Origin of the sequence: Streptomyces eurythermus, from assembly GCF_014649115.1 — a bacterium.
Lineage (GTDB): Bacteria > Actinomycetota > Actinomycetes > Streptomycetales > Streptomycetaceae > Streptomyces > Streptomyces eurythermus.
The window spans coordinates 392100-449770 of record NZ_BMSK01000003.1 but is presented as its reverse complement, the minus strand read 5'-3'; the positions used below and the strand labels follow the sequence as shown (position 1 = coordinate 449770).

Annotated in this window: 46 protein-coding genes and 1 riboswitch (2 of these 47 cut by a window edge); of the genes, 17 read left to right on the top strand and 29 right to left on the bottom strand. The window is 72.2% G+C overall.

Features of this window, described 5'->3' with window-relative positions; all coding sequences use genetic code 11:
• Nucleotides 1-1692, top strand: the 3' portion of a protein-coding gene (locus IE251_RS07500; protein WP_189752091.1) for an ABC transporter permease. The gene continues 837 nt to the left of window position 1, outside the view; only the last 1692 of its 2529 coding nucleotides appear in the window; its start codon lies off the left edge, out of view; its stop codon occupies nt 1690-1692.
• Nucleotides 1693-1771: 79 nt separating this feature from the next.
• Here the strand turns inward: IE251_RS07500 and IE251_RS07495 are convergent, their stop codons facing one another.
• The 15 genes from IE251_RS07495 to IE251_RS07425 form a co-directional block, all read right to left on the bottom strand.
• Nucleotides 1772-3064 carry an SAM-dependent methyltransferase gene (locus tag IE251_RS07495; RefSeq protein ID WP_189752090.1) on the bottom strand — a complete coding sequence of 431 codons (1293 nt, stop codon included), beginning with the start codon at nt 3062-3064 and terminating at the stop codon, nt 1772-1774.
• Between the two features lie 221 nt (nt 3065-3285).
• A complete protein-coding gene (locus tag IE251_RS07490; protein ID WP_078637680.1) occupies nt 3286-4665 on the bottom strand; it encodes an NAD(P)/FAD-dependent oxidoreductase in 1380 nt (459 codons plus the stop codon).
• Between the two features lie 444 nt (nt 4666-5109).
• Nucleotides 5110-6051 carry a Ppx/GppA phosphatase family protein gene (locus tag IE251_RS07485; RefSeq protein WP_189752089.1) on the bottom strand — a complete coding sequence of 314 codons (942 nt, stop codon included), beginning with the start codon at nt 6049-6051 and terminating at the stop codon, nt 5110-5112.
• Nucleotides 6048-6584: a DUF501 domain-containing protein gene (locus IE251_RS07480; RefSeq protein ID WP_030788169.1), complete on the bottom strand. Its 537-nt coding sequence runs from the start codon at nt 6582-6584 to the stop codon at nt 6048-6050. Before IE251_RS07480 ends, IE251_RS07485 begins: the two co-directional genes overlap by 4 nt.
• A 28-nt stretch (nt 6585-6612) precedes the next feature.
• On the bottom strand, nt 6613-7089 hold the full coding sequence (locus IE251_RS07475; protein ID WP_189752088.1) for an FtsB family cell division protein: 477 nt from the start codon (nt 7087-7089) through the stop codon (nt 6613-6615).
• A gap of 100 nt (nt 7090-7189) precedes the next feature.
• Entirely contained in the window at nt 7190-8470 is a 1281-nt protein-coding gene (eno, locus tag IE251_RS07470; RefSeq protein ID WP_030788173.1) for a phosphopyruvate hydratase, read from the bottom strand.
• A 379-nt stretch (nt 8471-8849) separates the two neighbouring features.
• The gene (locus tag IE251_RS07465) at nt 8850-9599 is read right to left on the bottom strand and encodes a transglycosylase family protein (protein WP_189752087.1); all 750 of its coding nucleotides are present in this window, start codon (nt 9597-9599) and stop codon (nt 8850-8852) included.
• A gap of 5 nt (nt 9600-9604) precedes the next feature.
• Nucleotides 9605-9780: riboswitch (cyclic di-AMP (ydaO/yuaA leader) on the bottom strand.
• A gap of 183 nt (nt 9781-9963) precedes the next feature.
• Nucleotides 9964-11097 (bottom strand): LysM peptidoglycan-binding domain-containing protein, encoded by a 1134-nt coding sequence (locus IE251_RS07460; RefSeq protein WP_189752086.1) that lies wholly within the window; start codon nt 11095-11097, stop codon nt 9964-9966.
• 168 nt (nt 11098-11265) lie between these two features.
• A complete protein-coding gene (locus tag IE251_RS07455; RefSeq protein ID WP_229896646.1) occupies nt 11266-12879 on the bottom strand; it encodes a cytochrome P450 family protein in 1614 nt (537 codons plus the stop codon).
• Nucleotides 12880-13172: 293 nt separating this feature from the next.
• Entirely contained in the window at nt 13173-14213 is a 1041-nt protein-coding gene (locus IE251_RS07450) for a nucleoside triphosphate pyrophosphohydrolase (protein ID WP_189752085.1), read from the bottom strand.
• A gap of 176 nt (nt 14214-14389) precedes the next feature.
• On the bottom strand, nt 14390-15043 hold the full coding sequence (locus IE251_RS07445; protein WP_189752084.1) for a SurA N-terminal domain-containing protein: 654 nt from the start codon (nt 15041-15043) through the stop codon (nt 14390-14392).
• Nucleotides 15044-15194: 151 nt separating this feature from the next.
• Complete coding sequence (locus IE251_RS07440) at nt 15195-16022, bottom strand: glycoside hydrolase domain-containing protein (protein WP_189752083.1); 828 nt, start codon at nt 16020-16022, stop codon at nt 15195-15197.
• Between the two features lie 74 nt (nt 16023-16096).
• Entirely contained in the window at nt 16097-17590 is a 1494-nt protein-coding gene (locus IE251_RS07435) for a serine/threonine-protein kinase (protein ID WP_267925896.1), read from the bottom strand.
• 38 nt (nt 17591-17628) lie between these two features.
• Entirely contained in the window at nt 17629-18357 is a 729-nt protein-coding gene (locus IE251_RS07430; RefSeq protein WP_189752081.1) for a hypothetical protein, read from the bottom strand.
• Nucleotides 18358-18515: 158 nt separating this feature from the next.
• Entirely contained in the window at nt 18516-21119 is a 2604-nt protein-coding gene (locus IE251_RS07425) for an N-6 DNA methylase (RefSeq protein WP_189752080.1), read from the bottom strand.
• A 190-nt stretch (nt 21120-21309) separates the two neighbouring features.
• On the opposite strand from IE251_RS07425, the gene IE251_RS07420 reads away from it, so the two are divergent.
• Together IE251_RS07420 and IE251_RS07415 are read left to right on the top strand one after the other, a co-directional pair.
• Nucleotides 21310-22029 carry an Rv1352/Rv1906c domain-containing protein gene (locus IE251_RS07420; protein WP_189752079.1) on the top strand — a complete coding sequence of 240 codons (720 nt, stop codon included), beginning with the start codon at nt 21310-21312 and terminating at the stop codon, nt 22027-22029.
• Between the two features lie 171 nt (nt 22030-22200).
• Nucleotides 22201-22950 carry a hypothetical protein gene (locus IE251_RS07415; protein WP_189752078.1) on the top strand — a complete coding sequence of 250 codons (750 nt, stop codon included), beginning with the start codon at nt 22201-22203 and terminating at the stop codon, nt 22948-22950.
• Nucleotides 22951-22981: 31 nt separating this feature from the next.
• Here the strand turns inward: IE251_RS07415 and IE251_RS07410 are convergent, their stop codons facing one another.
• Nucleotides 22982-23725: a GNAT family N-acetyltransferase gene (locus IE251_RS07410; protein WP_189752077.1), complete on the bottom strand. Its 744-nt coding sequence runs from the start codon at nt 23723-23725 to the stop codon at nt 22982-22984.
• A 49-nt stretch (nt 23726-23774) separates the two neighbouring features.
• On the bottom strand, nt 23775-24491 hold the full coding sequence (locus tag IE251_RS07405) for an HNH endonuclease family protein (protein ID WP_189752076.1): 717 nt from the start codon (nt 24489-24491) through the stop codon (nt 23775-23777).
• Between the two features lie 189 nt (nt 24492-24680).
• Here IE251_RS07405 and IE251_RS07400 point away from each other — a divergent pair, with 189 nt between their 5' ends.
• Nucleotides 24681-25457 carry an SDR family NAD(P)-dependent oxidoreductase gene (locus tag IE251_RS07400; protein ID WP_189752075.1) on the top strand — a complete coding sequence of 259 codons (777 nt, stop codon included), beginning with the start codon at nt 24681-24683 and terminating at the stop codon, nt 25455-25457.
• Between the two features lie 30 nt (nt 25458-25487).
• On the opposite strand, the gene IE251_RS07395 is transcribed toward IE251_RS07400, so the two are convergent.
• The 4 genes from IE251_RS07395 to IE251_RS07380 all read right to left on the bottom strand — a co-directional run bounded on the left by IE251_RS07395 (nt 25488) and on the right by IE251_RS07380 (nt 33128).
• On the bottom strand, nt 25488-25847 hold the full coding sequence (locus IE251_RS07395; protein WP_189752074.1) for a MerR family transcriptional regulator: 360 nt from the start codon (nt 25845-25847) through the stop codon (nt 25488-25490).
• 105 nt (nt 25848-25952) lie between these two features.
• Nucleotides 25953-29489, bottom strand: coding sequence for a transcription-repair coupling factor (gene mfd / locus IE251_RS07390; protein WP_189752073.1), 3537 nt, complete (start codon nt 29487-29489; stop codon nt 25953-25955).
• Nucleotides 29490-29778: 289 nt separating this feature from the next.
• Nucleotides 29779-32358, bottom strand: coding sequence for an ABC transporter permease (locus tag IE251_RS07385; RefSeq protein ID WP_189752072.1), 2580 nt, complete (start codon nt 32356-32358; stop codon nt 29779-29781).
• Nucleotides 32355-33128, bottom strand: a complete 774-nt coding sequence (locus IE251_RS07380) for an ABC transporter ATP-binding protein (RefSeq protein ID WP_234471124.1) — start codon at nt 33126-33128, stop codon at nt 32355-32357. The genes IE251_RS07385 and IE251_RS07380 overlap by 4 nt, the downstream gene beginning before the upstream one ends.
• A gap of 459 nt (nt 33129-33587) precedes the next feature.
• Here IE251_RS07380 and IE251_RS07375 point away from each other — a divergent pair, with 459 nt between their 5' ends.
• A complete protein-coding gene (locus IE251_RS07375; protein ID WP_189752070.1) occupies nt 33588-35084 on the top strand; it encodes an MFS transporter in 1497 nt (498 codons plus the stop codon).
• Between the two features lie 115 nt (nt 35085-35199).
• On the opposite strand, the gene IE251_RS07370 is transcribed toward IE251_RS07375, so the two are convergent.
• The 3 genes from IE251_RS07370 to IE251_RS07360 form a co-directional block, all read right to left on the bottom strand.
• Nucleotides 35200-36087, bottom strand: a complete 888-nt coding sequence (locus IE251_RS07370; protein WP_229896645.1) for a coiled-coil domain-containing protein — start codon at nt 36085-36087, stop codon at nt 35200-35202.
• A gap of 222 nt (nt 36088-36309) precedes the next feature.
• A complete protein-coding gene (locus IE251_RS07365; protein WP_189752069.1) occupies nt 36310-39291 on the bottom strand; it encodes an SUKH-4 family immunity protein in 2982 nt (993 codons plus the stop codon).
• Nucleotides 39292-39301: 10 nt separating this feature from the next.
• On the bottom strand, nt 39302-40297 hold the full coding sequence (locus tag IE251_RS07360; protein ID WP_189752068.1) for an SMI1/KNR4 family protein: 996 nt from the start codon (nt 40295-40297) through the stop codon (nt 39302-39304).
• Between the two features lie 289 nt (nt 40298-40586).
• On the opposite strand from IE251_RS07360, the gene IE251_RS07355 reads away from it, so the two are divergent.
• Entirely contained in the window at nt 40587-41102 is a 516-nt protein-coding gene (locus tag IE251_RS07355) for a YwqJ-related putative deaminase (protein WP_189752067.1), read from the top strand.
• A 46-nt stretch (nt 41103-41148) separates the two neighbouring features.
• Nucleotides 41149-41640 (top strand): SUKH-3 domain-containing protein, encoded by a 492-nt coding sequence (locus IE251_RS07350; protein ID WP_189752066.1) that lies wholly within the window; start codon nt 41149-41151, stop codon nt 41638-41640.
• Between the two features lie 24 nt (nt 41641-41664).
• Here IE251_RS07350 and IE251_RS07345 read toward each other — a convergent pair whose 3' ends face one another.
• A complete protein-coding gene (locus IE251_RS07345; RefSeq protein ID WP_189752065.1) occupies nt 41665-42993 on the bottom strand; it encodes a sensor histidine kinase in 1329 nt (442 codons plus the stop codon).
• A 166-nt stretch (nt 42994-43159) separates the two neighbouring features.
• Between IE251_RS07345 and IE251_RS07340 the strand changes: the two genes are divergently transcribed.
• The 6 genes from IE251_RS07340 (at nt 43160) to IE251_RS07315 (ending at nt 48890) form a co-directional block, all read left to right on the top strand.
• Nucleotides 43160-44017: a hypothetical protein gene (locus IE251_RS07340; RefSeq protein ID WP_189752064.1), complete on the top strand. Its 858-nt coding sequence runs from the start codon at nt 43160-43162 to the stop codon at nt 44015-44017.
• Between the two features lie 217 nt (nt 44018-44234).
• A complete protein-coding gene (gene glmU / locus IE251_RS07335) occupies nt 44235-45683 on the top strand; it encodes a bifunctional UDP-N-acetylglucosamine diphosphorylase/glucosamine-1-phosphate N-acetyltransferase GlmU (protein ID WP_189752063.1) in 1449 nt (482 codons plus the stop codon).
• Nucleotides 45684-45837: 154 nt separating this feature from the next.
• Nucleotides 45838-46818 (top strand): ribose-phosphate diphosphokinase, encoded by a 981-nt coding sequence (locus tag IE251_RS07330; protein WP_030616084.1) that lies wholly within the window; start codon nt 45838-45840, stop codon nt 46816-46818.
• 206 nt (nt 46819-47024) lie between these two features.
• Nucleotides 47025-47618, top strand: a complete 594-nt coding sequence (locus IE251_RS07325; protein ID WP_189752062.1) for a 50S ribosomal protein L25/general stress protein Ctc — start codon at nt 47025-47027, stop codon at nt 47616-47618.
• A 70-nt stretch (nt 47619-47688) separates the two neighbouring features.
• The gene (pth, locus tag IE251_RS07320; protein ID WP_189752061.1) at nt 47689-48291 is read left to right on the top strand and encodes an aminoacyl-tRNA hydrolase; all 603 of its coding nucleotides are present in this window, start codon (nt 47689-47691) and stop codon (nt 48289-48291) included.
• Between the two features lie 92 nt (nt 48292-48383).
• Complete coding sequence (locus IE251_RS07315; RefSeq protein ID WP_189752060.1) at nt 48384-48890, top strand: hypothetical protein; 507 nt, start codon at nt 48384-48386, stop codon at nt 48888-48890.
• 103 nt (nt 48891-48993) lie between these two features.
• On the opposite strand, the gene ppc is transcribed toward IE251_RS07315, so the two are convergent.
• Nucleotides 48994-51726 (bottom strand): phosphoenolpyruvate carboxylase, encoded by a 2733-nt coding sequence (gene ppc / locus IE251_RS07310; RefSeq protein WP_189752059.1) that lies wholly within the window; start codon nt 51724-51726, stop codon nt 48994-48996.
• A 308-nt stretch (nt 51727-52034) separates the two neighbouring features.
• Here ppc and IE251_RS07305 point away from each other — a divergent pair, with 308 nt between their 5' ends.
• Complete coding sequence (locus tag IE251_RS07305; protein ID WP_189752058.1) at nt 52035-53042, top strand: acyl-CoA desaturase; 1008 nt, start codon at nt 52035-52037, stop codon at nt 53040-53042.
• Nucleotides 53039-53716 carry a TetR/AcrR family transcriptional regulator gene (locus IE251_RS07300; protein WP_030778996.1) on the top strand — a complete coding sequence of 226 codons (678 nt, stop codon included), beginning with the start codon at nt 53039-53041 and terminating at the stop codon, nt 53714-53716. Before IE251_RS07305 ends, IE251_RS07300 begins: the two co-directional genes overlap by 4 nt.
• 67 nt (nt 53717-53783) lie before the next feature.
• Here IE251_RS07300 and IE251_RS07295 read toward each other — a convergent pair whose 3' ends face one another.
• Entirely contained in the window at nt 53784-54599 is an 816-nt protein-coding gene (locus IE251_RS07295) for a trans-aconitate 2-methyltransferase (protein ID WP_189752057.1), read from the bottom strand.
• Nucleotides 54600-54686: 87 nt separating this feature from the next.
• Between IE251_RS07295 and tamR the strand changes: the two genes are divergently transcribed.
• Nucleotides 54687-55184, top strand: a complete 498-nt coding sequence (tamR, locus tag IE251_RS07290; RefSeq protein ID WP_030616064.1) for a MarR family transcriptional regulator TamR — start codon at nt 54687-54689, stop codon at nt 55182-55184.
• Here tamR and IE251_RS07285 read toward each other — a convergent pair.
• A complete protein-coding gene (locus IE251_RS07285) occupies nt 55143-55910 on the bottom strand; it encodes a LuxR C-terminal-related transcriptional regulator (RefSeq protein ID WP_030779001.1) in 768 nt (255 codons plus the stop codon). The genes tamR and IE251_RS07285 overlap by 42 nt on opposite strands.
• Before the next feature lie 327 nt (nt 55911-56237).
• On the opposite strand from IE251_RS07285, the gene IE251_RS07280 reads away from it, so the two are divergent.
• Complete coding sequence (locus IE251_RS07280; protein ID WP_229896644.1) at nt 56238-56678, top strand: GNAT family N-acetyltransferase; 441 nt, start codon at nt 56238-56240, stop codon at nt 56676-56678.
• Between the two features lie 7 nt (nt 56679-56685).
• Here IE251_RS07280 and galK read toward each other — a convergent pair whose 3' ends face one another.
• Nucleotides 56686-57671, bottom strand: partial view of a galactokinase gene (galK, locus tag IE251_RS07275; protein ID WP_189752055.1) — the 3' portion only. It continues 169 nt past the right edge of the window; the window shows 986 of its 1155 coding nt (coding positions 170-1155); the start codon falls outside the window, past its right edge; the stop codon is at nt 56686-56688.

Sequence of the window (57671 nt, the reverse complement as noted above, 5' to 3'; positions counted from 1 at the left end):
TTCATCATCGCCAACACCTTCACCATGCTGGTCGCCCAGCGCACCCGTGAACTCGCCCTGCTGCGGGCGGTCGGCGCCTCCCGCCGCCAGGTCACCCGCTCGGTGCTCGTGGAGGCGTTCGCCGTCGGCACGGTCGCCGGCGTGGCCGGTCTGGTGGCCGGTATCGGCATCGGCGCGGGCCTGCGCTCCCTGCTGGGCTCCCTGGGCGAGTCCGTGCCCGACGGACCGCTGGTGATCGGCTCCGGTACGGTGGTCGCCGCCCTCGCCGTCGGCATCCTCGTCACCGTGCTCGCCGCCTGGCTGCCCGCCCGGCGCGCCGCGAAGATCCCGCCGGTGGCGGCGATGAGCAGCCTGCACGCCAAGGCCACCACCAAGTCCCTGGTCCTGCGCAACACGCTCGGCTCGCTGTTCGCGGCCGCCGGCATCGCGGTGGTTCTCATGGCCACGAACATGGACTCCGACTCCGCCCAGGGCCCGATGGGCATCGGCGCGGTCCTGCTGATCATCGGCGTGTTCGTGCTGACCCCGCTGCTGTCCCGCCCGCTGATCGCCCTCGCCTCGCCGGTGCTGCGCGCCTTCGGGGTGTCGGGCAAGCTGGCCCGCCAGAACTCGGTGCGCAACCCGCGCCGTACCGCGGCCACCGCCTCCGCGCTGATGATCGGCCTGACCCTGATCACCGGCATGACGGTGATGGCGGGCAGCCTGCAGTCCTCCATCGACCGGATGGCCAGCTCCGCGATCCGCGCCGACTACGTCGTCTCGATGGCCAACCAGGGCCCGCTCTCCCCCGACGTGGCGAAGAAGCTCGCCACCGCCGACGGCGTCACCGCCAGCAGCCCGCTGCGCAACGGCGAGTCCCGCGTCGACGGCGGCACCCAGTGGCTGACCGGCGTCGACGGCGCGGCCATCGGCAAGCTGACCGACCTGAAGATGACCGACGGCTCCTTCTCGGTGGGCGGCACGCGCATCGTCGTGGACGAGGACCGGGCCGAGAAGCACGGCTGGAAGCCCGGTTCGCAGCTCACCGCGCACTTCGAGGACGGCGCGACCCGCCGGCTGACCGTCGCCGGGGTCTACGAGGGCAACGACATGTTCAACGGGATCATCCTCGACAACAAGGTCCTCACCCCGCACCTGACCGACCCGGCCGACATGCGGGTCATGGTCAAGATGGCGGACGGCGCGTCCGACGCGGCCAAGAAGGGGCTGGTGAAGACCCTCGACACCAACCCGGCGGTCAAGATCCAGGACAAGCAGGACATCTCCCATGAGATCGGGAACGTGTTCACGCAGGTGCTGAACATGGTCTACGGCCTGCTCGGCATGGCGGTGATCGTCGCGGTGCTCGGCGTCGTCAACACGCTGGCCATGTCAGTCTTCGAGCGCGCGCAGGAGATCGGCATGCTCCGCGCGATCGGTCTGGACCGCGGGGCGGTCAAGCGGATGGTCCGCCTGGAGTCCCTGGTGATCTCCCTGTTCGGCGGGGTGCTGGGCCTCGGCCTGGGCGTGTTCTTCGGCTGGGCGGCCGGCGAGCTGCTGGCCACGGAGATACCGACGTACGAACTGCAGCTGCCGTGGGGCCGGATGGCGGTCTTCCTGCTGCTGGCGGGCGTGATCGGCGTCCTGGCCGCCCTGTGGCCGGCCCGCCGCGCGGCCCGGCTGAACATGCTCACGGCGATCAAGGCCGAGTAGCCGGCCGTACGACGGTGAAGGGGGCCCCTCGGGAAGGGGCCCCCTTTTGCCGTGCGTACCGGCTGTCCGGCGCGGGCGGTCAGCCGTGCCAGGTGCGGGGCCGCAGCGGGAGCCCGGAGGCACCGGAGACGGGGGTGCGGACCGCGAGGACCTGGTTGACACCGATCCGGTTGCGTTCGAAGGCGAGCGCGGAGGCGGCCATGTACAGCCGCCACACCCGGGCCCGGCCCGGGCTGGTGAGCCGGACCGCGCGGTCCCAGTCGTCCTCCAGGTTGGCCACCCAGCGGCGCAGGGTGCGGGCGTAGTGCTCGCGGATGGACTCCACGTCCCGCACCTCGAACCCGGCCCGCTCCAGCTGGGTGACGGTGGTGCCGACGGGGGCGAGTTCGCCGTCGGGGAAGACGTAGGAGTCGATGAACTCGTCCACCTCGTACGCCGACTCGTCCCGCTGCGGGCGGCGGGCGATCTGGTGGTTGAGCAGCCGGCCGCCGGGCGCGAGCAGGGCGTACAGCTGGCGGGCGTACTCCAGGTAGCGTTCGGCGCCGACGTGTTCGGCCATGCCGATGGAGGAGATCGCGTCGTAGGGGCCGTCCACGACGTCCCGGTAGTCCTGGACCCTGATCTCCACCCGGTCGGTCAGCCCCGCGTCGGCGACGCGCTTGCGGGCGTAGGCGGCCTGCTCCTGCGACAGGGTGACCCCGACGACGCTCACCCCGTGCTCGCGGGCCGCGTGGATGGCCATGGAGCCCCAGCCGCAGCCGACGTCGAGCAGCCGCTGACCCTCCTTCAGGCCCAGCTTGGCGCAGATCAGTTCGAGCTTGTCGCGCTGGGCGGTCTCCAGGGTGCCGTCCTCCTCCCAGTAGGCGCAGGAGTAGACCATGGAGGGGCCGAGGACGATCTCGTAGAAGTCGTTGCCGACGTCGTAGTGGTGGCTGATGGCCCGCTTGTCGGTGCGGCGGGTGTGCAGGTGCCGGCGGGGTCTGCGCATCTCCTCGCGCGGCGGGGTGGGCGGGATCGGCGGTCCGGCCAGTTTCAGCAGGTCGCGGACGGCGGCCCGGACAGCCGGGTCGCGCACGGCCTGGCGCAGGGTGCGGGCGTCCTCGCCGCGCTCCCAGATCAGGCCGGCCATCGCGTCCAGCACGGTGTACAGGTCGCCCTCGACGTCCAGGTCGCCGGAGACCCAGGCGCGGGCGAGGCCCAGTTCACCGGGTTTGAAGAGCATCCGGCGCAGGGCGCGGCGGTTGCGCACCACGAGTGCCGGCGCGTCCGGCGGGCCGCCCTGCGATCCGTCCCAGGCCCTCAGCCGCACCGGGAGCGGGGCTCCCAGCACCTGTTCGGCAAGACTCCTCAGCCGCTGCGCGGCGTCGGCCATGACGCACACCTCCGTGACGGACGATCCCGGAATGCCAACACCACGTAAACACACGCGGGGCCCGGCCGTAGTCCCCACGCCGTGTTGTGACTGGGTAAAAAGCGAGTGCGCGTCAGAAGCCCCCCGCCCGGCGGCACTTGGGTGCCGGACAGCCCGAAGGGGCCGCCCGCACCACGGATGGCAGGCGGCCCCTTCGGGCTCGGAAACGGGTGACCGGGAGGTCAGGAGGCCTTGGCCTTCTCCTCCGGCTTGGCGGCGGCGACCGGCGCCGGCTTGGCGGCCTCGTAGAACTCCTCGCGCGGGTTCTCCATGGCGCCGAGGGAGACGACCTCGCGCTTGAGGAACATGCCGAGGGTCCAGTCGGCGAAGATGCGGATCTTGCGGTTCCAGGTCGGCATCGCCAGACCGTGGTAGCCACGGTGCATGTACCAGGCGAGACGGCCCTTGAGCTTGATCTTCATCTTGCCCATGACGATCATCGCCACGCCCTTGTGCAGGCCGAGGCCGGCGACGGCACCCTTGTTGGCGTGCTCGTACTCCTTCTGCGGGAAGCCCCGCATACCGGAGACCACGTTGTCGCCGAGGACCTTGGCCTGGCGCAGCGCGTGCTGGGCGTTCGGCGGGCACCAGGCGTTCTCGTTGCCCGCCTTGCGGCCGACGAGGTCCGGGACCTGTGCGTTGTCACCGGCGGCCCAGATGTAGTCCGTGCCCTTGACCTGGAGCGTGGGCTCGCAGTCGACGTGGCCGCGCGGGCCGAGGGGCAGGCCGAAGCGGGCGAGGGCCGGGTTCGGCTTGACGCCGGCCGTCCACACGATGGTGTTGGCGTCGACCTCGAGGCCGTTCTTCAGCACCACGTGGCCGTCGACACAGGAGTCCATGGAGGTGGAGAGGTAGATCTCCACGCCCCGGCTCTCCAGGTGCTCCTTGCCGTACTGGCCGAGCTTGGGGCCGACCTCGGGGAGGATCTTGTCGGCGGCGTCGACGAGGATGAAACGCATGTCCTCGCGGGACACGTTCTTGTAGTACTTGGCCGCGTCCCGGGCCATGTCCTCGACCTCGCCGATGGTCTCCGCGCCCGCGAAGCCGCCGCCGATGAAGACGAAGGTGAGCGCCTTGCGGCGGATCTCCTCGTCGGTCGTGGAGTCGGCCTTGTCCAGCTGCTCCAGAACGTGGTTGCGCAGGCCGATGGACTCCTCGATGCCCTTCATGCCGATGCCCTGTTCGGCGAGGCCGGGGATCGGGAAGGTGCGGGAGACCGCGCCCATGGCGATGACCAGGTAGTCGAAGGGCAGCTCGTACGCCTCGCCCACCAGCGGGGCGATCGTGGCGACCTTGCGGTCCTGGTCGATGGTGGTGACCCGACCGGTGAGGACCTCCGCCTTCGGCAGCACGCGTCGCAGCGGGACGACGACGTGGCGAGGGGAGATGCTGCCGGCGGCGGCTTCGGGGAGGAAGGGCTGGTAGGTCATGTACGACCGGGGGTCGACGACCGTGACGGTCGCCTCGCCGTAGCGCATCTTCTTGAGGATGCGCCGAGCTGCGTACAGGCCTACGTACCCACCGCCTACTACGAGGATCCTGGGACGCTCCGTGGTGCTCATGCCATCGAGTATCCACCCGCCCCAGGGGGGTCGCTCGTGCGCCCCTTCACAAGAACCGACAGGCCCTGTGTTAAACTCCGCGACCCGCGTGACCGAGGTCATGCGGTTCGGCGGGAACCGCGCGGCGGTTCGCCCCGTTGTCAAGGCCGCGTGAGCAGCCTCTCCGGAGTCGCGGGGTGGTCGTGAGAGTGTCGTGACACCTCCGGAACAGCCTCCTCCAGGGCCCGTTCGCGCCCTTCATCTGAACATGTTCAAACGGTCGTTAACGCCCCGGAAGGGCCAACCGGCCCCGTCCGGGGGACCCCCGGGCCCCAATTCCTTGTGAAGAACTTCACGAACTTTTCCGCGCGCATACGACGGAGGGCCCCCGAGGGGGCCCTCCGGGCCGCTCAAACGTTATCCAACCTGCTCAGCGGTCGGCTACCGGCGAGTAACAAAAGGGACCTACGCCACCGACCACGCGATGCCGTCCAGGATGTCGTGCTCGCTCACCACGACCTCCTCGGCGCCCGTGCGTTCCATGATCGCGAGCAGGACGAGGGCGCCCGCGCCGATGACGTCGACCCGGCCCGGGTGCATGGACGGGACGGCGGCGCGCTCGGCGTGCGTGGAGCGCAGCAGCCACTCGGTGATCTCCCGGACGCGCTCTTGGGAGATCCGGGAGTGGTGGATGCGCGCCGAGTCGTACTCGGGCAGCTCCTGGGCGATCGCGGACACCGTGGTGACCGAGCCGGCCAGACCCACCAGGGTGCGCGCCTCGCGCAGCGGGACCGTCCGCTCGGCCAGGTCCAGGGCGGCCTCCACATCGGCCCTTATGGCCGCGATCTGCTCCCCGGTGGGCGGGTCGGAGACCTCGCCGCCGCGCACCAGGTGCCGCTCGGTCATCCGCACGCAGCCGATGTCCACCGACCGCGCGGCGCGCACATGATCGTCGCCGACGACGAACTCGGTGGAGCCGCCGCCGATGTCCACCACCAGGTAGGGCCGGGCGAGGTCGGTACGGCCGGTGAGTTCCCTCGTGGCGCCGGTGAAGGAGAACTCGGCCTCCTGGTCGCCGGTGATGACCTCCGGCTCCACCCCGAGGATGTCCAGCACGCCGCGCACGAAGTCCTCGCGGTTCTCGGCGTCCCGGGAGGCGGAGGTGGCGACGAAGCGGACCCGCTGGGCGCCGTGCTCCTTGATGATCCCGGCGTACTCGCGGCAGGCGGCGAAGGTGCGCTCCAGCGCCTCCGGGGCGAGCCGGCCGGTGCGGTCGACGTCCTGGCCGAGCCGCACGATCGTCATCCGGCGGTCCAGCTCGGTCAGTTCCCCGGTCGCCGGGTCGGCGTCGGCGACCAGCAGCCGGATGGAGTTCGTACCGCAGTCGACGGCGGCCACACGGGTCACTTCGCGTCCTCCTCGGGGGTGTCGGCGGTCACGCACGCGCCCTTGCGCCACCACTCCGGCAGCATCGCCAGGGCCTCGTCGCCGAGCGGGTTCACGCCCGGGCCGGCGGCCAGCGAGTGGGCGACGAGGACGTGCAGGCACTTCACCCGGTCGGGCATGCCGCCCGCGCTCGGGAAGCCCTGGAGGACCTCGATCTCGTCCCGGCGCCGGATGTAGTCCTCGTGCGCGGCCCGGTAGGCGGCGGCCAGCTCGGGGTCGCTCTGGAGCCGCTCGGTCATCTCCTTCATCACGCCGTTCGCCTCCAGCGTGCCGATGGCGGAGGACGCCTTCGGGCACGTCAGGTAGTACAGCGTCGGGAAGGGCGTGCCGTCGGGCAGGCGCGGCGCCGTCTCCACGACGTCCGGCTGACCGCACGGGCAACGGTGCGCGATGGCCCGAAGGCCCCGCGGCGGGCGGCCCAGCTGCTGCTTGAAGGCCTCTACGTCCGCGTCGGTGGGCTCGGTGCGCGGAGTGGGCGGCGGAGGGGTTTCCATGACTGGCTGTCGGAGACTTTCTGTCGGTTCACTGGTCGGAGGCGTCGGACTTGTCGACGCCGTCCCAGACGTTCGCGTACCAGGGCCGGCCGGCGGCCCCGAGGTCGGCGCGGGACTGCTTGGCGGCGCCGGGGTCGACGACCACGTACCCGGTCTCGCCGGGCCGTACGTAGTGCAGCCGGCGGCGGATCTGCTGCTCGGCGTAGGCGTCGTCCTGCCAGCGCGCCTTGAGGTCCCGCAGCTGCTCCACCCGTTCGCGGGCCTGCCGCTGCTCGCGCTGGAGGTCGGCGATCTCCGCCCGCTGGGAGACGTACTGCCGCATCGGGTAGGCGAGGGCGACGACCATCGTGCACAGCACCAGCGCGAGCAGCGCCGCCCGGCCGGTGAGCCGGGAGCGGCGGGCCTGCCGTTTGGTCTGCGAGCGGTAGACGCGGGCCGCGGTCTGCTCGCCGAGCAGCCTGATCCTGGTCGCGGTGGAGAACCGGTCACGGCCCTTCACGCCCATCTTCCCCGCCTCCCGTCACACGCGCGTACGTCCCCGGACACGGTACGGGACCGGGTACGGGGACGTACGTACGACTGGCTAGGACTTAGCCCAGGTTGGGTCAGCCCTTGAAGCGCGGGAACGCGCTGCGGCCGGCGTACACCGCGGCGTCGTCGAGGATCTCCTCGATGCGCAGCAGCTGGTTGTACTTGGCGACGCGCTCGGAGCGGGCCGGGGCGCCGGTCTTGATCTGGCCGCAGTTGGTGGCGACGGCCAGGTCGGCGATGGTGACGTCCTCGGTCTCGCCGGAGCGGTGGGACATCATGCACTTGAAGCCGTTGCGCTGGGCCAGCTCGACGGCGTCCAGGGTCTCGGTCAGCGAGCCGATCTGGTTGACCTTGACCAGCAGGGCGTTGGCGGCGCCCTCCTCGATGCCCCGGGCCAGGCGCTCCGGGTTGGTGACGAACAGGTCGTCGCCGACGAGCTGGACCTTGTCACCGAGCTTGTCGGTGATGGTCTTCCAGCCCTCCCAGTCGTCCTCGAACAGCGGGTCCTCGATGGAGACCAGCGGGTACGCCTCGACCAGCTCGGCGTAGTACTCGGTCATCTCGGCGGCGGTGCGGTTCTTGCCCTCGAAGACGTACGAGCCGTCCTTGTAGAACTCGGACGCGGCGACGTCGAGCGCCAGGGCGATCTGCTCGCCGGGGGTGTAGCCGGCCTCCTTGATCGCCTCCAGGATGAGGTCGAGGGCCTCACGGTTGGAGCCGAGGTTCGGGGCGAAGCCGCCCTCGTCGCCGAGGCCGGTGGACAGGCCCTTGTTCTTCAGGACCTTCTTCAGGGTGTGGTAGACCTCGGTACCCCAGCGCAGGGCCTCGGAGAAGGACTCCGCGCCGATCGGGGCGATCATGAACTCCTGGATGTCCACGTTGGAGTCGGCGTGCGAGCCGCCGTTCAGGATGTTCATCATCGGCACCGGCAGCAGGTGCGCGTTCGGGCCGCCCAGGTAGCGGAAGAGCGGCAGGTCGCTGGCCTCGGAGGCGGCGTGGGCGACGGCGAGCGAGACGCCGAGGATGGCGTTGGCGCCGAGGGAGCCCTTGTTGTCGGTGGCGTCCAGGTCGAACATGGCCTGGTCGATCAGGCGCTGCTCGGTGGCGTCGTAGCCGACCAGCTCGGGGCCGATCTGCTCGATGACGGCGAGGACGGCCTTCTCGACGCCCTTGCCCTGGTAGCGGTTCGGGTCACCGTCGCGCAGCTCGATGGCCTCGAAGGCGCCGGTCGAGGCGCCGGACGGCACGGCGGCACGACCCGTGCTGCCGTCGTCGAGGCCGACCTCGACCTCGACCGTGGGGTTGCCTCGGGAGTCCAGGATTTCCCGGGCTACGACGACGTCGATGGACGGCACGAGCATCTCCTTCTTGGATGTGACGCTGGAAGTGCGGGGCTGGTGTGCCTTGCGACTAGAGCCTAACCGTCCCGGGCCGCTCGGCCGTCGACCGACCGCCCCGTGGACAGAGCGACGGTACCTTTTGTTTCTACTCGAAACAAAGGGGGTCGGGGCATTTCCGGGCCGGGAACACCGGGCCGGACGCGGAAAACCCCGCCCCGGCGCGTACGGGGGAACACGCGCCGGGGCGGGGAGCCCTTGGGGACGGGGGTGGCCCGCACGGGGCCTTGGGGGACCGCCCGGAGGTGCGGGGCCCGGGGGCCTCGGGGGACCGTCCGGAGGTGCGGCCCTGGGGCCCGGGGCCCGCCGGGATGTGCGGGCCGTGGACCCCTGAGGGCTACTTCAGGTGGAGCTGCTGGCCCGGGTAGATGAGGTCGGCGTCCTGGACGATGTCCTTGTTCAGCTCGAACAGCTTCTGCCAGCCGCCCGCGACCTTGTGCTCCGCGGCGATGGTGCTGAGCGTGTCGCCCTCGACGACCTTGTACTCGCCGTCGCCCTTCTTGACCTTCTTGCCGGTCGGGGTGGTGACGGTCTTGCTCGCGCCGCCGGTGCTCTTGCCCGAGCTCGTGCCGTTGCTCGTGCTCTTGCTCGTGCCCGTGGAGGCGGCCGGGCGCTCGGCGGAGCGGGAGGCGGCCTGCTGGTCGGCGGAGCGGGTGGTGGTGCCCGAGTCCTGGGTGGACGGGGCGGACGGCGCCGGGGCGGAGCCGTTGTAGGGGCTGCTCGACAGGCCCGTGCCGCAGACCGGCCAGGCGCCCTTGCCCTGCGCGGCGAGGACCTTCTCGGCGACGGCGATCTGCTGCGACTTGCTCGCCTTGTCGGCGGTGGAGGCGTACTGCGTGCCGCCGTACGCGGCCCAGGTGGAGGCGGAGAACTGCAGCCCGCCGTAGTAGCCGTTGCCGGTATTGATGGACCAGTTGCCGCCGGACTCGCACTGGGCGACCGCGTCCCACTGGGAGGCGGTGGCGGCGGAGGCGTTGCCGGCCGCCATCAGCGGGGCGGCGACGGCGGCGCCGGTGACACCGGCGAGCGTGATGGCGCGGACGGCCTTGGACGGACGACGGTGCTTGCCCTTGCCGGTAAACAGCATGGATCCATTCCCCTCACCGACGCCTACGAGGTGAGCTGTCGGGTTCGGGCCGGTTGAGTTGCCCGGCCGCGTCCGACGCTTTCGCGTGAACGCGGCTTCACCCCCAGCCGGTCCCAGCCTCAACTGCTGGGCCCGGCACTTACCTTGGGTCCCCCGCTCCTGCCTACGGCGCTTGACGCGACGACTGTTCCCGGGCGACCGCCGGCAGGATTCGGCGTGGCGGAGGCCGGGGCTCGTGGTGACGAGCGGCCTCGACCGTAGACAGGTGATCGCCGAGATTTCAAAGACGATCAGGGCTTCTGAGACTCATCCCACACTTTCGCCAAACCGGACATTAGGGCGTTAAGCGGGACGTCAATTCCCGCTACTTCGCGCCCGTTTCGCCCTGGACATCCAGGGTCTGACCGGCGGTGATGTGGTTCGGGTCGGTGCCGATGGCCTTCTTGTTGCCGTCGTACAGCGCGCGCCATCCGCCGTCGACGTCAAGGGAGTCGGCGATGGAGGACAGCGAGTCACCCTGGCGGACGGTGTAGGTGTCCGGTTCACGGGTGGCGTGACGGCCGGAGGATGTACCGCTCTGACCGTTTGTCAGGCTTTCATCCGCGCTCGGGCCCCGGTGGCGCCCGCCGGTGGCGACGGCCCCGGTGTCGACCAGGCTCCAGGACCCCGCCGCCTGCTGCGGGTTGCTCACGGTCCCGGCGTCCGGGGTGGCCGTCGGGGATCCGCCGGGGTACTGGGTGTTTCCGGTGCCGGGCGTGGGGGACTTGTCGGACTCGGCGGTGTCGGTGCCGGTGGAGCCGGGGGTCTCTCCCGCGCCCTTGTCCGCCGCCTTGCCCGCGTCTTCGCCGGTCTCCCTGCCCGTGCCCTTGTCACCCTTGTCGGCCTTGTCGCCCTTGTCCTGCTTGGTGGACGGCGTGCCGGCCGGGTCCGAGGAGGGGCCGGACTCCGGGTCGGCGGTGGAGCCGGCGGATCCGGTGGAGGGCGACGCGTCCGGTGTACCGGACGGGTCGGACGTTCCGGGAGTTCCGGACTTACCGGAGCCGCCGGCCGATCCGGACGCATCCGTCGTACCGCCGGAGCCGCCGGAGCCGCCGACGCCCGTGTCGACGTCCATGGACCCCGAGTCCCGCGTCAGGCCGGACAGCAGGGCGCAGGTGGCCCAGGGGGCGGTGCCCCGGGCGGCCAGGATCTTCTCGGCGACGGCGATCTGCTGCTGGCGGCTGGCCTGGTCGGGGCTGGCCGCGTACTGGCCGCCGCCGTACTTGTCCCAGTCGTCCTGCGAGATCTGCAGGCCGCCGTAGTACCCGGTGCCGTTGTCCGCGCTCCAGGAGCCGCCGCTCTCGCACTCGGCCACCTTGTCCCACGTGGTGCCGTCGGCCGCGTTGGCGCTCGCCGCGCCGAGGAGCGGGATGGCGATGGCGGAGCCGGTCACTCCGGCCGCGACGAGGAGGGCCGGAGCCTGGCGGGGGCGACGGTGTCGGCCGTTCCCGGAGAGCATGCAGAAGCCTTTCGAGCGACAGCAGGGCCGGCGCGGCGGTTGGAGCCGCTCGCCGCGCTGATGGGTGAACGTATCGGCAGACGATCACTTGTCACAAGTTCATGCCGCACAGATCACGCGAAGATCACAGAGTTGAGAAAGTGTCACCTTCCTCTGGAGGGCCTGTGTTCAGGCGGTCGGCGTGAACTCCACCGGCAGGGTGCGCAGGCCGCGCATGATGAGCCCGCCGCGCCAGCGCAGATCGGCCGGATCGGCGGCGAGCCGCAGGTCGGGCAGGCGGGTGAACAGGGTGGCCAGCGCGGTCTGGCCCTCCAGCCGGGCGAGCGGGGCGCCCAGGCAGTAGTGGATGCCGTGGCCGTACCCGAGGTGCTGGTTGTCGCGGCGCCCGAGGTCCAGTACGTCCGGGTCGGCGAACCGTTCCGGGTCCCGGTCGGCGGCGGCGAGGACGACGAGCACCGGGTCGCCCTGCGCTATGTCCTGCCCGCCGATGGTCAGCGGTTCGGTGGCGAACCGCCAGGTGGCCAGCTCCACCGGGCCGTCGTAGCGCAGGAGTTCCTCGACGCCCGTCTCCAGCAGGTCCCGTTCGCCGCGGGCCAGGGAGTCCTGGAGCCGGGCGCGCTGGCCGGGGTGGGTGAGCAGGGCGTAGGTGCCGTTGCCGATGAGGTTGACGGTCGTCTCGAAGCCGGCGAACAGCAGGATGAAGGCCATGGCGGCGGCCTCGTTCTCCGTGAGGTGCTCGCCGTGGTCGGAGGCGCGGATGAGGCCGGAGATGAGGTCCTCGCCGGGCGCGGGCGTGGCGGACAGCGCCTCGCGCTTCTTGTGGATCAGCTCGGCGAGATAGCCGCGCATCTTCTTCACGGACCGCGCGACCCCTCCCCTCGGCCCTCCCCCGTGCCGGATCATCATGCCCGCCCAGTCCCGGAAGTCGTCCTGGTCCTCGCGCGGGACTCCGAGCAGGTCGCAGATGGCGTAGATGGGCAGCGGGAAGGCGAACTCGTGGATGAGGTCGGCGGAGCCGGTCTTCTCGAACCGGTCGATGAGCTGGTCGGTCAGCTCCTGCACCCGGGGGGCGAACTCGGCGACCCGGCGCGGTGTGAACGCCTTGCTGACCAGTCTGCGCAGCCGGGTGTGGTCCGGCGGGTCGATGTTCAGCAGGTGCGTCATCAGCTCGGCCTTGCGCTCGCCGGGGATGCCGGTCTTGCCCTTGGCGTGCGCGGGCTCGTCGTGGTGGGCCGGGTTCTTGCTCAGCCGCTGGTCGGCCAGGGCCTGCCGGGCGTCGGCGTACCGGGTGACCAGCCATGCCTCCACCCCGCTCGGCAGCCGGGTGCGGTGCACGGGGGCGTGCTCGCGCAGCCAGGCGTAGGCCGGGTAGGGGTCGGCGGCGAACTCCCACGTGAAGAGAGCGGGGGCCGGCTGGTGGACAGGGGCCGGCTGCTCGGCGGAGGTCCCCTGCTCTGCGGAGGCCGGCTGCCCGGCAGAGGCCGGCTGGTCGGCGGAGGCCGGCTGGTCGGCGGAGGCCGGCTGGTCGGCGGAGGCCGGCTGGTCGGCGGAGGCCGGCTGGTCGGCAGAGGTCCCCTGCTCTGCGGAGGCCGGCTGGTCGGCAGAGGTCCTCTGCCCGGCGGAGGCCAGCTGCTCGGCGGAGGCCAGCTGGTCGGCGGAGGCCGGCTGCCCGGCAGAGGTCTCCTGCCCAGCGGAGGCCGGCTGCCCGGCAGAGGTCTCCTGCCCGGCGGAGGCCAGCTGCTCGGCGGGGGCCGGCTGGTCGGGGTGGTGCTGATCGGTCACTCCTCGACCGTATCCGGCGTGGCGGGTGTCCCGCCGAGCGCCTTCCGGGCGGCGGGGCGGCCCCGGCCGACGGCCTCGCGGTAGCGGGCAGGGCCTCCCAGCCGACGACCTCGCGGAACCGGGCGGGACCTCCCAGCCGACGACCTCGCGGAACCGGGCAGGGCCTCCCAGCCGACGACCTCGCGGAACCGGGCAGGGCCTCCCAGCCGACGACCTCGCGGAACCGGGCAGGGCCTCCCAGCCGACGGCCTCGCGGAACCGGGCGGGAGCCCGGGTGCCGGAGGGTGTTCCGCCTACGCCTCGTCCTTATTTCCGCCGTCCGTCGCGTGTGCCGCCTCGGTGTCCTTGATCGCGTCCCGGTACGCCCGGGCCGCCGCCCGCAGCGCCGCCTCCGGGTCGACGCCGTCCGCCTCGGCGGCGACTGCCAGCGCCAGCAGCTCGTACCCGATGCCCTCGCCGCGGGGCAGGGGCACCTCCAGGCCCGCCGTACGCACGCGGGAGGCGAGCTTGGCGGCCAGAGCCAGGCCGGGCTGGCCGAGCGGGACGCCCTCCGTTATGGACGTGCGCCGCTTCTCCTCGGCCTTGGTGCGCAGCCAGTGCTCCTTGACGTCCTCCGGGGTCTCCGCCCGCTCGTCGCCGAAGACGTGCGGGTGGCGGTGGATGAGCTTGGCGACGATGCCGCCGGCCACGTCGTCGACGGAGAACGGCGCGTCCGGGTCCTCCTCGGCTATCCGGGAGTGGAAGACGACCTGGAGGAGGACGTCGCCCAGTTCCTCGCGCAGCTCCTCGCGGTCGCCGGCCTCGATCGCCTCGACCAGTTCGTAGGCCTCCTCGATGCCGTACTTGGCCAGGCCCTCGTGAGTCTGCCGGGAGGACCAGGGGCACTCGGCCCGGATGCGGTCCATGACCTGCACCAGGTCCAGCAGACGGGCGCCGGGCAGGTCGTAGGAGGCGGGGAGCAGCTCCAGCTCCGGCATGGCGACCCGGCCGGAGCCGGCCAGCCGGGCGAGGCCGTCGGTGAGCGCCGGTTCGCCCTCGCCGGTGGCCACGACCACCACCGTCCGTCCGCCGGCACAGGCGTCGACCAGTTCCCGCGCGGTGGGGGACGCCTCCGTGACCGCTATCCCGGCCTCACGCAGATACGGCAGCTGCGGGTGCGCGCCGTCCGCGCACAGCACGGTGTCGGCGGTGCGCAGGGCCTGCCAGGCGGGCCAGGACAGCAGGCCGGGGGCGACGCGGTGGCTGGTGGTCAGCAGGACGACGCGGCCAGGGGCGGATTCCCGGCCGGGGGCGGGGCTGGGCTCGGGGCGGGCTTCGGCGCTGGATTCGTTCACGATCCGAACGTAACCCACGCCGCGCAAGGGCGGACGGAGTTATCCACAGGGCCCAGGTGCTCGTGTGATCGTACGACCGGAGATTCCGCTTCCGGTTCCGCTTCCGCCCCGTCTCCGGCTCTGGCTCCGCACCGGCTCCGGCTCCGCACCGGGCCACCGCCCCGCCCGCTCCCCGCCTACGTCGTCACCGGCTGTCCGCCCGCCGCCGCCGTGACCTCCCGTACCCATGGCGTCTTGGCGTCCACCCGGCTGCTCTTCTGCACGTCCCAGGAGCCGTAGCGCGGGTTGAGGTCCACGTGGAGTTCCGTGGACGCCTTGGACAGGGCCTGCCAGAACGCGGGCTGGCTGGTGTCGGTGCCGAGCTCGGCGGCGAGCTTCTGCGCCTCCAGTTGCAGACGCAGATTGTCGTCGAGGCGGGCCGGTGCGATGCCGTACTTCTGCAGCCAGGCCGTCTCCAGGCCCCTGCCGCCGCCGGCCTGCTGCTCCAGGCCCGCGCGCATCCGCTGGATCTCCGCGCGGGTGACCGTGACGCCCTTGTCCCGGGCGGCGCGGTGCAGCACCCGGTCGAGCACCATGTTGTGCAGGGTGTCCCGGGTGAGACTGCTGGTGGAGGAGACGACCTGCTGGTACTGCGTCTCGTCCGGTACCGCGGCCCGCTGGGCCCGGCGGACCTCCTCGACCCGGTTCTCCAGCTGGGCCACGGTGATCCGCTGCCCGCCGACGACGGCCGCGGCGCCCGGGTGCGCCTCGCTTCCGCAGGCGGTCAGCAGGGGGGCCGCGGCGACGATCGCGGCGGTGAGGACGAGCGCGGTGCGACGGCGGCGGTGCAAGGTGAACCTCCTGGGGGGAGATTGTGCGACGGTGCACAAGGTCTTGCGGTGATCGATGGTAGGCAGTGGGCTGGCCGCGGCCAACCCATTCGACCAACGATTCGCACCCGCTTCGGGCACCGCCGCGCCGCTCGGGGAACGGACCGCCGGGTCAGCCGATGATGGCCACCGGCGCGTCCCAGGAGTCCCGGTCGACGGTCAGCGTGACACCGCCGCGGGTCTCCTTGCTGTTGACCAGGTACTGGTGGCCGCGGCTGTGCGGGGTGAACTGACCGGCGCCCCACGGCCAGTCCGCCGTCGTCGTGTCCTTCTTGTCGTACAGCGCGTACCAGAGGTTGCCCGGCAGGTCGTTCTTGTCCGCGGCGGTGGCGACGGCCTTGGCGCTGGAGCTGGTGAAGCCGTAGTAGCCGCCGCGGTAGGTCTTGGCGCGCAGCGTCTTCGTGAAGGAGCGCACGTACGTCAGGACGGCGTCGTTGCACGCCTTGTTCCCGATGTCGTACGCCTCCATGTCGAGGTAGATGGGGCTGCCGGCCTTCATGCCGAGCGCGGACGCCTTCGCCACGGCGTCGTTGGCGTCCTTCGTGCCCAGCGAGGCGGCCGTCGCGGCGGTCAGCTTCTCGGGGCTGGAGCCGGTCTGGCAGGGCGGCTGCGCGCCGACGTAGATCGGGATGAGCTTCCAGCCGAGAGAGTTCACCGACTTCACCCACGAGGCGGTGAGGTTGGGCTGGGCGCAGCCGCGGTTCTTGCCGCCCACGTAGACGGCGGCGGCGCCGTAGTAACCGGTGTGCCATGCCTTCATCGCGGACAGAGAGGGCGCGGTGCAGGTGTCGAAGGCGCGGCCGGTGAACGTCTTCTGCGCGGGCCAGCTGGTAGCGGCCATGGAGGTCTGGGCGGCGATGCCGGCCCCGGCGGCCACCACCACGCCGACCGCTCCCCACGCGATGTATCTGCGCTTCTTGGACTGCCGGTGTCCGGCCATGATTCCCACCCCTGTTCTTGTACGGCGGCTCGCGCGCGTGCGTGCGTGCGTGCCTGACGAAGCCGACGGACAATCTATCCGCGCACCTGTCCGAGCCACTGGAGGGTCCGCCGCACCTCCACGGCCAGTGGATGACCGGGTCCGTGCAGCCGCTCGACGTCCATCACCAGCCGCGCGAGCGTGTCGTGGGCGGCCGGCCGGTCGCCGAGCGCGAGCAGCAGATGACCGACGCGCCGGCGCACCTCGTGGGCGAGCCCTGGATCCCCGGAGACGTACTGGTTCTCGTAGTACGGCAGCAGCGCTCGGTACTCGGCGAGCGCCGCCGCCGGTTCGCCCAGCTGCTCCAGGCACTGCGCGGCCTCGTAGCGGTAGCGCAGTGCCTGCGCGTCCGCCTGGCCCGCCTCGGCGGCGCGCTCGTCGGCGAGCCGGCGCAGTTCGGGCAGCGCGCGCCGGTACTGGCCGTCGTCCAGCAGCGTGGCCGCGTACTGCTTGCGCAGGGTACGTACCACCGGCGAACGCTCGCCGTGCTGTTCGGCGGCGGCCGGCAGGATCGCGCCCAGGATGTCCACGGCCTGCGTGATACGGCCCTCGCCCAGCAGCCGCTTCACCTCGTCCACGGCGGCGGCGACATCGGGCTTCTCGACCGCCTGCGGCGCGGGCGCGACCGGGGCGGGCTGGTGCGCGGGGATCCGCGCGCGGTCCGGCCAGGGGGCGTGCGGACGCAGGAAGGGGCGCGTGGGATCCAAGGGCGCCCCGGTGGGTGTGCCGCGCTCCGGCAGCAGCAGCGCCAGGTCCTCGTAGACCTCCTGCGCGGACGCCGGCCGGTGCTGCGGGTCCTTGGCCAGCAGGCGCAGCACCAGGGTCTCCAGCGCCTCGGGGACCTCGGGGCGGATCCGGCGCACGGGCAGCGGCGGCTCGTACAGATGCCGGTGCAGCACACCGAGCGCCGTGGACCCGGCGAACGGCACCTCCCCGCTGAGCAGTTCGTGCATCAGCACACCGAGCGCGTACAGGTCGGTGTACGGGCCGACCGCTCCGCCCATCGCCTGCTCGGGCGCCATATAGGCGGGCGAGCCGATCGGGGAGCCGGTGTGCGTCAGCCGGGTGGTGTCGGTGTCCATCACCGAGGCCACGCCCAGGTCGAGGACGGTGACCGTGCCGTCCTGCTTCACCATCACGTTGCGCGGCTTGAGGTCACGGTGCACGATCGGCACGGCGTGCACGGCGCTCAGCACGGCGCACAGTTGCGCGGCCACCGCGACCGCCCACGGCCACGGGTACGGGTCGTGCTCGGCGAGGTGGTCGGACAGGTCGGCGCCGTCCACGTACTGCATGACCAGGAACAGCTCGTCACCCTCGCTGCCCGCGTCGTGCACCGTCACCAGGCCGGGGTGGTCCACCTGCGCGGTGATCCGGCACTCGCGCAGGAACCGGCGGCGCAGCTCGTCCGTCTCCTGGCCCGCCACCTTGTCCGGACGCAGCAGCTTCACCGCCACGCGCCGGTCCAGCCGCTGGTCGTACGCCGTCCAGACCTGGCCCATGCCGCCCTGCCCGATGAGCGTGGACAGTTCGTAACGGCCGGCGACGACTCGTCCCGTCGCCACGCTCACCGACCGCCCTCGTGGCCGTCCTGCCGGCGCAGGTAGTCGCTCAGCTCGTCCAGCTCCGCGCGCACCTGCTCGATCCGCGCGGGCGCCTGGGGCCGCGGCAGCGGGGCGGCCGGCGGGGGCGCGGGCACGGGTGCGTACGGCGCCGGGGGCGGGGTGTGCGACACCGGGGGCGGGGTGTACGGCGCGCCGGACGCCCGGGGCGGGGCCGGGGCGGCGGGTACGGCCGGGGTGGACGCGGTCGGCGCGGTGCCCGGGGTGGGTACGGCCGGTGTGGACGCCGTCGGTGCCGGCGGCGCGGTCGGTACGGTCGTCGCGCCGTAGGCCGCCGCGGCGGGCGGGTAGCCGTACGCCGGCGCCCCGGGCACCCCCGCGTACACCTGTCGGCGCGGCGCGAAGTGCTGGATGTCGGCGGCCAAGTAGTACGCGATCGAACCCACGAGGGTGCCCAGCACCAGTATCAGGCCCACATAACCGCCCGTGGTGTGGACCTCGTCGCCCGGCTCCAGCCCCAGCAGGACGACGGCCAGGAGGTCGGCGACCAGCACCGCCACGAACAGCCCCCAGTCCAGCGACCGGCGCGTGACGATCGCCAGCCGCAGCAGCATCGCCCAGGACAGGAAGCCGAGGGTGAGGATCCCGACCGCCACGAACAGCACACGCAGGCAGACCAGCCACGCGGTGTGCGGCGGCTGCGTCACCGGCTGTCCGTAGCCGTGGCCTTGCATGGCTGCTCCCGGTCCTGGAAGGGGGCGTACCGCCGGCCCGGCGGGTCGGCGGGCGCGCGGACCACGCCCCTCGTGCGATGGTCGCTTCGAGCATATGGCCCGGCACGGACAAATGATCGAGGCTGTACCGAACCGTTGTCCGGCCGCCGGCGCCGGGATCAGTCCGGTGCCACCGTGCCGTCGGTGAGCCCGTCGTACATCCCGCGCACCAGCTGCTCCCCGAGCCGGCTCGCGTGCCTGAGCGCCCGCTCGAACTCGTCCAGGGCCCGGAAGCGCGCGCCGTAGCGGCGCTGTTCCTCCAGCGGGAGCCGGGGCAGGTGCAGCCGGCGCACGTCCAGCCGGGTCGCCGTGGAGGCGTAGCTGCTGGCCTGCCGGTTGTTGGCGGTACCGCGCAGGAACCCGGCCAGGAACCACGGATCGAGCGCCGTGCGATCGGGGCGCAGCAGCACCAGGTTGCGCCCCAGGGCGGCGCCCCCCGTCGCCCCGTCGATCACGCGCGCCACCGCGCCCCCGCCGAGCACGGGTACGACGACGTCGCCCGGCTCGGTCAGCACGGCCTCCTCCTCGCTCTCGGGCAGCGTGCCGGAGGGCGCCGTCCCGGCGAGGACGTCGTGGTCGGTGAGCACCGGCACGCGCGCGTGGCCGCCGTTTCCGCCGGTACGCATCACCAGCGCGCCCCCGCGCGCGAGTTCGCCCACCGTGGTCAGCGTCCAGCGCGCGGCCGGTGCCGGGTCGGCGGGCGGCGGGGTGAGGTCCGCGGTCAGGCGCAGGGTCTCCCCCAGGCGCTCGCGCACCCGCGTGAGCTGCTCCGCGCCGTCGGCCACCGCGGCCGGCGGCAGATGGCGGGCGGGCGCGAGGTCCACGTCGTCGTCGAGGAGTTCGATCACCGGCACGGAACGGGCGAGGCCGGGCCGCTCCGCGAGCCGCCCCTCACGCGCGAAGGCACGCCAGGCGTCCAGTACGGCCTCCCGTACCGCCTCCCAGTCCGGGCCGCCCCGCGTCTCCCCGGCGAACCTCCCGGTGTCCACGAGCAGCACCTCGGGCGCCGCCGGCGTCCGGTCGGGCCGGCGCAGCACCCACAGGTGCAGCGGGATGTTGTACGGCGGTGCCGCGCCGACCGGCAGCGCGACCACGGCACTGAGCGCGCCCCGGCGCAGCAGATCGGCGCGGATCCGGCGCCCGGAACGGCGGGAGGCGGCGGCCGGCGGCATCAGCAGGACGGCGGTACCGCCGTCGGTCAGCCGCGCCAGCGCGTGCTGCACCCACGCCAGCTCCGACTCCGTGCGCGCCGGGAAGCCGTACTCCCAGCGCGGGTCGTAGGCGAGCTCGTCATGGCCCCAGTTGCGCTCGTTGAACGGCGGATGGCACAGCACCGCGTCCGCCTGCAGCCCGGGGTGGGCGTCGGCGCGCAGGGTGTCGCCGACGGCGGCGCGCACGGTGGCCCGGCTGTGCAGCGCCAGCCGCAGCGCGCTGAGCGCGGCGAGTTCGGGCGCGCTGTCCTGGGCGTACAGCTCCTGGCCGGGGCGGGGGTCCACGGCGCGCAGCAGGGCGCCGGTGCCGCAGGCCGGATCCAGGACGGTGCGGGCCGGGCCAACCAGGTCGGCCATGAGACCCGCCAACTCGGCCGGGGTGAGCGTGTACTGGCGGGGGTTCGCGTCCAGGTGCCGGCCCAGCAGGAACTCGAACGTCTGCCGGGCGCCGATCTCGGCGGCGAGTTCGGCGGCGCCGCGGAGGAGGGGGACGGAGGGGAGGAGTTGGGGGCCGGTGGGGGTGGTGAGGGCTGGGGTGGAGAGTGTGGTCGGAGTGGTGGGTGTGATCGGCGCGGCGGGTGCGGTTTGGGGTGGGGTGGGGGCGCTGGGGGTGGGCGGGGCGCTGGGGTTGTCGGCGATGCCTGCCGGAGTGTCGGGGACGGCGCTGTGAACGGTGGGACGGTTGTGAACGGCTGAGGCGTTGTGAACCGCTGATTTACCGTGAAGGGGCGGGTTGTTGTGAACGGGTGGGGCGGTGTGAACGGTCGGCGGGGTGTTCACAATCGGCGCCGTCGGCGAGGAGTTCACAGCGGGCGCGGTGGGGGCGGAGTTCACACCGGGCGCAGTGGATTCGGGATTCACACCGGGGACGGCCGGATCCGAGTTCACACCGGCCGCCGACAAACCTGAGTTCACACCGGAAGCCGACGACCCCGAGTTCACACCGGTCGACGCGGAACCGGCGTTCACAGCGGGCGGGTTGCTCGGCCCGTTCACACCAGCCCGCCCGAACGCCGCGTTCACACCCCCACCGGCACCCGCGACCACCCCCGCGCCCGCTCTCCCACTCGCACTCGCGCTCGCACCCCCAACACCCCTGCGCCCGCGCCCCCGTACGCCCCCCACCCGCGGCGTCAGCACCTTCTCCAGCGCGCCCGGCAGCATCGCGGCCAGCCTCGCGTCGGAGCCGGCGCTCGCGTCGAGCCAGACCGTGGGGCGCTCATGGATCAGCAGCAGCGCGCAGCCGGTGTGCACCAGGGCCGTCAGCGGGCCCTCCGGGTGGCCGGCGAGTTGCTGCCAGACGCGTTCACGCAGCGGTACTTCCGCGAGTTTTCCCTGCTTGCGCAGCCAGGCCTCGACCTCGGCGAGGGCGAAGGACGGGCTGGTCTCGGTGCCGCCGACCGGCTTCGGGAAATCGGCGTGCCGGCGGCGCCAGTTGCTGACGGCGGCCCGGCCCACTCCCGCGAGGCGGGCGATCCCCGCTGCGGTCACCTCTGTCGCGTTGTCCTGCACCGGCTTCGCTCCCCTCGTCCCGTGTGTGCGCCGAGCATACCGGCGTACACAAAGATCCAGGGGTTCACGACCGTGTACACACCCTCAAGTGTGAACCGTGTTGACTCGGTTCACACGCTCTGCTGTTATTGACCCAGCGAACGAGCGGTCGCCGGAGGGGGATGCCGCCGTATTCGGGGAGGGATTCACCATGGGCATGAAGGCCAGGCTCGCGTTCGGTGCGGTGGTGGGGCTCGCCGTCATCGGGGCCGTGTCCGCCACCGCCGGCAGCCATTCCAAGGGCGGCGGTTCGGGCGACGGCGCCCGGGCCGGCTCCTCGCCCTCGGCCCCACACAAGCCCGGCGGTGCCAGCGAGAATTCGGTCGGCTCCGCTGACTCAAGGGGAGCCCAGGCGGCCGAGAAGAAGACCGCCTTCGGGGACAACGGCGACTACCGGGTGGGCACCGACATCGAGCCGGGGACATACCGCACGACCGGCAACCCCGATGACACGTGCTACTGGGAGCGCGCCAGGGACGCCTCCGGCCAACCGGACGCCACACTCGCCGGCGACCGTGTCAACGGCACGGGTTACGTGACCGTCATGCCCACCGACAAGGTGTTCCGGATCTACGGCTGCGCCGACTGGGAGCTCGTGGACCCGACCGCCCCCACGGCAAAGGGCACTCCCGCCACCTCCATGGACGGCGACGCGGGCATGTTCAAGGTGGGGACGGACATCGCGCCGGGCACCTACAAGTCGACCGGGAACACCGGCGGCTCCTGCTACTGGGAGCGCACCAAGGACGCCGAGCACGGCCCGGACTCGTTCCTCGCCGGTGACCATGTGACCGGTACGGCCGTCGTCACCATCAGCGCGTCGGACCGCTACTTCAAGACCGACGACTGCGGCGACTGGAAGAAGGCCTGACCCGTTTGCCCACCCCGGCGCGGGGACACCCACACCCCCACACCCCGCGCCGCCACGGCACCACCCCGCACAACCCGTAGAACCCCCGTACCGCTCACCCCGTACCACTCATCCCCACGGAGCCGTCCGGCTCCCCGCTCACCAGAACACCTCTCTCAGCAAGGAACCCCCATGCGTCGTACCGCATTTGCCGCTCTCTGTCTCGCCGCCGCGGCCACCGCCGGCCTCACCACCGGCTGCCAGTCCGGGGACGACTCGGCCGGCAGCAAGCCGAAGGGCCCGTTCGCCGGGCTGAGCGGCGGTCAGATCGTCGAGCGGTCGATGAAGACCACCACCGGTTCCTCGTCGCTGCGGATGAAGGGCCGGGTCCCCGACGACGAGAGCAAGGGCTTCATCGACATCGACATGGCGCTCGACAAGCAGGGCCGGTGCGCCGGCTCGCTGAGCATGAACGGCCAGGGCAAGGCCGATCTGATCAGGTCCGGCGGCACGGTCTACATGAAGTACGACGAGAAGTTCCTGCGCGCCCAGAGCGAGGGCGAGTCCAAGGAGGACACCGACGCGGCGGTCGACATGCTCGCCGGTAAGTGGACCAAGATGGCCGCCAAGGGCCAGGACGCCAAGGACATCGCGAGCTTCTGCGACCTGGACACGATCCTCGGTGACATGAAGGACGGCGACACGGAGGCCACCCGCGGCAAGACCACGACGGTCGACGGCAAGCCCGCGATCGTCCTGCACGAGAAGGACGGCGAGGACGACTACACGGCGCACGTGGCGACCGAGGGCAAGCCGTACCTGCTGCGGATCGACAGCGGCGCCAAGGCCAAGGAGCAGATCCACCTGGCCTTCAGCGACTTCGACCGGCCGGTCCCCGCGGACAAGCCCACCGGGGAGATCGTCGACCTGGACGCGCTGTAAGGGCCGGTACGGGGCCGGGCCCGGCGCGGGGTCACAGCGGGTGCCGCATCCAGACGTTGGGTTCGACGTAGACGGCGTACCCGCGCTCCGGTTCGCAGCGGACCGGGACCAGCGCGCCGGGCACCTCGATGTCGCCGGGCCGGTCGAAGGGCAGCCCGGTCCAGCGGCGCCACTCCTCCAGCGAGGCGCCGACGGTCATGGAGGCCGGGGCGATGGAGTCGACGGTGGCGCCGGCCCGGGCGTGGACGCGCAGCCACGGATCCTCGGGCAGCCCGTCGGGGCGGACCCGGTGGGCGTACTCGGCGATCGGGGTGTGCGGTTCGCGGTGCTTGGCGCTCGGCCGGACGGGGGCGACGACCTCGCGGAAGCCGCGCTCGCGGGCGTTGTCCCGCATCGCGGAGAGCAGCACGGCGGACAGGCCGAGGCCCTGGGCGTGCGGGGCGATGGTGACCGAGATGGCGCTCACCGTGTCCGGGCGGGTGCCGTGGCGCAGGTCGGCGAAGGCCCACGCCAGGACCTGGTCCCAGCCCCGGGCGGGCAGGGTGCCCCGGCCCGGCGCGTTCAGGGCGAAGGGCACGCTGTAGGCGTGGGCGACGACCCGGCCGTCCTCGTCCTCGGCGAACAGCGCGTATTCCGGCAGTTCGGTGGGGATACGCCCGTAATGGGTGGCGCCTACGGGGTCGTTGGTGACGAACTCGGGCCAGGTGTCGGGCATGTCGAACACCGCCGGCAGCCGGTCGGGCCGCTCGGCGAGGTTGCTCACCTTGATGTGCATGCCGGTCACGGTAGGCGGGCGGGCCCGCCCAGGACAGTGATTTACCCGGTCACCGGGCCCGGAAGCGTTCGGGGGCCCGGGTCGGGTTGCCGCCGGTGGGCAGTTTCTGGTCCGGGCAGCCGGCGAGGACCTTCTTCATGGCCGACTGTTCGGCGGCGGTGACCCACAGGCCGTACTTCTTCTTGACCGCCACCTGGGCGGCGACGTACTCGCACCGGTAGGCCTTGTTGGGCGGGAGCCAGGTGGCCGCGTCGCCGTCGCCCTTGCCGCGGTTGGTGGGCGCGTCGACGGCGAGGAGGTTGAGCGGGTCGTTGGCGAGGGCGATGCGCTTGCTCGGGTCCCAGTACTTGGCGCCCTTCTGCCAGGCGTCGGAGAGGGCCACGACGTGGTCGATGTCGACCTGGCTGCGGCCGCGCCGGTAGGTGATCTCCTTGCCGGAGTAGGGGTCGGGGTCCAGCAGTCCGTAGGTGACCTTGCAGGTGCCGCCGGTGAACTTCACGTCCTTCAGGTCGCGTTTGAGGATGTCGTCGCGGGTGTCGCAGGAGTTGGAGTCGGTGTCCGCCCAGGCGGTGCCGAACCGGTCGCGGGAGTAACCGGTCTTCGGCGCGCGCCCCTTGACGGTCAGTGAGCCGACGGCGGCCAGGGCCGCGCCGCCGCCCTTGGCCTCCCCGGGCCCGGCGGCCCCCTTGTCCTGCTCGGCCGTGCAGCCGGTCACGGCGACCAGCGTGGCCACGGCGGTGACCACCCCGCTCCTCAGACGCGTCACGGTGCGCCCCCCTTGCTCGTGCTGGTCCGCCCTTCAAGCGGGGCGGGTCGTTCCGCTCTCCACGGTAACTTCCCGTCGCCGCCCAGCAGATGGGGCGTTGTCCACCGATGCCATGACAAGTGCTGTTTCATCCCGGTGAACAGACGCCGTTTGACCTTGTCATTGGCGTCAGGGTCCGACGATCCCGGCATGAGCGAGAACAGCACCTCCCGCACCAGCCCCGCCGATCACCCGCGTACCGTCCTCGTGACCGGTGCCGGCACCGGCATCGGCCGGGCGACGGCGCGCGCGTTCGCCGCCGAGGGCGCCCGGGTCGTCGCCGTCGGCCGCCGCCGCGCGCCGCTGGCCGAGACCGCCGAGGGGCACCCCGGGATCACGCCCCTGTCCGCCGACCTGACCGCCGAGGACGGGCCCGCCGCCGTCGTCCGGGCCGTGCTGGAGCGCTACGGCCGGATCGACGTGCTGGTCAACAACGCGGCCGTCGTCACCACCGACTCGCTGCGCAGCTACACCCGCGCGTCGGTACGGCCGCTGCTGGAGACCAACCTCCTCGCGCCCGTGCTGCTCACCCAGGCCGCGCTGCCCGCGCTGGAGGAGAGCCGGGGGGTCGTGGTGAACGTGACGACGGCGGTGGGCCAGCGCGGCTGGCCCGGCAACTCGCTGTACGCGGCGGGCAAGACGGCGCTGGAGGTGCTGACCCGCAGCTGGGCGGTGGAGCTGGCGCCGCACGGCATCCGGGTGGTCGCGGTGGCGCCGGGCGCGATCGACACGCCGATCGCCGACCACTCCGGTCACACCCCCGAGCAGCGGGACGCCATCCGGCAGTGGCAGCTCGCCCACACCCCGCTCGGCCGGATCGGCCGCCCCGAGGAGGTCGCCTGGGCCGTCACCCGCCTGGCCTCCCCGCGGGCGTCGTTCGTGACCGGGGTCGTGCTGCCCGTGGACGGCGGCGCGGTCGTCTCCTGACCGAACCCTCATCAGCGGACCCTGGGCACGTCAGGGAACCTCGGCGCCCGCCTCCCGCAGGGCCGTCGCCAGCCGGTCCCGCAACTCAGTCTGGGCCGCGATGCGGGCGTCCAGGACGGCCAGCCGGTCCCGGGCGACCTCCAGCGCCCGGGCGGAGGCGGGGCCGGCGGTGACGTCACCGTCGAGGCAGGGCAGGAACACCAGGACGTCGTCCAGGGTGAGGCCCGCCGCGAGCAGCCGGCGGATGTTGCGCACCCGTACGACCGCACCGGCGTCGTACTCGCGGTAGCCGTTGGCCGCGCGGGCGGAGGTGATCAGGCCCTGCTGTTCGTAGTGGCGCAGGGCGCGCGGTGTCGCTCCGGTCGCCTCGGCCAGCTCACCGATCCGCACGCGCGCCCCCGTTCCCGTCCACCCGTCCCGCTCCCGGTCCTCATCCCGTCCACGCGTCCCGCTCCCGGGCCCGGCTGTCGTCCACCGTCCCCGCCCCGGCGGCCGTCAGCCCAGGACCGAGGTGAGGAACTCGCCGACCCAGGCCAGCAGTTCCCGGCCGACCAGCGGCTTGCCGCCGACCTTGGCGGTCTTCGGGCGCGGGACCAGCACCTGGTGGGCGGCCGGCTTGATGACCGTGCCCGGGTAGAGCCGCTTGAGCCGCAGTTCCTGCGACTCGCGCAGCTCCACCGGCGCGAAGCGGATGTTGGTGCCCTGGAGCACGACCTCGCCGACGCCGCAGGCGCGCGCGAGCATCCTCAGGCCGGCCACCAGCAGCAGGTTCTCCACCGGTTCGGGCAGCTTGCCGTAGCGGTCGGTGAGTTCCTCGCGGACGGCCTTGATGTCCTCCTCGCTGTTGGCGGAGGCGATCGAGCGGTACGCCTGGAGGCGCAGGCGCTCGCCGGGCGCGTAGTCGTGCGGGACGTGCGCGTCCACGGGCAGCTCGATCTTTACCTCGAGCGGCGCCTCCTCCTCGATCTCGCCGGTCTCCAGCTGGCGGCGGTAGTCGGCGACGGCCTCGCCGACCATGCGGACGTACAGGTCGAAGCCGACGCCCGCGATGTGCCCGGACTGCTCGCCGCCGAGCAGGTTTCCGGCGCCGCGGATCTCCAGGTCCTTCATCGCCACGTACATGCCCGCGCCCATCTCGGTGTGCTGGGCGATGGTCGCCAGGCGCTCGTGCGCGGTCTCGGTGAGCGGCTTCTCCGGCGGGTACAGGAAGTAGGCGTACCCGCGCTCGCGGCCACGGCCGACCCGGCCGCGCAGCTGGTGCAGCTGGGACAGGCCGAAGGTGTCGCCGCGCTCCACGATCAGGGTGTTGGCGTTGGAGATGTCGATGCCGGACTCCACGATCGTGGTCGACACCAGCACGTCGAACTTCTTCTCCCAGAAGTCGACCACGACCTGCTCCAGCGCGGACTCCGACATCTGGCCGTGGGCGGTGGCGATGCGCGCCTCGGGGACGATGTCGCGGAGTCTGGCCGCCGCGCGGTCGATGGACTCGACGCGGTTGTGGATGTAGAAGACCTGGCCCTCGCGCAGCAGTTCGCGGCGGATGGCGGCGCCGATCTGCTTCTCCTCGTACGGCCCGACGAAGGTGAGCACCGGGTGGCGCTCCTCGGGGGGTGTGGTGATCGTGGACATCTCGCGGATGCCGGTGACCGCCATCTCCAGGGTGCGCGGGATCGGGGTCGCGGACATCGTCAGCACGTCGACGTTGGCGCGGAGCTTCTTCAGCTGCTCCTTGTGCTCGACGCCGAAGCGCTGCTCCTCGTCGACGATGACCAGGCCGAGGTCCTTGAACGTGGTCTCGGAGGAGAACAGGCGGTGGGTGCCGATGACGACGTCCACCGAGCCGTCCTTCAGGCCCTCCAGGACGGCCTTGGCCTCGGTGTCGGTCTGGAAGCGGGACAGGGCGCGCACGTTGACGGGGAACTGCGCGTACCGCTCGGAGAACGTGCCGTAGTGCTGCTGGACCAGCAGGGTGGTGGGCACCAGGACGGCGACCTGCTTGCCGTCCTGTACGGCCTTGAAGGCGGCCCGCACCGCGATCTCGGTCTTGCCGTAGCCGACGTCGCCGCAGATCAGCCGGTCCATGGGGACCGACTTCTCCATGTCCTCCTTGACCTCGGCGATGGTGGTGAGCTGGTCCGGGGTCTCGGCGTAGGGGAAGGCGTCCTCCAGCTCGCGCTGCCAGGGGGTGTCGGCGCCGAAGGCGTGGCCGGGGGCGGCCATGCGCGCGCTGTACAGCTTGATCAGGTCGGCGGCGATCTCCTTGACGGCCTTCTTGGCGCGGGCCTTGGTCTTGGTCCAGTCGGCGCCGCCGAGGCGGTGCAGGGTGGGGGCCTCGCCGCCGACGTACTTGGTGATCTGTTCCAGCTGGTCGGTCGGGATGTACAGCCGGTCGCCGGGCTGGCCGCGCTTGGCGGGCGCGTACTCCACGACCAGGTACTCGCGGGTGGCGCCCTGCACGGTGCGCTGCACCATCTCGATGTAGCGGCCGACGCCGTGCTGTTCGTGGACGATGTAGTCGCCCGGCTCCAGGGTGAGCGGGTCGATGGTCTTGCGGCGGCGGGCCGGCATGCGGGCGCCGTCGCGGCCGGCGGTGCGCTGCCCGGAGAGGTCGGTCTCGGTGAGCACGGCGAGCCTCAGCTCGGGGTCCACGAAGCCGTACTCGATGGAGCCGCAGGAGACGTGCACCACGGAGGGGGCGAGTTCGCCGAGGTCGGCGTCCAGGCGGGCGGCGATGCCCTCGCCGCCGAGTACCTCCACGGTGCGGGCGGCCGGGCCGTGGCCCTCGGTGACGAACACCGTGCGCCAGCCGTCGGCGAGCCAGCCCTTGGTGTCGGCGAGGGCGCGCGCGGTGTCGCCGCGGTAGGTCTCGGGCGCGTGCATGCCGAGCTTGAGGGTGTCGGCGTCGCCCGCGGCGTCGGTGTCGGCGGCGAACGGGGAGACCGACCACCACATCATGTCCAGCTCGCGGGCGCGGTCGCGGACGTCGGCGAGGGACCACAGGGAGGCCGCGCCGACGTCGATGGGGGCCTCGCCCCCGCCGGCGGTGGCCGCCCAGGACGCCTGGAGGAACTCCTGGCTGGTGGCGACGAGGTCGGCGGCGCGGGTGCGGACCCGCTCGGGGTCGCAGACGACGGCCATGGCGCCCTTGGGCAGCACGTCGAGCAGCAGCTCCATGTCGTCCACGAGGACGGGGGCCAGGGACTCCATGCCCTCCACCGCGATGCCCTCGGCGATCTTGCCGAGCAGTTCGCCCAGCTCGGGGTGGTCCTCGGCGAGGGCACGCGCGCGTGCGCGGACGTCGTCGGTGAGCAGCAGCTCGCGGCAGGGGGGCGCCCACAGGCCGTGTTCGGCGACTTCGAGGGAGCGCTGGTCGGCGACCTTGAAGTAGCGGATCTCCTCGATCTCGTCGCCCCAGAACTCGACGCGCAGCGGGTGTTCCTCGGTGGGCGGGAACACGTCCAGGATGCCGCCGCGCACGGCGAACTCGCCGCGCTTCTCGACCAGCTCCACGCGCGCGTAGGCGGCGGCCGCGAGGGCTTCGACGATGTCGTCCATCTCGGCGTTCTGACCGGTGCGCAGGGCCACCGGTTCCAGGTCGCCGAGGCCCTTGACCTGCGGCTGGAGCACGGAGCGCACGGGGGCCACGACGACGGAGACGGGGCCGGTCTCGGGGTCGTCGGGGCGGGGGTGGGCGAGGCGGCGCAGGACGGCGAGGCGGCGGCCGACGGTGTCGCTGCGGGGGCTGAGCCGCTCGTGCGGGAGGGTCTCCCAGGAGGGGTACTCCACGACGCCCTCGGGCGGCAGCAGGGAGCGCAGGGCGGCGGCCAGGTCCTCGGCCTCGCGGCCGGTCGCGGTGACCGCAAGCACCGGGCGGCCGGCGTCCCGGGCCAGGGCGGCGACGGCGAAGGGCCGGGCCGCCGGGGGGCCGACCAGGTCGACGTGCGGGCGGTTGCCGTCCGCTGCCGCGCGCATCGCTTCCGCGAGGGCGGGGTCCTTGACGACGGCGTCGAGCAGACCGTGCAGGCTCATGGAGGCTTTTTCCGTCCAGGGGGTCGGCAACACGAAGGGCCCGACTCGTGCGACGGGCCGGGGCTGTCCAGCGTACGACGGTGTCGGCGGCGCCGCTGGAGCCTGTGGACAACCCCGCGCCCTGGGCAGGGGCCCTGTGGAAAACTCCCGGATCGTGCGGCGCGTACGACCCGGCGCCGGGAAGCCCCAAGGCTTCCCGGCGCCGGACGCTCCCCCGCAACCCCCGTGTGCGGTGGCCGTCGGCCACGGCCCGGCCCCGCGGTGCGCGGTGGCCGGGCGGGCCGGTGCGCTAGTCGGTGGCGATCGCGCGCAGCACGTTCATCCGGGCCGCCCGGAACGCCGGGACCAGCGCGGCGAACAGGCCCACGAAGGCCGAGCCGATGAACACGCCGGTGATCGTCGGCCAGGGGATGTCGAGGACCTTCAGGCCCTCCAGGGCGAGGAGCTTCTGCGCGGTGGCGCCCCAGCCCATGCCGAGGCCGAGGCCCAGCAGGGCGCCGAAGACGGCGATCACCACGGACTCCAGGCGGATCATGCGGCGCAGCTGGCGGCGGGAGAGGCCGATGGCCCGCATCAGGCCGATCTCCCGGGTCCGCTCGACCACGGACAGCGCCAGGGTGTTCACCACGCCGAGGACCGCGACGATGATCGCCAGCGCGAGCAGGCCGTAGATCATGTTCAGCAGCTGGCCGATCTGGTCCTTCAGTTCCTGCTTGTAGTCGGTCTGGTCGCGCACGGTGTACTGCGGGAACTCGTGCAGCGCCGACTTCAGCGCCTGGTAGGCGGCCTTCTCCTGGCCCTCCTTGGCGGTGGCGAACAGCAGGTCGTCCAGCGGCATCCGGTCGGCGGGGACGTACTTGGCGACGGTGGCGATGGACGCGTACATCGCGCCCTTGTCGACGACGGCCTCGTCGCTGGTGATCGCGCGGACGGTCAGCTTCGCCGTCCCGCCGTCCTCGAAGCGGACGGCGACCGTGGAGCCGAGCTTGATGCCGTGCTCCTTCGCGAAGCCCTCGAAGACGGACATCGAGTCCGGCCGGTAGGCGTCGGCGAGGCTGCCGGCGACGGTCTTGGTACGCACGTCCTGGGCGTACGTCGGGTCGGCCGCGTTGATCGTCTCCTTCGGGACGGTACGGCCGTCCGGCGTGGTCAGGGTGGCGTCCAGGAGCTTGTACTCGGTGACCCGGGCCAGGCCCGGGGTGTCCTTGACGGCCTGGACCGCCTGCTTGGTGATGACCTGGCCGTTGTCCTCCTGGACGATGAAGTCCGTGCCGACGGTCTTGTCCAGCTGGTCGGTGGCGGAGGCCACCATGGAGGAACCGACCACCGACAGGCACGCCACGAGGGCCAGGCCGATCATCAGGGCGGCGCCGGTGGCGCCGGTGCGGCGCGGGTTGCGCAGCGCGTTGCGCTCGGCCATCCGGCCGACGGGTCCGAAGACCCGCAGGAGGACCGCGCCGAGGACGCGGACCAGCGCGCCGGCGAGCAGCGGGCCGACGACGACGAAGCCGATCAGGGTGAGCAGCACGCCCAGGCCCAGCCAGCCGGAGCCGGTCTTGGCCTTCTCGGCGGTGGCGGCCGCGTACAGGCTCCAGCCGCCGGCGGCGGTCAGCAGCAGGCCGAGGACGGCGCGGACGGCCCCGGCCCGGGCGTCGGCGGGGGCACCGGCGTCGCGCAGGGCGGCCATCGGGGAGACCTTGCCGGCGCGCCGGGCCGGCAGGTAGGCGGCGAGGACGGTGACGACCACGCCGAGGAGCAGGCCGAGCGCGGGGGTGGTCCAGGCCACCGTCAGGTCGTCGGTGGACAGCTTCATGTCCATCTGCCCCATGAGCTTCATCAGGCCGATGGCGAGGCCGACGCCCGCGCCGACGCCGAGGACGGAGCCGGCCACGCCCAGCAGCAGGGCCTCCACCAGCACCGAGCGGTTGACCTGCTTGCGGGAGGAGCCGATGGCGCGCAGCAGGCCGATCTCCCGGGTGCGCTGGGCGACCAGCATGGAGAAGGTGTTGACGATCAGGAAGATGCCGACCAGGAAGGCGATCCCGGCGAAGCCGAGCATCGCGTACTTCATGACGTCCAGGAAGCTCTGGAGCTGCTTCTGGTTGGCGTCGGCGACCTCCTTGGCGGTCTGCACCTTGTAGTCGTGGCCGAGGACGGCGACGACGTTCTTCTTCAGCTGCTCGTCGCTCACGCCCTTGGCGGCGGTGACGTTGACGTTGGTGTAGACGCCGGTGCGGCCGACGAGGGTCTGCTGGGCGGTCCTGGTGTCCAGGTAGAAGATCGCCGCGCCGGGGTTGGTGACCTTGAAGGCGGCGATGCCGGACACGCGCGCGTGGTGCGTGCCGACGGCCGTGATGAGGCCGATCTCGTCACCGCGCTTCAGTTGGTGCCGGTCGGCGGTGTCGGCGTCGACCATCACCTGACCGGGGCCCTTGGGGGCCGTGCCGGAGGCGATCTCCATGGTGCGGGCGTCGTTGCCGTTCCAGCTGCCGACGATGGTGGGCCCGCCGCTGCTGGGCGACAGCTTGTCCTTGTCGGCGTCCACGACGGTCACCGAGGTGGAGAACACCGTGCCCTCGGCCGACCGCACGCCCTGGGCACCGCGGACCTTGCCGACGACCGAGGCCGGCAGGACGGGCGGCTTGCCGGTGCGGGAGGTGGTCTCCCCGGTGTCGGAGGCGCTCTTGGCGCTGACCTGGACGTCGGACGCCGTGGCCTGGAACAGCTTGTCGAAGGTGGTGTTCATCGTGTCGGTGAACACCAGCGTGCCGCACACGAACGCCACCGACAGCAGCACGGCGACCGCCGACAGTGCCATGCGTCCCTTGTGCGCGACGAAGTTGCGCATCGAGGTCTTCAGAACGGTCACGACGTACGCCCCCGGGCGTCGAAGTCCTTCATGCGGTCCAGGACCTGTTCGGCCGTCGGCTGGTACATCTCGTCGACGATGCGGCCGTCGGCGAGGTAGAGCACCCGGTCGGCGTAGGAGGCGGCCACCGGGTCGTGGGTGACCATGACGATGGTCTGGCCGAGTTCGTCCACCGAGCGGCGCAGGAAGCCGAGCACCTCGGCGCCCGCGCGCGAGTCGAGGTTTCCGGTCGGCTCGTCCCCGAAGATGATCTCCGGGCGGGCGGCGAGGGCGCGGGCCACGGCGACGCGCTGCTGCTGGCCGCCGGAGAGCTGGGTGGGGCGGTGCTTGAGGCGCCCGGTGAGCCCGACGGTCTCCACCACCCGCTCCAGCCAGGCCCGGTCGGGCTTGCGGCCGGCGATGTCCATGGGCAGCGTGATGTTCTCCAGGGCGTTCAGCGTGGGCAGCAGGTTGAACGCCTGGAAGATGAAGCCGATGCGGTCCCGGCGCAGCTGGGTGAGCTTCTTGTCCTTCAGGCCGGTGATCTCGGTGTCGTCCAGGTAGATGTGACCGCTCGTCACCGTGTCCAGGCCGGCCAGGCAGTGCATCAGGGTCGACTTGCCGGACCCGGAGGGGCCCATGATCGCGGTGAACCGGCCGCGGGCGACGTCCACGTCCACGCTGTCCAGTGCGACGACACGGGTCTCCCCGGACCCGTACGCCTTGACGACCTGCCGCGCCCGCGCCGCGACGGCCGTACGCCCTCCAGTACCCCCGTGCCTGGGAATCATTACAGCCGATGTCACGGTATGTCTCCTATGTCGGTCGACAGATCGGTGCACGGCGCCCGGTGGTGCCGGGTCGTCGTCTGAGTACGTCGTTGAGTCTCGCGGTCGGCGAGGGCGTCGCGCGCTGGTGCGGAGCCCCGTCTTTCCGGGGGGTAAACCCCACCCCCGCCGGTGCGGTCCGCCGCCCCCCAGCGGCGTATGACCAGGTTAAGGAGCGCCCTGGGCCGGGCTCCTCCTCCGCCGGGACGAACCGTCCCCGAGCCGGGGTACGGAGGAACCCTTAGGGGGTCTCCACCGACGGGTGGAGGCATTCCCGGGGGTGCCTCCACCCTTCGGCGCGCGCGGCCTCCACCCATCGCCATGCCGGGGCCCGGCCGGCCCGGCGTGGAAAGCTGTCCTCCCAGACATGGGTGCAGGGGGCACCTGGGTAGCTTCCGACGGGAAGCAGGGGAGGGGTTTGCGGTGGGGAGTACGACACCCGCGATACGCGGCGGCGCGGCCCGGCACCAGGGGGAACGGCGCCGGGGGGCGGTCGTGGCCGCCCTGATGCTGGCGATGGCACTGGCGGCGCTGGACTCCACCGTCGTCTCCACGGCGGTTCCCCAGATCGTCGGCGACCTGGGCGGGTTCTCCGTCTTCTCCTGGCTCTTCTCCGGCTATCTGCTCGCCGTCACCGTCACGCTCCCCGTCTACGGCAAACTCTCCGACACCTTCGGCCGCAAACCGGTGCTGGTGGTGGGCGCGGCCGTGTTCCTCGCGGGGTCGCTGCTGTGCGCGGCGGCCTGGAACATGGGCGCGCTGATCGCGTTCCGGATCGTCCAGGGCCTGGGCGGCGGGGCGTTGCAGGGCACCGTGCAGACGCTCGCCGCCGACCTGTACCCGCTGGCGGAACGCCCGAGGATCCAGTCCCGGCTGTCCACGGTCTGGGCGGTCAGCGCGGTGGCCGGCCCCGGACTCGGCGGAGTGCTCGCCGCCTACGCCGACTGGCGCTGGATCTTCCTGATCAACCTGCCGATCGGCGCGGCCGCCCTGTGGCTGATCGTGCGTCACCTGCACGAGCCCGAACGGGAAACCGCCCGCCACACGCGCGTGGACTGGGCCGGCGCGCTCACCGTGTTCGCCTGCGGCGGGGTGCTGCTGACCGCGCTGGTGCAGGGCGGGGTCGCCTGGCCGTGGCTGTCGGCGCCGTCGCTGGCCCTGTTCGGCACGGGTCTCGCCCTGGCCGCCGTGGTGGTGACGGTGGAGCGGCGGGCCGCGCAGCCCATCATCCCGGGCTGGGTGTGGCGGCGCCGGACCATCGCCGCCGTCAACCTGGCGCTCGGCGCGCTGGGGCTGCTGATGGTGGCGCCCGCGGTGTTCCTGCCGACGTACGCCCAGTCGGTGCTCGGACTCGGCCCGGTGGCCGCCGGGTTCGTGCTGTCGGTGTGGACGCTCAGCTGGCCGGTGTCCGCCGCGCTCAGCCAGCACGTCTACCGGCGGATCGGCTTCCGGGACACCGCGCTGCTCGGCATCGGCCTCGGCACGCTCATCCTCCTGGCGTTCCCGTTCCTGCCCTACCCCGGGTCCTGGTGGCAGCCGACGCTGCTGATGCTGCTGCTCGGCGGGGCGCTGGGCCTGTTCCAGCTGCCGCTGATCATCGGGGTGCAGTCGACCGTGGGCTGGTCGGAGCGGGGCACCACGACCGCCTCGGTGCTGTTCTGCCGGCAGACCGGCCAGACCCTCGGCGCGTCCCTGTTCGGCGCCGTCGCCAACGGCGTGCTGGCCGCGCGGCTGGGCGGGGCCGGCGACCTGGACTCCGTCACCCGCGCGCTGGACGCCGGAACGGCCCCGGAGGCGACCCGGCGGGCCATCGCCGACGCCGTCCACGCCGTCTACCTCGGCGCGGCGGGCGCGGCGGCCCTGGCGTTCGTGGTGCTGCTGCTGGTGGCACCCCGCCGGTTCCCGGTGCTCCCGGAGTGAACCCGGCGGGGGCTGCCGGTGCTCCCGGAGTGAACCCGGCGGGGGCTGCCGGTGCTCCCCGAGTGGACCCGGCCGGGGGTTCCCGGTGCTTTCGGGGTGAACCCGGCGGGCCGGCTCACTCGGTGACGACGCGTCCGGTCAGCGACATCAGGTTCTCGCGCGCGCAGTCCACGTGCGCCTGCACGGTGTCCCAGGTGTCGCCGTGCTCACGCAGCACCCGCTCGGTCTCCTGGGCGATGCGCTCCTCGCGCACGCGCGCGTCCGCGACGATCTCGGCGGCACGCGCGCGTGCCCGCTCCTCACAGCGGCGGGCGTACCGCCCGGCCTCCTCCACGGCCCGCCCGGCCGCCGCCAGCGCGGCCTCGGCCCGGCTCGCCCGCTCGGCGTGCAGGGCGTCCAGCTCGGCCGCCCGCCCGGCCGCCTCGCGTTCGGCCGCCGCCCAGCGTCCGGCGTTCTCCCGGGAGTGCTCGGCCAGCATCCCGGCGGCGCGCTGCCGTGCCTCGCGCACCAGCGCGAGGGACTCCATGCGCGCCGCCCGCACCTCGCGCCGGGCCCCGACCCGGATGCCGTTGGCCTCGGCCCGCGCGGCCAGGATCCGTCCGCGGGCGTGCTCGTCGGCCGCCGCGCGGACCGCGTCCGCCGTCTCCCGCGCCTCCCGGCGGACCCGTTCGGCCTCCGCCTCGGCCCGCGCGACGCGCTGAGCGGCCGCGCGCCGCGTGCGCTCCCTGAGATCGGCCGCCTCGCTCTGCACCCGCTGGAACAGCCGCTGGGCGCCTTCCCCCAGCGCCTCGTACGTCTGCGGCTCCAACTGGGCGACCACCTCGCCCAGCCGTGCCGCCTCCGCCTCCATGTCCTTGGCGAGCACGGTCAGCCGGGCGGCCCGCTCCCAGGCGGCGTCCCGGTCCTCGGACAGCGCCTCCAGGCAGGCGTCGACCTGGTCGGGGCGGTAGCCGCGCCCCCGGACGGTCGCGAAGCCGTGCGGCGGCATCGATGCGCTGCTCACCCTGGGACTCCTCTCCACCGGACCTACACGACAGAATGATTTCGTGCATATCTTGCTGGATCGGACATAAAGGGCCATAATCCGACACTCCGCAGAACGGCGCACGGACACGGAACGCGCGCCGGGCACACGTCGGGCGTGCACCAGACACGCGTCGGGCCCTTCACGCGCGCGCGAAGGGCCCGACAACGGCGAACAGCGGATACGTCCGCGGTGGCAGGGCTACAACAGCCCGTCCCACATCTGCTCCAACAGCACCGACCACCAGCTCTCCGGCGAACCGAGCGCCGCCGGGTCCAGGGCGGCCAGCTGCGCCTGGAAGTCGACGGTCCAGCGGCCGGCCTGCTCCTGGTTCAGCCCGTACCTCAACCGCCACATCCGGCCCAGCAACGCCAGACACCGCGCGAACTCCGGCAGCCCGGAGTTCACGAACTGCGGCGGCACCGGCGCACCGCCCGGCCCCGCCTCCACCGGCACGGCCACAATGTTCGCCGTCCCGTACTGCACACAGATCGCCTTGCCGAAATCGGTGCCCATCACCAGGTACGAGCCCGCGTCCGGCGCCGCCATCACCCCGCGCTCGGCCGCCAGCTCCGCCAGCGTCGGCACCGGACGTCCCGGCTGCGCCTGAGCCCAGAAGAACGGGCCCATGTCCACGGGCAGTCCGGCCACCACCAGGGTGTGCGCCACGACCGGCGGCACACCCTGCCGGGACACCGCCTGCTGCTCGAACCGGAAGATCCCCGGCCCGAACGCCGCGGCCAGCTCCTGCGCGACCCCCTCCGGCGGCACCGGCGGCGCGGCCTGCACCGGCGGCAGCGGCGCCCGCACCGGCGCCGGCCGCGCCGGACCGTCCGCCACCTGGTGCAACTCGCCCTGGTGCGCCAGCAACTGGTGCATGCCCTGACGCCGGCTCGCGTGGTCCGTGCCGTACGGCGCGATGCTCGTGATCCGCGCCTGCGGCCACTGCTCACGGATCATCCGCGCGCAGTAGGCACCCGGCAGCTCACACGACTCCAGCTCGGTGTGCAGCTCCAGCACCTGGCCCGGCGGCACGTTCATGGCCCGCAGCTCGTGGAAGATCTGCCACTCCGGGTGCGGCATGCCCGGCGCCGAACGCCGGATCAGCTGCTGCTCGGAGCCGTCCTGCGCGCGGTAGCGCAGAACGGCCTGATAGCCCGGACCCACGGTCGGCTGCCCCTGCGGATACCCGTACCCCGGCACCTGCCCCGGCCCCGGCACGGGCGCACCCGGAGGCGGCATCGCACCGGGTGGCGGCATCGCACCCGGAGGCGGCATCGCGCCGGGCGGCATCGGGGGCGGGGGCGCGGCGTGCGGGGCGGCGCCCGGAGGCGCGACGGCACCCGGGCCGCCGGCCACGGGGGGTGCGGCCAGCATGGTTTCGGCTTGGTGCACGGCGCCGGGAGCGCCGGGAGCGCCTGGGGCATGGGGCGCGCCGGGAGGCTGCGGGCCGCCCGGTACCGGGGGCATGCCAGGGGCGCCCGGCGCGGCTTGGGCGCCTGGCGTGCCGGGGGCACCCGGAGGCTGGGGGGCGCCGGGCGGCTGCGGCGCCCCCGGAGGCTGGGACGCGCCTTCGCCCGGTCGGCTCGGGTCGGCCAGCATCGTGGCCGCCTGGTGCACACCGCCCGGGGGCGTACCTCCCGGGGTACCCGGCGGCGCGGCGGGCGGGTTGGGGGCGCCCGGAACGTTCGGCGCGCCCGGCGCCCGCGGTCCCTCCGCGCTCCCCGGACCGGCCTGCACCTCGGGACCCTCCGGCCCGAGCGCCGACACCAGCCGCGTCGGCACGTACCCGCCCGCGGGAGCCCCCGGCGCGGGCGGCGGCGTCGCACTCCCCGGGCGCGCGCCCGGCATGCCCGGGGCGCCCGGCGGCGGAGGCGGAGGGGGCGTACCCACTCCCCCGCGCCCCTTCTTCGGCGGCGGTGCCGCCTTGCTCGTCGCCGCGTCCGCGATGTCCCCCGCGTGCGGCGGCAGCGGACGCGCGGGCGCACCCGGGCCCGCCGGAGGCTGCGGCGCACCACCCGGCGCCTGCGGATAGCCGTACGACGGAACGGGCGGCGCGGGCGTGCTGCCCTGCGGGGCGCCCGGCGCCCCCGAGGCCATGGGAGAAGGCGGGGGCGGAGTGCCGTGCGCGGGAGGGTACGGCGGTACTGCCGGCGCGGGCGTGCCCGGAGCCGCCGGCGCCTGCGGGGGCGTGTCACTCCGGCCGGCGGCAGGCGCGCCCGGCGCGTCCAGCGCCGGTGCGACCGCCGTCGGCGGCAACTGGCTGCCGCCCGACATCAACGCCGTCGGCGCGTCAGCCGCGACCGCCGGGGGCCGCGGCCCGTCGTCCGAGTCGCTCAACGGCGGCGCGAACACCGTCGCGGGCAACGGCACGGAACGGTCGTCCTCACCGGACTCCGCGTTCGTGTCGGTCCCGGCCCAGGGCGTGGCACCCTCGGACACCTCCGCGGGAGCGGGCACCCCCGGCCCACCGGCCGTGCCCGGAGCACCCGGCACCGTACCCCCGCCCGACTCCACCGAAGCGGAGGCCGGGTCCGGAACCGAACCCGCAGCCGAACCCGGAACCGAACCCGCAGTCGAACCCGAACCCGGAACCGAAGCCCCAGCCGAACCCGGCGCCCCCGCTCCCGGCGGGACCGAACCCGACGGGACGGACCCCGCCCCCGGCGCACCAGCCCCCGGCCCCCCGGCACCCGCCGAAGCCGCCCCCACCGTCAAGTCCGCCGACCCCGTCGACCCGCTCGAACCACCCGAAACGCTCGACCCCGCCGAACCCGCCGGCCCCGCCGAATCCCCGGCCCCCCGTTCCCCGTTCCCCAGCTTGTCCGCCGCCTCCTGCAACCACTCCGGAGGAGTCAGCAGGAACGACGTCTGATTGAGGTCCAGCCGCGCGGGCGCCGGCACCGCGTCCTGCGGCTCCCCGGCACGGCCGTACTCCTCCTCGTACCGGCGGATCACCTCACCCACCGGCAGCGCGGGCCACAACGTGGCCTCCCCGCTGTCCCGGGCGATCACCAACCGCTGGCCGCCCGCGTCCGAACGCGGACCCTCCGCACGGTCCTCGCCCCACACCACGAACCCCAGCCCGAACTCCCGCACCCGCACCTCACGGTGCTGGTACACGGGCACGTCGCCGTTGATCCACTCCTCGGCGCGCTCCTGCGCCTGCGCGTACGTCACCATCGCGTGCAGCTCACTCCCCCACCGGGCCGGACGACACCGGGACGACCCGGACGAAGCCGCCGTCCACCATCAGACCGGCCACCGTCTCCAACTCCGGCGGATTACCGGCCAACCGGGACAAGAACGCGTCGAAATCGTCACCGCACGGCAGCAGCAGACGCTCCACCCGCTCCGCCGGCGACCACGACGGATCCACGTCCCGCACATCGTCGTACGCGCAGAACCACACCGAACCGACCCGCTCGCCCTTCACCTTCACCGCGAGCAGCCCGCCCTGCACGAACCCCACCCCGAGGTAATCCTTCGTCAGATGGTCGCGCAGACACTTGTTCACATACACCAGGTCATTGACCGCGGCCTCGTCCCGCACCGTGAAGAACGGCTGGTCCACCAGCAACCCCAGCCCGGCGTCCAGCGCCGCGCCGACCGGCGCACAACCGCCCGCCGCCTTCAGGAACGAACGGTAGGCACCCGGCAACCGGTAACCCAGGTCCTCCTCGATCCCCTGCACCTGCGCCTCCGACACCGCCACACCCGACTTCGGCAGCCCGAAGTGCGCCGGCCGCGACTCCTGCAACGGCCGCGTCCCACGCTTGGCATGGTCCACCACCGCCGTCGCCACCCCGCCGTGATGCCTCAGCAACGCCTTCACCTCGACCGGGATCAGCTCCAGCCGCCGCGTGCCCGCCACGTGATGCCACGTCCAGCCGTGCGGCGTCGCCACATTCGGCACCGTGTCCCACAACTCGTGCCCCGCCGCCGCCAGCGCCGCGTTCGCCGACACATAATCGGTCAGCCGCAGTTCATCGACCCCGAAACCCTCCGGCGGCTCGGCGATCTCCACCGCCACACGCGCGTACGGCGAGAAATCCGGGTAACCCCGCTCATCGACCCGTACCCCCCTCGGGTGACGTGCCGCCCGGACCGGATCCGGAAAATGCACGACCTGCCCGGCGTAGGCCGCGTTCGGCGGCGCGGCTCGCTGCCCGAGCCGACCTGTCGTCATGGCGGATGCCCCCTGCGGCGTTCTCTCTGGCCGTAAACGGCGGTGTCGATCGCGGATGCCGCCCAGCCTATGCGGAACACCCACCCCGGTCACCGGCCCGCCACCACCCCGCCCACACCCCCACCCGCCCCTACGGCCACACCCGCGCCCACCACCGTGACCAGCCGTCACCCCACCGTCACAGCCCGCCCCGCACCAGGCGTGTCACACCGCCCCAGCTTCCCCACCAGCCACGGCATTTGGCACCCTAAGTCCTTCGGGGGGACGCCCCAGGGGAGGGACAACGATCATGACGACCTTGCAGACCGGAGGTGCCGACGTGCGGGCCGGCGACCCTCGCATCGACTGGAGCGGCACCGAAACACCCCCCACCCCCACCCTCCGGCACCGCCGCGACGGCATCCTGCCCGCCATCGCCGCCGCCCTCTCCGTCCGCGGCACCACCCTCACCTGCACCGCCGCCCGCGGCGACCAACCCCCCGCCCTGCACCCCCTCGTCCAGGACTTCCTCGACACCCTCACCAGCGCCCAACGCGACCGCTTCACCGGCCGCTGCGCCGAGACCATCCTCATCTCCCGGCACCTCACCACCGCCGACGCCGCCCGCAGCAAACGCGCCTCCCGCAGACCCATGACCAACGGCGAGGCCCGCAAAGCCCTCAAACACGCCAAACTCACCACCCGCCGCATACGCGAGGACGGCGACCCCCTGCACGGCCGCTTCGCCACCCCCTGCCGCGCCTGCACCGCACTCAGCGCCCACTTCGGCGTCCGCATCGTCGACCCCACCCCCACCGACGACTGACCCCACCACCACGAACCACCCGGCACACTCGACGAACGAAGGGCAGATGCACCCCGACCGCACCACCACGCGCTTCCCCGTACCCGTCGACGCCGCCCTGCGCGCCGCCGGCTGGCAACCCGGACGCTGGGACATCAAACAGGCCGAGATCTGGGCCGACGCCCTGCGCACCCACACCTCACCCGCCGGACACCGGCACACCGTCTTCCCCGCCGCCGTCGAAGCCTGGGCCGAATTCGGCGGCCTCACCATCACCCCCACCGGCCCCGGCCGCCAGATCGCCCCCGCCACCCTCCACCTCGACCCCCTGCACGGCCTCCACCTCGCCCGCACCCTCGGCGACCTCGGCCACGCCCTCGGCACCCAGCTGTGCCCCCTCGGCGAGGACACCGGCACCGCCGCCCTCCTCGCCATCGACGCCGAAGGCCGCGTCTATACCATCGACCACACCGGCGACTGGTACACCGGCCCCGACATCGACCACGCCCTGACCACCCTCATCACCGGCATCCAGCCCGTACGCCTCACCGCCGGCTGACCCCCGGACAGCCATCCCACGCGCTCACACCGCCGGAATCACCGCCGACACCCGGAACCCACCCGCGTCCGTCGGCCCCGACACGAACACCCCACCCAGCGCCACGACCCGCTCCCGCATCCCCACCAGGCCGTTACCGCCCGACGGCAACCCCGCCGCCGACGCCGACGCCGGCTCCGGCGGCGGCTCGTTCTCCACCTGCATCGCGATCTCCGACACCCGATGCGCCAACCGCACATACGTCTTCGCACCCGCCGCGTGCTTGTGGACGTTCGTCAACGCCTCCTGCACCACCCGGTACGCCGTCTGCTCCACCTCCGCCGGATACGACCGCGCCTCCCCCTCCACCGACAGATCCACCACCATCCCCGCGGCAGCCGACTGCCCGACCAACTCCTCCAGCTCCGACAGACACGGCCCCTCCACCGCCCCCGCCTCGACCGCCGCACGCGACTCCGCCGCCCGCGACGCCGCGGCCTCCGCCGCCTCCCCCACCGCCGCCAACGGCACCCCCGACGGACGACGCACCGCGTCCCCGCCCGCCCGCAGCACCCCCAGCATCTCCCGCAACTCCGTCAACGCCTGCCGCCCCATGTCCCCCACCAGAGCCGCGTTCCGCACCGCCTTCTCCGGATCCTTCCGCGCCACCGCCTGCAACGCCGCCGCGTGCACCACCATCAGACTCACCCGGTGCGCCACCACGTCGTGCATCTCCCGCGCGATCCGCGTCCGCTCCTCATTACGCGCCCACTCGGCCCGCTCCTCCGCCCGCTCCGCGAGCAGCTGAAGCTCCCGCTCCAACGAATCCGCCCGCTCCCGCAGACTCTCCATCAACCGCCGCCGCGCCCCCACGTACAACCCCAGCAGCACCGGCGGAGCCGTCAGACCCAGCGACGTCGTCACCGCCGCGAACGGCAGGAACCAGTCACCCAGCGTGAGATCACCACGCGCCATGTCCTGCCGCACCCGCACGAACGTCACCACCGCCGTGCCCAGCAACGACATCCCCGACAACGCCCCGATCACCCGGCGCGGCAGCTCGCACGACGCCAGCGTGTACAGGCCGACGACGCCCATCAGGAAACCCATCTCGGCCGGCGTCACCGCGATCGCCACCAGCACCACGGCGATCGGCCACTTCCGCCGCACCAACAGCACCGCACCGGCGATCAGCCCGAACACCACGCCCACGGACACCGGGATCCCCGCCTCCCGGGCGAACGGAACCCCCTCCGCGGCACACTCCACGGCGGACAGCAGCGCGAGACCCCCGTCGAGCACCGCGCTGCGCCGCCTTGCCCACCACCATGGCCCGGTCAAGGCCCTGGCGTGCTCTTCCCCCGTCGTGGTCATGTCTCCAGCCTACGGGCGACGGGTGCGGCATTTCCGGTGACTTTCACCTACCTCCACACACCACACTCCGTAACCGAACGACATCGAAACCTCCCCCTATCCCTCGAACTGGTGAACCTTTCCCGTTCGACCCCGGAACCTCCCATTCCGGTCGGACGGTATGCCCATGGCACAGACATACGGCAAATACGCCGACTTCGAGGGACTGCGGGAGCGGGCGGTGGCGCTGCGGCGTTCCGGCTACAGCCTCCGGCAGATCCGGGACGAGCTGAAGATCCACAACAACGACATCCTCAACCAACTGGTGAAAGGGGAGCCACCACCGGAGTGGACCAAGCGCCCGAACGCGAAGGACGACCTGCGGGACAGGGCACGAGAACTACGGCTCCAGGGCTGGACCTACGACCGCATCCAGGCGGAACTGGGGTGCTCGAAGAGTTCGATCTCCCTGTGGGTGCGGGACCTGCCGAAGCCCGAGCCCCGCTACACGCCCGAGGAACAGCGAGCCCTGATGAACGAGGGCCTGGCACACCTGCGGGCCGCACGGGATCGCGAACGCGAGGAGACCAAGCAGCGCGCGGCGGCGGCCGTCGGCCGACTGTCCGACCGCGAGCTGTTCCTGGTCGGCGTCGGCCTGTACTGGGCCGAGGGCGCCAAGGACAAGCCGTACAACCGCCGGGAGAGCGTCACCTTCGTGAACAGCGACCCCGGAATGATCAGAATCTTTCTGGCGTGGCTCGACCTGCTCCGAGTGGAACGCGAACGCCTGCGGTTCAACGTAATGATCCACGAAAAAGCCGACGTGGAGGGAGCCGAACGCTACTGGGCCGACCTCGTCGGCGCCGACACTTCCGCCTTCTACAAGACCACGCTCAAGAGGCACAACCCCAAGACGGTCCGCAAGAACATCGGGGACACCTACCGTGGCTGCTTGGTGATCAAAGTCCTGAAGGGCGCCGACCTGTACCGTCGCATCGAAGGCACTTGGTACGGCATAGTGTTGGGTGCCGACTCGGCGACCTGACCAAATGTCCGGTTTAGCCGAGTTTCATCCCCCATGGTGTAACTAGGCAGCACTGAGGGTTTTGGTCCCTTAAGTTCAGGTTCAAATCCTGATGGGGGAGCCGCTTCCCGCGGGCCCTGACCTACACGTCAGGGCCCGTACCCATATCCCCTCCCCCACCCCTCCCCCCGGTATCCTGCGGCTGTCACCCACCCACCCCCAGCCGAAGGGCAACCCCGTGAGTGCCATCCGCCCGGCAGCCGTCGTCGTTCTCGCAGCGGGTGAGGGCACCCGTATGAAGTCGGCCACACCCAAGGTCCTGCACGAGATCTGCGGCCGCTCCCTCGTCGGCCATGTGCTGGCCGCAGCCCGCGCGCTGACCCCCGAGAACCTGGTCGTCGTGGTCGGTCACGCCCGCGAGCAGGTCACCGCCCACCTCGCCGCGATCGACCCGGACACCAGGACCGCCGTGCAGGCGGAGCAGAACGGCACCGGGCACGCCGTGCGGATGGGCCTGGAGGAGCTGGGCGGAGCCGTGGACGGCACCGTGGTGGTGGTGTGCGGGGACACTCCGCTGCTGACCGCCGAGACGCTGCGGCGGCTCACCGAGACGCATCACGCGGACGGCAACGCCGTGACCGTGCTGACGGCCGAGGTGCCGGACGCGACCGGTTACGGCCGGATCGTGCGGGACGAGGCGACGGGTGCCGTCACGGCGATCGTGGAGCACAAGGACGCGTCCGACGCCCAGCGGTCGATCCGGGAGATCAACAGCGGTGTGTTCGCGTTCGACGGGCAGCTGCTGGCGGACGCGCTGAAGAAGGTGCGTACGGACAACAGCCAGGGCGAGGAGTACCTGACGGACGTGCTCGGGATCCTGCGGGACGCGGGGCACCGGGTGGGCGCGTCGGTCGCGGAGGACCACCGGGAGATCGCGGGTATCAACAACCGGGTGCAGCTGGCCGAGGCGCGCCGGATCCTGAACGACCGGCTGCTGACGCGGGCGATGCTGGACGGGGTGACGGTGGTCGACCCGGCCACCACGTGGGTGGATGTGACCGTGACGTTCGAGCGGGACGCGGTGGTGCTTCCGGGTACGCAGCTGACGGGGTCCACGCATCTGGGCGAGGGTGCCGAGGTCGGGCCGAACAGCCGGCTGAAGGACACGCACGTGGGTGCGGGGGCTCGGGTGGACAACACGGTGTCCGACGGGGCGCGGATCGGCGCGGGGTCGAGTGTGGGGCCGTACGCGTATCTGCGTCCGGGTACCCGGCTGGGTGCCAAGGGCAAGATCGGGACGTACGTGGAGACGAAGAACGCGTCGATCGGGGAGGGTACGAAGGTGCCTCACCTGTCGTATGTCGGGGACGCGACGATCGGTGAGTACACGAACATCGGCGCGGCGAGCGTGTTCGTGAACTATGACGGTCAGGACAAGCATCACACGACGATCGGGTCGCACTGCCGGACGGGTTCGGACAACATGTTTGTGGCTCCTGTCACGGTCGGGGACGGTGCGTACACCGCCGCCGGGTCGGTGATCACGAAGGATGTGCCGCCGGGTTCGCTGGCCGTGGCCCGTGGTCAGCAGCGGAATATCGAGGGTTGGGTGGCCCGGAAGCGGCCGGGGAGCGCGGCGGCGAAGGCGGCCGAGGCGGTGTCCCGGCGGGGCGAGAGCGAGGACTGACCGGAAACGTGTGCGCCAAAGTCGGCGTACCGTGATAAGTGCACATCCGCACATGTGCACCCCGCACCCTTACCAGCTGATTCGGCCTCTCCTGCCCAGCCGAGAGGTCGCCGAGCAGCCGGCTGGCTGAGACAACCTCTGAGGAGACTGTGCTGTGACCGGGATCAAGACGACCGGCGAGAAGAAGTTGATGTTCTTCTCCGGCCGCGCCCACCCCGAGCTTGCCGAGGAGGTCGCCCAGCAGCTGGGTGTCGGGGTTGTCCCGACGAAGGCCTTCGACTTCGCGAACGGGGAGATCTACGTCCGTTACCAGGAGTCGGCGCGTGGTGCGGACTGCTTTGTGATCCAGAGCCACACGGCTCCGATCAACCAGTGGATCATGGAGCAGCTCATCATGATCGACGCGCTGAAGCGGGCTTCGGCGCGGTCGATCACCGTCATCGTGCCGTTCTACGGTTACGCGCGGCAGGACAAGAAGCACCGGGGTCGTGAACCGATTTCGGCGCGTCTGATCGCGGACCTGATGAAGACGGCGGGTGCCGACCGGCTTCTGACGGTGGATCTGCACACGGATCAGATCCAGGGCTTCTTCGACGGTCCGGTGGATCACCTGTTCGCGCTGCCGCTGCTGGCGGACTACGTGGGCAAGAAGGTGGACCGGGACAAGCTGACGGTCGTGTCTCCGGACGCGGGCCGGGTGCGGGTGGCGGACCGGTGGTGTGACCGGCTCGGTGCGCCGCTGGCGATCGTGCACAAGCGGCGTGACAAGGACGTGGCGAACCAGGTGACGGTCCACGAGGTCGTGGGCGAGGTCAAGGGTCGTGTGTGTGTGCTGGTGGACGACATGATCGACACCGGTGGCACGATCTGTGCCGCGGCGGACGCGCTGTTCGCGCATGGTGCGGAGGATGTCATCGTGACGGCGACGCACGGTGTGCTGTCGGGTCCGGCGGCGGACCGGCTGAAGAACTCGCGGGTGAGTGAGTTCGTGTTCACGAACACGCTGCCGACGCCGGCGGAGCTGGGCCGGGATCTGGACAAGATCACGGTGCTGTCGATCGCTCCGACGATCGCGAGTGCGGTGCGTGAGGTGTTCGAGGATGGTTCGGTGACGAGCCTGTTCGACGAGCAGTGAGGTTTCTGCTGGTCCGTGGTGCGGGCTAGCGGGTGATCCTTTTGGGCGCGGCCTCCCCCTCCGAGTAGACTGCTGGAGTTGCTCGGCGAGGGAGGCCGTGTTCGTGTCCGCGAATACGGTGGTCCGTTATCGACGCGCTCTTCGTAGCAGGCCGTTCGTGGCCGGGTGACCACGTCCGTTCCGAGTTCCTACGAGGAGTGATTGATATGTCCGAGGTGAAGCTCACCGCCGAGACCCGTACCGAGTTCGGCAAGGGTGCGGCCCGTCGCATCCGCCGTGACAACAAGGTGCCGGGTGTTCTGTACGGCCACGGTTCCGACCCGCTGCACCTGACCCTGCCGGGTCACGAGCTGCTGCTGGCGCTGCGTACGCCGAACGTCCTGATCTCCCTGGACATCGACGGCAAGACCAACGAGCTGGCGATCCCGAAGGCCGTGCAGCGTGACCCGCTGAAGGGCTTCCTGGAGCACGTCGACCTGCAGCTGGTCAAGCGGGGCGAGAAGGTCCAGGTCGAGATCCCGGTGCACACCGAGGGCGAGCTGGCCCCGGGTGGCAACCTGCTGGAGCACGTCCTGGACGCGCTGCCGGTCGAGACCGAGGCCACGCACATCCCCGAGTCGGTCACCGTGTCCATCGAGGGCCTGGAGGCCGGTGCCTCCGTCCTCGCCAAGGACATCACCCTGCCGTCCGGCACCACGCTGGCCGTCGAGGACGACGCGGTCGTGCTGCAGGTCCTGGCCGCTCAGGCCGAGGAGACCGAGGGCGAGTCCGCCGAGGGTGAAGAGGCTGCCGAGGCCTGAGCCTCGTAGTCGTCGTTTCGTCAGCCGCTGTTCCCGTGGGGGGCAGCGGCTGGCGCGTATTCGAGGAGAGATGGACGTGACCACTCCCGCCAGTGCCCCTTGGCTGATCGCCGGGCTCGGCAATCCGGGGCCGGAGTACGCGATGAACCGGCACAATGTCGGTTTCATGGTGGCGGATCTGCTCGCGGAGCGGATCGGGGGGAAGTTCAAGCGGGCGGGCAAGGCGCAGGCTCAGGTGGTGGAGGGCCGGATCGGTCCGGCCGGGCCGGCGAGCCGTCGGGTGATCCTGGTGAAGCCGCTGTCGTTCATGAATCTGTCCGGTGGTCCGGTGAACGCGCTGCGGGATTTCTACAAGGTTCCGGTGGGGAACATCGTGGCGGTCCATGACGAGCTGGACATCGACTACGGCACGCTGCGGCTGAAGCTGGGCGGCGGGGACAACGGGCACAACGGTCTGAAGTCGATGACGAAGGCGATGGGGCCGGATTATCACCGGGTGCGGTTCGGGATCGGCCGGCCGCCGGGGCGGATGCAGGTGGCGGATTTCGTGCTGAAGGACTTCTCGTCGGCGGAGCGCAAGGAGCTGGACTACTTCGTGGACCGTGCGGCGGACGCGGTGGAGTGTCTGGTGACCGAGGGGCTGGAGCGGGCGCAGGGGGCGTACAACTCGTGAGGGTGCCCTCCGGGTGGGCGGGGTGACGTACAACTCGCGACTTGTCCGCCCAGGCCGCCCACCGGAGTTGACCGCTCGTAGGGGTATGGCCAATGATCCCGGCCATGCCTGCCACCGCCAGTACCGCTCGTCAGGCGTCCGGGACCGCTTTGCGGTTCGGCCGGGTCGCCGTGATGGGTGCGCTCGCCGCGCTGATCCTGTTCGCCGGGGTGTGGGGTTCCTGGGGGACCGCACAGCACGTGATGCTGGCGAAGGGGCGTGAGTCCGGCACGGTGCGGGTGACGCGGTGTGCCGGGGAGACCTGTACGGGGCCGTTCACGCCGGTGTCGGCGGGGGGACGGGCCCGCGGAAGCGTGGAGCTTGACTCGTCCGTGGCGGTGCGCGCGGGGGCGGTGTACGACGTGGTGCTGAAGCCCGGCACCGGGGAGGCGGTGCGGTCCGGTCCGGCGGGGATCCTGCTGGCGTGGCTGCCGCTGGGCGGTGCGCTGCTGCTGGCGTCGGTGGTGGTCGCGGGCGGGATGCGGCTGACGCGGCCGGCGTGGGTGCTGGGGCTGGCCGGTGCGGGGCTGCTGACGGCGGCGTTCGTGGCGGTGCGGTGAGCCGAGCCGGAGAAGCCGTGAGCCGAGCTGAGAAGGAAAGGGGGTGCCCCCGGGGTCGTACGGCCTCGGGGGCACCCTCTTCTCGCGGCTGGTCAGCGGCTGGTCAGCCGGTGTTGCGCAGGCCCGCCGCCACGCCGTTGACGGTGAGGAGCAGGGCGCGGGAGAGCAGCGGGTCGGGGTCGACGCCGGCCGCGACCGCTTCGCGCTGGCGCTTGAGCAGGGCGACCTGGAGGTAGGAGATGGGGTCCAGGTAGGCGTCGCGGATGGCGAAGGTCTGCTTGAGGACGGGCTGGGCGTCCAGCAGTTCCTTCTCGCCGGTGACCTTCAGGACCTCGGCGACGGTCAGCTCGTGTTCGGCCTCGATGGTGTCGAAGACGTGCTTGAGCTCGTCGGGGACGAGGGTGTCGACGTAGTGGCGGGCGATCCGCAGGTCCGTCTTGGCGAGGGTCATCTCGACGTTGGAGATGAAGTTGCGGAAGAAGTGCCACTCCTGGTGCATCTCGTCGAGGACGGTGTCCAGGCCGGCCTCGCGCAGGGCCTTCAGGCCGGAGCCGACGCCGAACCAGCCGGGGACGATCTGCCGGGACTGGGTCCAGCCGAACACCCAGGGGATGGCGCGCAGGCCGTCGAGCGAGACGCCGGAGCCGGGGCGGCGGGAGGGCCGGGAGCCCAGGTGCAGGTCGGCGAGCTGGTCGACCGGCGTCGACGCGAGGAAGTACGTCGGCAGGTCCGGGTCCTCGACGAGCCGGCGGTAGGCGGCGTGGGCGGCGTCGGAGACGACGTCCATGGCCGCGTCCCAGCGGGCGAGGGCCTCGTCGGACTGGCGGGGGGCGGTGTGCAGGGCGGAGGCCTGCAGGGTGGCCGCGACCGTCAGTTCCAGGTTCTCCCGGGCGAGGGAGGGGATGAGGTACTTGTCGGAGATGACCTCGCCCTGCTCGGTGACCTTGATCTCGCCCTCCAGGGTGCCCCAGGGCTGGGCGAGGATGGCGTCGTGGGAGGGGCCGCCGCCGCGGCCGACGGTGCCGCCGCGGCCGTGGAAGAGGCGCAGCCTCACGCCGTAGCGGTGGGCGACGTCGCGCAGCCGGCGCTGGGCGCGGTGGATCTCCCACTGGCTGGTGGTGATGCCGCCGAACTTGGAGGAGTCGGAGTAGCCGAGCATGACCTCCTGGACGTCGCCGCGCAGCGCGACCAGGCGCCGGTAGGACGGGTCGGAGAGCATGTCCTCCAGGATGGTGTCGGCGGCCTTCAGCTCGTCGGTGGTCTCCAGCAGCGGGACGATGCCGATCCTGGCCCAGCCGGCGTGCAGGTCGATCAGGCCGGCCTCGCGGGCGAGGACGGTGGCGGCGAAGACGTCGTCGGCGCCCTGGCACATGGAGATGATGTAGGACTCGATGACCTCGGGGCCGAAGACCTCCAGGGCCTTCTTGACCGTCTGGAAGACGCCGAGGGTCTTCTGTCCGGCGGCGTCGACGGGGGCCGGGGTGGGGGCGAGCGGCCTTCTGGAGCGCAGTTCCTTGGCGAGGAGCTTGGCCCGGTACTCGCGGGGCATGTCGGCGTAGCGCCAGGACTCCTCGCCGAGCCGGTCGAAGAGCTGGCCGAGGGCGTGGTGGTGGGCGTCGGCGTGTTCGCGGACGTCCATGGTGGCGAGCTGGAGGCCGAAGGCGCCCAGGGTGCGGATGGTGCGGGCCAGGCGGCCGTCGGCGAACAGGCCGCCGCGGTGTTCGCGCAGGGAGGCCTGGATGATCCGCAGGTCGTTCAGCAGCTCGGCGGTACCGAGGTAGTCGCGGCCGTCCTCGTGCGGGGTGCCCTTGGCGAGGCGCTGCTTGGTGTTGACCAGCTTCTGCCGGACGCAGGTGGCCTTGAGCCGGTAGGGCTCCTCGGCGTTGAGGCGCTTGTAGCGGGGGCTGATCTCGGGGAGCAGCTCCAGGTCCTTCTGGAGGGAGTCGAGCAGCTCCTGGGTGGCTCCGGTGTAGCGGATGGAGTTGGAGAGCAGGCCGCGCAGTTCGTCGATCGTCTCCAGGGCGTCGTTGATGCCGTGTTCGTGCTGGAGGATGAGGATGTCCCAGGTGACCTGGGGGGTGACGTTGGGGTTGCCGTCGCGGTCGCCGCCGATCCAGGTGCCGAAGGTGAGCGGGCGGGTGTCGTCGGGGAGCTTGACGCCGACGCGCTCGAGTTCCGCGGTGAGGTCCTCCAGGACGTCGCCGACGGCGCCGGCGTGGAGTTCGTCCAGGTAGTAGATGGCGTTGCGGGCCTCGTCGGCGGGTTCGGGGCGTACGACGCGCAGCTCGTCGGTCTGCCAGACGAGGTCGATGTTCTCGGCGAGGCGGACGTCGTGGCGGCGGCGGTCGGTGTCGAGGACGGGGGTGTCCAGGAGGGCCGCGATGCGCCGCAGCTTGTTGAGGACGGACCGGCGGGCGGCCTCGGTGGGGTGGGCGGTGAAGACCGGGCGGACGTTGAGGTTCTGCACGGTCTGGCGCAGGTGCTCGGGGTCGGCGTCCTTGAGCCGGTCGGCGGTGCGGGAGAGCAGGCCGCCCTCGGCGGCGCGGCGGGCGCGCAGCTCGCGGCCGCGGTGCACCTGCTCGGTGACGTTGGCGAGGTGGAAGTAGGTGGAGAAGGCGCGGACCAGCTTGGCCGCGGTCTCCAGTTCTGTGCCACGCAGCAGCTCGGCGGCGGCTTCGCCGTCCTCGCGGGTGAGGCGGCGGACCTTCTCGACCAGTTCGAGGAGTTCGGGGCCCTCCTGCCGGACGAGGGTCTCGCCCAGGAGGTCGCCCAGCCGGCGGATGTCGGCGCGCAGCTCGCTGCTGGTTGTGGTGGTCTGGTCGTCGGCACTGCTCACAGGTTGCGGCTCCTTGCAGTGTTGAAGCTCGGCTGGCGGGGAACCCGGCCGGCCACCGCGCGCGGCGGGGCGCCGCATACGGGCCGTGGCGTCCGGGAAGGAAACTTCAGCGGACCGCGCTGTCCGACCGGTTCCAAGGATAGGTGGCGATGTGGACGCGCAGGGTCTGGGGCTCTTGCCGCGGCATGACGCGCTGCCATACTTACGATGCCGTAGGTTACGGAACCGTAGGGAAGTACCGTCGAGTCCCGTCCGGTCCCGGCGGCCCCGGCAATCCGACTCGATTCTCGACCCCACAGGGGACGCGTATGACCTCAAGCTCCGATGTGATCGCAGAGGCCCGTGAGGCCACCGACACAGCTGTTCCTTCCGCCACGCTGGGCGGTGAGCGGAAGCGTTCGATCGAGCAGATCACGCTGCTGCTCTTCATCACGGTGCCGTTCCTGGCGCTGGTGGCGGCGGTGCCGCTGGCCTGGGGATGGGGGGTGAGCTGGCTCGATCTGGGCCTGCTGGTGTTCTTCTACTTCCTCGGCTGCCACGGGATCACGATCGGTTTCCACCGGTACTTCACCCATGGTTCGTTCAAGGCGAAGCGGCCGCTGCGGATCGCGCTGGCGATCATGGGGTCGCTGGCGGTGGAGGGTCCGCTGGTGCGGTGGGTGGCCGATCACCGCAAGCATCACAAGTTCTCCGACGCCGAGGGCGACCCGCACTCTCCGTGGCGGTTCGGGGAGACGGTTCCGGCGCTGATGAAGGGCCTGTGGTGGGCGCACATCGGCTGGATGTTCGACGAGGAGCAGACCCCGCAGGAGAAGTACGCGCCGGATCTGATCAAGGACCCGGCGATGCGGGCGATCTCCCGGCAGTTCGTGATGTGGACGCTGGTGTCGCTGCTGCTGCCGCCGCTGATCGGCGGTCTGGTGACGATGTCGTGGTGGGGCGCGTTCACCGCGTTCTTCTGGGGTTCACTCGTCCGGGTGGCGCTGTTGCACCATGTGACGTGGTCGATCAACTCGATCTGCCACGCGGTGGGCAAGCGGCCGTTCAAGTCGCGGGACCGTTCGGGCAACGTGTGGTGGCTGGCGATCCTGTCGTGCGGCGAGTCCTGGCACAACCTGCACCACGCCGACCCGACCTCGGCGCGGCACGGGGTGATGCGCGGCCAGCTGGACTCCTCGGCGCGGTTCATCCGCTGGTTCGAGCGGCTGGGCTGGGCGTATGACGTGCGCTGGCCGTCACGCTCGCGTATCGATTCGCGGCGGAACACCGAGGAAGGCGGCTCCCGGCGCCGGAGGGAAACCGCCGAGGCGGCATGATTGACGCCGTGGCGACCGACTCCAGCAGCACTTCAGGCAACGACAAGCAGCGGCGGACCCGCCGGACCCGTATGACCGGTGCCGAGCGCCGCCAGCAGCTGCTGGAGATCGGTCGCACCCTTTTCGCGGCGAAGGGCTTCGAGGGCACGTCGGTGGAGGAGATCGCGGCGAAGGCCGGGGTGTCCAAGCCGGTGGTGTACGAGCACTTCGGCGGGAAGGAGGGGCTGTACGCGGTGGTGGTGGACCGGGAGATGCGCCGCCTGCTGGACATGGTCACCAGCTCGCTGACCGCCGGCCATCCGCGTGAGCTGTGCGAGCAGGCGGCGTTCGCGCTGCTGGACTACATCGAGGAGTACACGGACGGGTTCCGCATCCTGGTCCGGGACTCGCCCATCCCGCAGTCCACGGGGTCCTTCGCGTCCCTGATCTCCGATATCGCCACCCAGGTGGAGGACATCCTGGGCCGCGAGTTCAAGTCGCGGGGCTTCGATCCGAAGCTCGCCCCGCTCTACGCCCAGGCGCTGGTCGGCATGGTGGCGCTGACCGGGCAGTGGTGGCTGGACGTGCGCCGGCCGAAGAAGGCGGAGGTGGCGGCGCACCTGGTGAACCTGGCGTGGCACGGACTGGACGGCCTGGAGCCGAAGCCGCGGTTGATAGGTCACCGCAAGGCGTAGGCCGTGAACCGGGTTCACAGCGTCCCGTTCAGCGGGGTGACTTCACGGCGACTTCAGCGGGGCGACTTCAGCGGGGCGGCTTCACGGCGACCGCGAACAGGCGGCGAAAGGGCAGGACCGTGCCGTAGGGGGCGCTCGGGTAGGCGGTGCGCAGCAGGGTCCGGTACTCGGTGAGGAAGGCTTCGCGCGCCTCGGGGTCGTCGGCGAGGGCGGTCAGGGCGGGGCGCAGCGCGGTGCCCTTCGCCCAGTCGAGCACCGGGTCCTCGCCCTGGAGGACGTGCTGGTAGGTGGTCTGCCACACGTCGGCCGCGCAGCCCAGGCGGGCGAGGCGGTCCAGGTAGAAGCCGGGGGTGTGCACGGAGTCGGTGGCGCGTACGGCGCCGGCCAGGCGGGAGCGCCAGCGGGGCGCGGCGGCGAGGTCGCGCAGCAGGGTGTGCAGCGGGGCGTCGAGGTTGTCGGGGACCTGGAAGGCGAGGGTGCCGCCGGGGGTGAGGGCGGCGGTCCAGTCGGCGAACCGGTCGGCGTGGCCCGGCACCCACTGCAGGGTGGCGTTGGAGACGATCAGGTCGTACGGCTCCCCTGGTGTCCAGGTCGTCACGTCGGCGTGGGCGAAGTCGAGCCGGCCGCCACCCGCCGTGGGTCCCTCGTGGCCGGTGCGGGCCCGGTCGAGCATCTCGGGGGAGTTGTCGTAGCCGGTGATGCGGGCGGTGGGCCATCGTTCGGCGAGCAGGGCGGTGACGTTGCCGGGGCCGCAGCCGAGGTCGGCGACGCGGGGGCGGTCGCGGGGCGGGTCCGGGACGCGCGCAAGGAGGTCGGTGCAGGCGCGGGCGCGGTGGCCGGCGTGGCGGAGGTACCGGTCGGGGTCCCAGCGGGGTGTGGTCATGGGTCCACTGTCCCCGCAACTTATCTCTATATCAAGAGGCTCGATATCAAGAGACTTCATGTCGACACAACCACTACACTGATCTCCATGGAGGACGAGGTCGATCGGCTGGTCGCAGCGTGGCGCCGGGAGCGCCCGGACCTCGACGTGGAGCCGCTGGAAGTGCTGAGCCGGGTGAGCCGGCTCGCCCGGCATCTGGACCGCGCCCGCCGGCTCGCCTTCTCCGAGCACCAGCTGGAGCCCTGGGAGTTCGACGTGCTGACCGCGCTGCGGCGCGCGGGCACGCCCTACCAGCTCTCCCCCGGCCAGCTGCTGACACAGACCCTGGTCACCTCGGGCACGATGACCAACCGCATCGACCGGCTGGCGAAGAAGGGCCTGGTGGAGCGGCTGCCCGACCCCAGCGACCGGCGGGGCGTGCTGGTCCGGCTGACCGACGAGGGCCGGGACCGCGCGGACCAGGCGCTGGCGGGACTGCTGGAGCAGGAGCGGGCGATCCTCGCCGAGCTGTCCCGCGCCCAGCGCGCGGAGCTGGCCGGGCTGCTACGCCAGCTGACCGCCCCGTTCGACAACATCCCCGGCTAGGTCCACCGGCCCCACCCCGGCCCGCCGGGCGAGCGCGACGGCCGCCAGTGTGGAGTGGACGCCCAGCTTGCCGAGGACGTTCTGCATATGGGTGCGGACGGTGTGCGGGGAGAGGAACAGCCGTTCGGCGACGGCCTTGCGGCCCAGCCCCGCGACCATGCAGCGCAGCACCTCCCGCTCCCTGGGGGTGAGGGACTCCACCAGCCGCTCGCTCTCGGTGCGGTGCCGGCGGGCCGCCGTCAGCTCTTTGAGCACCCCGGTGAGCAGCGCGGGCGGCAGATGCGTCTCGTCGCGCAGCACGCCCCGTATCACCGTCAGCAGCCGGGACAGCGAACAGTCCTTGGCGACCCAGCCGGAGGCGCCGGCCTGGAGGGCGAGGGCCGCGCGGCGCGGGTCGTCCTTGTCGGCGAGGACGACGGTGCGGACGCCGGGCTGGGCGGTGCGCACCCCGGCGACCAGGGAGATGCCGTCGACCAGTCCCTCCTCGTTGCCGTCGCGCACCGGTACGGCCGGGCGGGCGCCGGGCGGGGGGCCGCCGAGGTCGGCGTCGACCAGCAGCACGTCGTAGCGGCGGCCCTCGCCGGCCGCCCGCTCCAGGCAGCGCAGCGCGGCCGGGCCGCTGCCGGCCGCGAAGACGTCGACGTCCGGTTCGGCGGCCAGGGCGGCGGCCAGCGACTCGGCGAAGATGCGGTGGTCGTCGACGACCAGGACTCGGATACGAACCACGTAACCCCCTTCCCCGGGCTCCGCGTGGAGCAGGGGATGTGCAAGGTCCGGAAAGCTCCGGAATGAGCCGGCTTCCGGGACGTACCCGGAGAATGTCCGCCGGAACGACGACGGGCACGGGCACGACACCGGCGGACAGGGGCGAGACGCCGCACGGCCGCCGCCGTGGCGAAGACTGCCACCCCCGACCGCGGGCGCCGTACCCGCGTGTCTCGCCCCCTGAGCGGCACCGGCCCCCACCGGTGCTGTTCCACAGAGTACGGATGCGGGCACGCAGCGGAAGGAGATTTGCAGAACTGACCCTCCGGCACGTTTATGGTGTGCCGCATGTTTCGTATCGAGACGGAAGTCGACAAGGCGCGACGCGATCTGCTCCGCTCACGCTTGCGGGACACCAATACGGCCGCGTCCCCGGTGCTGGCCGCGCTGCGCGGCACCCCCGGCGAACGCGAGGCCCCGCTGCACGTGTGGGGGCTGGACGCCGCCGGGGACCTGGCGGGCGGGCTGGTCGGCCACACCTGGACGACCTGGCTGCACGTCACCTACCTGTGGGTCGACACCCGGCACCGCGGCACGGGCCTCGGCTCCCGCCTGCTCGCCGAGGCGGAACGGCTGGCCACCGCCCGCGGCTGCACCGCCGCCCGCGTGGAGACCTGGGACTTCCAGGCCCCCGCCTTCTACCGGAGACAGGGCTACGAGGTGGTGTGCGTGATCCCCGACTACCCGCCGGGGATCACGGAGTACACCCTGACCAAACGCCTGGGCTGACGGCGGGTCAGACCAGCCGCCGGGCGCCCGCCGACGGGACCGCCTCGAAGACGCGGGGGGCGGTGAGGCCCGCCGCGGCGAACGCCGCCTCGACGGACTTCGTCAGCGTCTCGACGTCCGCCGCCTCCGCCAGGACGATCGCCGAGCCGCCGAAGCCGCCGCCGGTCATCCGGGCGCCGAGGGCGCCGCCGGCCAGGGCGGTGTCGACCACCAGGTCCAGCTCCGGGCAGGAGATGCGGAAGTCGTCGCGCAGGGAGGCGTGGCCCTCGGTGAGGACCGGGCCGATGGCGCGGGGGTCGCCGGCCCGCAGCAGGGCGACCGTGCGTTCGACCCGCTCGTTCTCCGTCACGACGTGGCGGACCAGGCGGACGACCTCCTCCTCGTCGCCGAGGCGGGCGAGGGCCGCGTCCAGGCCGTCGTACGGGATGTCGCGCAGGGCGTCGACGCCGAGCAGGGCCGCGCCCTTCTCGCAGCCGGCCCGGCGCTTGCCGTACTCGCCGCCGCTGTGCGCGTGCTTGACCTGGGTGTCCACCACCAGCAGGCGCAGGCCCGCGGCCGCGAGGTCGAAGGGGATCTGCCGCTGGGACAGGTCACGGGTGTCCAGGAACAGCGCGTGGCCCGCCTCGCAGCAGGCCGACGCCGTCTGGTCCATGATGCCGGTGGGCGCGCCGACGTAGACGTTCTCGGCGCGCTGGCACAGCCGGGCCAGCCGCCAGCCCTTCAGGCCCAGGCCGTACAGGTCGTTCAGGGCGAGCGCGATCACCACCTCCAGGGCGGCGGAGGAGGACAGGCCCGCGCCCGTGGGGACCGTGGACGCCAGGTGGACGTCGGCGCCGGTGATCTCGTGGCCCGCCTCGCGCAGCGCCCAGACCACGCCCGCCGGGTAGGCCGTCCAGTCGTGGTCGCCGCCGGGCGCGAGGTCGTCCAGGCGCAGCTCGGTGATATCGCCCCCGATGTCCGCCGAGTGCAGGCGCAGGACGCCGTCGGTGCGGC

Coding starts and splice junctions, on each gene's coding strand:
- IE251_RS07495 (WP_189752090.1), bottom strand. CDS start 3,064: ATGGCCGACGCCGCGCAGCGGCTGAGGAGTCTTGCCGAACAGGTGCTG.
- IE251_RS07490 (WP_078637680.1), bottom strand. CDS start 4,665: ATGAGCACCACGGAGCGTCCCAGGATCCTCGTAGTAGGCGGTGGGTAC.
- IE251_RS07480 (WP_030788169.1), bottom strand. CDS start 6,584: ATGGAAACCCCTCCGCCGCCCACTCCGCGCACCGAGCCCACCGACGCG.
- IE251_RS07475 (WP_189752088.1), bottom strand. CDS start 7,089: ATGGGCGTGAAGGGCCGTGACCGGTTCTCCACCGCGACCAGGATCAGG.
- IE251_RS07465 (WP_189752087.1), bottom strand. CDS start 9,599: ATGCTGTTTACCGGCAAGGGCAAGCACCGTCGTCCGTCCAAGGCCGTC.
- IE251_RS07460 (WP_189752086.1), bottom strand. CDS start 11,097: ATGCTCTCCGGGAACGGCCGACACCGTCGCCCCCGCCAGGCTCCGGCC.
- IE251_RS07440 (WP_189752083.1), bottom strand. CDS start 16,022: ATGGCCGGACACCGGCAGTCCAAGAAGCGCAGATACATCGCGTGGGGA.
- IE251_RS07430 (WP_189752081.1), bottom strand. CDS start 18,357: ATGCAAGGCCACGGCTACGGACAGCCGGTGACGCAGCCGCCGCACACC.
- IE251_RS07420 (WP_189752079.1), top strand. CDS start 21,310: ATGGGCATGAAGGCCAGGCTCGCGTTCGGTGCGGTGGTGGGGCTCGCC.
- IE251_RS07415 (WP_189752078.1), top strand. CDS start 22,201: ATGCGTCGTACCGCATTTGCCGCTCTCTGTCTCGCCGCCGCGGCCACC.
- IE251_RS07410 (WP_189752077.1), bottom strand. CDS start 23,725: ATGCACATCAAGGTGAGCAACCTCGCCGAGCGGCCCGACCGGCTGCCG.
- IE251_RS07400 (WP_189752075.1), top strand. CDS start 24,681: ATGAGCGAGAACAGCACCTCCCGCACCAGCCCCGCCGATCACCCGCGT.
- mfd (WP_189752073.1), bottom strand. CDS start 29,489: ATGAGCCTGCACGGTCTGCTCGACGCCGTCGTCAAGGACCCCGCCCTC.
- IE251_RS07380 (WP_234471124.1), bottom strand. CDS start 33,128: ATGATTCCCAGGCACGGGGGTACTGGAGGGCGTACGGCCGTCGCGGCG.
- IE251_RS07365 (WP_189752069.1), bottom strand. CDS start 39,291: ATGGTGACGTACGCGCAGGCGCAGGAGCGCGCCGAGGAGTGGATCAAC.
- IE251_RS07360 (WP_189752068.1), bottom strand. CDS start 40,297: ATGACGACAGGTCGGCTCGGGCAGCGAGCCGCGCCGCCGAACGCGGCC.
- IE251_RS07355 (WP_189752067.1), top strand. CDS start 40,587: ATGACGACCTTGCAGACCGGAGGTGCCGACGTGCGGGCCGGCGACCCT.
- IE251_RS07350 (WP_189752066.1), top strand. CDS start 41,149: ATGCACCCCGACCGCACCACCACGCGCTTCCCCGTACCCGTCGACGCC.
- IE251_RS07345 (WP_189752065.1), bottom strand. CDS start 42,993: ATGACCACGACGGGGGAAGAGCACGCCAGGGCCTTGACCGGGCCATGG.
- IE251_RS07340 (WP_189752064.1), top strand. CDS start 43,160: ATGGCACAGACATACGGCAAATACGCCGACTTCGAGGGACTGCGGGAG.
- IE251_RS07325 (WP_189752062.1), top strand. CDS start 47,025: ATGTCCGAGGTGAAGCTCACCGCCGAGACCCGTACCGAGTTCGGCAAG.
- pth (WP_189752061.1), top strand. CDS start 47,689: ATGGACGTGACCACTCCCGCCAGTGCCCCTTGGCTGATCGCCGGGCTC.
- IE251_RS07315 (WP_189752060.1), top strand. CDS start 48,384: ATGATCCCGGCCATGCCTGCCACCGCCAGTACCGCTCGTCAGGCGTCC.
- IE251_RS07305 (WP_189752058.1), top strand. CDS start 52,035: ATGACCTCAAGCTCCGATGTGATCGCAGAGGCCCGTGAGGCCACCGAC.
- IE251_RS07300 (WP_030778996.1), top strand. CDS start 53,039: ATGATTGACGCCGTGGCGACCGACTCCAGCAGCACTTCAGGCAACGAC.
- IE251_RS07295 (WP_189752057.1), bottom strand. CDS start 54,599: ATGACCACACCCCGCTGGGACCCCGACCGGTACCTCCGCCACGCCGGC.
- tamR (WP_030616064.1), top strand. CDS start 54,687: ATGGAGGACGAGGTCGATCGGCTGGTCGCAGCGTGGCGCCGGGAGCGC.
- IE251_RS07280 (WP_229896644.1), top strand. CDS start 56,238: ATGTTTCGTATCGAGACGGAAGTCGACAAGGCGCGACGCGATCTGCTC.